Source organism: Parabacteroides acidifaciens (assembly GCF_003363715.1).
GTDB classification, from domain to species: domain Bacteria; phylum Bacteroidota; class Bacteroidia; order Bacteroidales; family Tannerellaceae; genus Parabacteroides; species Parabacteroides acidifaciens.
On record NZ_QREV01000028.1, the window covers coordinates 1 to 57,671 of the forward strand.

Consider the following 57,671-nt stretch of genomic DNA (forward strand, 5'->3'; position numbering starts at 1 on the left):
ATTTCAGACGAAATAGAAAAATGGCAAAAAAGGGGGTTATTGTAATATTCATCAGATTTGCAGGAGGTTCAAAACTTGACAATTTTGAGCCAAACGCCCTTAGTATATGACTTGTTATATTTCTGACAATCAAGCATAGAAAAACAAAGCACAAAGAATCCGAGAAGAAATAAAACAAAATGTTTGCATATTTCAAACAAACCAATTACTTTTGCACCCGTCTTACAGACATGGAGAGATGGCAGAGTGGTCGATTGCGGCGGTCTTGAAAACCGTTGAACTGAGAGGTTCCGGGGGTTCGAATCCCTCTTTCTCCGCTGAACTAATAGGATAAAACAGCTAAATCCCACAAATTCAATAATTTGTGGGATTTTTATTTCCTTATGCCTGCCCTACTGGGTATCATTTGCCCTTAAAAGACCTTTATCCGGAATCGTTTATTTAATCGGGAGGTGATTTATTTTAAAGTTTCCATATTTATCACATATCTGAATTTTACCTTCCCATCTAATACGGATTGATATGCTTGATTTATTGCATCTGCATTTGCTTCAATCATTTCTATTTCAGGGTAAATATTATGTGTAACAGAATAATTCAACATTTCTTGTGTTTCAGGAATACCAGCAATCAAAGTTCCATATATTTTGCGGCGACCTGCGAGTGCCCCGGTATTAACAGATGGAATTTTATTAGCGGCGGGCATTCCAATTAGAACCATTTCTCCATCAACTTTAAGCATCCGCACATATTGTTCTACATTAAAATTAGTTGGAATTGTACTGATGATTACACGAAATGAATTATCCAAGCCTTTAAGTTCGTCCGGATTAGTTACATTCACAAATTTGACTGCCCCCATACGTAAGGCATCATTACGTTTATCTTCTGATACATCAAATACGGTTACTTCTGCACCAAAGGAAACTGCATATTGTACAGCTATATGTCCTAATCCGCCAAATCCGGCAATAGCAATTTTATCACCCTTGCCTACATGTGTGAATTTCAGTGGTGAATAAGTGGTCGCTCCTGCACAAAGCAATGGCGCAATACGTTTCATATCTGCACCTTGCGGTATTTTGAGTGCAAAGTGCTCGCTGACAACAATATTGTTGGAATAACCACCCATTGTGGGGTCTCCATCAAAATCCCTTGAATTATAGGTATAAACGGTTTTGTTATTATCGCAGTACTGTTCTTCGCCTTTTTTGCAATGTTCGCAAATTCCACAGGAGTTTACCATACAACCGACACCAGCGTAATCTCCTACTTTAAATTTAGTTACGTTCTTTCCTACTTGGGTAATCTTCCCTGCTATTTCATGTCCGGGAACCATAGGGAAAATTGAACCGCCCCATTCATCACGTGACTGATGAATATCGCTGTGACAGATACCTGAATACATGATTTCAATCAACACATCATTGTCACCAATAGCTTTTCTTTCAAATTCATACGGTGTAAATACCCCGTTTTTATCCATTGCTACAAAACCTTTTGAATGTACATGACCGTCATGTACTTGATTGCTCTGTGCTTGAACATTGTAACTGATAGTCAGTAAAATTACTGACAAGAGATAAATTAACTTTTTCATTTTTAGTTGTTTCTATGATTTATAAATTGTTTATTTATAAGATTGTAGATAAATTTCCAGCATATCCATATCTGATAATTCAGCAGGGTCTGCGGAAATGTCACCGCCCATAACTTTACGGGTACGTTCAGGACAGCTTTTCAGATATTCTTTTGTAATCCCGAAATCACTCATTTTTAAATCGGACATCCCGATGTCCGCAATCAATTTGTCGAGAGCATTTACAAAATCTTGTCCTGAAATAGCATTGTGAACCCCCATCGCCTTTGCTATTTTTATCATTTGTCCTTCACAAACTTTTAAATCGGCAAACTTCTGATAGTAAGCATGTGCAATCATAATCAAACCTGCTCCATGTGGCAGTTCGGGATAGAACCCGCCAAGTGAATGTTCCATAGAATGTGCAGATGTACAAAGCATATAATATCCGGCAAGTGAATTAGCCACTGCCATATAATAGCGTGCCTCTTTATCAGAACCGTCTTTAACGGCGAGGGGTAGATATTTTGCAACAAGTTCGATTGCTTTTAATGCGAACATTTCACCCATTATATGATTTTTAGTATTGATAACACTTTCTGTTGCGTGAAAGAAAGCATCCATTCCTTGATAAGCCGTAAATTGGGATGGAATAGTCATCATTAAGTCGGGGTCAACGATGGAAAGAATTGGGTACATGCTTTCTCCGCTGAAAAATCCTGATTTTTCTCCTGTTTCTTCTTTTGTGATGACACCCCACGGGTCGACTTCACTGGCTGTACCCGCTGTTGTGGTGATACATACGATAGGAAGCGGTTGGGCTATACGTTCTTTTTTGCCGCCCGTTGTACTGAAACTGTAATCCCATAAATCACCGGGGTTAGTCATTGCAAAAGCAATGGCTTTAGCTGCATCCATCGCACTGCCACCGCCTAAACCGATAACAAAATCGCAACCGCTTTCTTTTCCCAATATGGAAGCATCCATTACGTTAGCAAGGGTAGGATTGGGATGAACTCGGTCGAAAAGCGTGTATTCCACGTTTGCCATCTCCAACTGTTTTTCTACTCGTTCTAATGTTCCATTTCTTTTTACCGATTTACCGGAAGTCGTAACTATCAAAGCTTTTTTTCCGGGTAATTGCTGTTCGTGCAAATGATTTAACTGTCCTGCTCCGAACAATACGCGCGTAGGAATGAAATAAGTAAAATTGGTAATCATTGTAATAATCTCCTATAATTTGAATTGTTAGAAATTTATTTATCATTCATATTTCTTATGCAGAATAAATAATAGTATAGAACCAAGCACAGCAAAAGGAATACCTACTAAAGCCGGATAACGGAAATCAAATCCTGCTTGTAATATCAGACCACCACAATAAGCTGCAACAGCATTTCCTATATTAAAGGCTATTTGAATGCTTGCTGCACCTAACATTTCACCACCTTTGGAGAAACGGATAATCAGGTATTGTAAAGGGCTACCTACACCAAATAATCCTGCTGTGCCTATAACCATTAATACGACAGAAAGCCACGGAACAGGTGAAAAGAAAAATATCAATAACAATGTGAAAACCATACACGATTGTACAATGGCAGCAACAAGTCCGGCTCGAAAACGGTCAGCCAAACGTCCGCCAAGCAGATTGCCTATCACCATACCGAAACCTGCAATAACCATTAACCAAGTAAGGCTATCTGTTGAGAAGCCCGAAATGTTCGTTAAAAGTGGATTTATATAACTATACCAACAATACACGCCGCCGTTTCCTAATAAAGTACCACCGATAATAAGCCACGGTGCAGGTGACTTTAGGAACTTAAACTGTCCTTTGAAGCCACTATCAGGCAAACTATCCATTTGAGGAATCCAACGCCAAATGCTATAGAACGTCAGTAAACTCCAGCAAGCTACCAGCAGGAAAGTTAGCCGCCATGAAATGGTATTGCTTAGTGCTGTTCCAAGAGGTACACCAAATACTGTGGCTATGGTCATGCCTGCAATCATAACCGATACAGCTTGCGAACCTTTTCCTTTGTCTGCCAACCGTTGTGCCACGATAGATGCCACTCCAAAATATGCACCGTGTGGAAAACCCGACAAAAAACGGGCAAGTAAAAGCATCCAATAATCAGATGCTGCCGCAGCACAGAGATTACCAACTACAATGATGGTTACCAACAACAACAAAATCTTTTTTAAAGGATATTTGCGTACCAACAAGAGCACAGGAGCACCCAGACATACCCCCAAAGCATAAGCTGAAATCAGATGTCCGGCGGCAGAGATGCTAATCTGCAAATTTTCGGCAACACTTCCTAATATTCCCATCATTGCAAATTCTGCAATACCTAATCCAAGTGTACCGAATGCAAGTGCAATAAGACTTTTCTTCATAACAATTCGTTTGTTTAAAGACATAAAAAAACATCATCAAAACCGTTTGATTTTGATGATGCAAAAGTAGCTGCCCGAGGCTTTGTACTGTTTTTCTTATTCGTTATTTCTTCTTTGCTGAAAAGTCTTTTTATTTTCTCTATATGGCAGTAGAGTTTATGACGGACGGTGGAAAGCCGAACTCTTTTTTGTAGGCAGTAGAAAAATGTGACAGGTTCTTAAAGCCCACCTTTAAATACACTTCTGCAGGCTTTTCTCCTTTCTCGGTTATCAGACATTTGGCTTCTTCTAAACGCTTTTTTATCAACCATCTACTTGGTGTGTTATTAAAAACGCAGAAGAAATCTTTTTTGAAAGAAGATAAACTTCTTCCTGTATAATGTGCAAATTCTTCTATAGACAAGTCGCATTTATAGTTTTTAGTCATAAAATCAGCCAAGTCAATTTTCCACGGTTCTGCAAAGTCAAAAAGAACCGAACCAAGTTCTGGCTTTAATTGAAGTAAAACGAATACTGCTTCTTTCAGTTTAGCTTCCATTAGCTCCTTTGACGGATATTGCCGGGCATCAAAATATTGTTCAAGTGACATAAATAGTCCTTTCAAAAAAGGGTGCTTTTCCAATAAAACATAAACTGATTTAGCAAGATGAGAGTTATTAACTAAAGGAACAGTTATTTGGTTTTCGCTTAATAAAGTTTTCAGGAAAGGCGTTTTTAATTGTAAGAACAATCCTTTGAAAGGTTCTCCGTTTCTTGATGGCTTCTTAATTTTGCGGAGCATGTGGTTACGTTTCAAAAAAAAGGCATCTCCTTTCTTTAAATGATACCGTTTTTCGGGAGAAATAAGTTCTAATTCTCCTGAACAGATATACACCAACATATGCTCTGTAACCATCTCCTCACACCATTTGTCTTTCTCTACAAGGCAACAATAAAATGTGTCCATGTAATTGTAAACGACTATACCCGATTTTGTATCCATGACTTGAGTCTTATTTGATAAACAAAGATATGCAACTTTGTTTAGATGTGAATTAATCTCTTATAGATTGATATTTATTTTATGCAAAAATATGGCGTTTCGTGTTGAGACAGGTTTTCTTAAAAGTTCTTTTTACTTTTCTTAAAAGCCAATAGTGAATAATAATGCTCTTTTGGGAGTATAAGCTATCGGTAGGGGTAATATCTTTATCATATAGACGAGGAACGTACCTTTGAAAATACAGACTTATTATGACAAATGAGTGGTTTCTACTATCTTCGTATGTGAAGTCGTTTTAGTGATGTTGTTAAATATTTTCTTCTTGGAGAGTATAATGAGGTACAACAGCTATATTTTGGCCCGTTTTAGAATCATATGCAACCAAAGCATGTATAGCTTGATGTATCCTTAATTCTATACCATTTTGTCTAAACCTATTCATTAGTTGAGATGAACAATGCTCAAACAAAGTTTCACTTTCATTTTGAATATCTTGTTCTAATCTTTTAATTCGATGAAATTCATGATTGGAATCCATGACAGCTTGTGCGCTTTGTCCTGTTAATGCGAATCCCATTCCCATCGGAAGGTAGCTTGTCCCATCTCTCATTGTTATTCCAACATTAAGGCCAGCTTTTCGGAGTTCTTTTATATCTTGAGAGTCAAACTTGATAGCGAATTCACCTTCTACTTTAAAATTCGATATTAATTGAGGCCAATTATCATGTATAATTTGTACTAACTCTATATTAGACCAATTGTCATGTCCCATAATACAAAGAAAATAGACATCATTAGGCGTTAAGATTGCAAAAAGTACATCTCCTGTACGTTGAATAAAACCATCTGATGTTACAGCTTCACCTAAATGAAAATGATGAATATTCCAAGAATAAAGTAATTTATCTTCCTTATCTATTCGCTCTATTGTTTTACTCAGGTGAGGACGTACATCTATCCCTCTTTCAAATTTGTCTTTAAGTAAATCTAATCCATTTTGAAGTTGAAAGGGGCATACGAAATTATTAGCATAGTGTACTTGGCGGGAACATTGAGGAATGAGCCGTTTTTTAATAGTATAATATGTTATTAACAATTGATGATCATCTGTTATTATAGAAGTATCATATCCAACCTCCAATAATTCGGCTCGATATATATTAATAAGATCTTCTAATGCTTTTGAATCAATAGTAATCATGAAACATTAACAGTTACACCCCTCGTCTTTTATTGAGCCGCCTTGCAGAAACAGTTTTCCAAATGGTCGTTCACAAAACCGGCCGCCTGTAAAAAAGCATAGCAAATAGTCGGCCCGAAGAACTTGAATCCTCGCTTTTTCATATCTTTGCTCATAGCATCCGATTCGGGAGATGTGGCGGGAATCTGGCTCAAGCTCTTGAAATTATTGACAATAGGTTGCCGGTTGGGAAAGAATGATAAAGTGTACTTGTAGAAACTGCCGAACTCTTCCTGAATAGCCATAAATAGTTTTGCATTATTAATTGTGCTCTTGATTTTCAACCTGTTTTTGACAATCCCATCAAATTGCATCAATTGCTCGATGTCCTCTGATGTCATCTGCGCTACTTTCTTCACATCAAAATGATGAAAGGCTTTCCGGTATCCTTCGCGTTTGCGGAGAATAGTAATCCAAGCTAACCCAGCCTGGGCACTTTCAAGAACCAGAAACTCAAACAAAGCCTTGTCGTCAGTGACGAGTTTGCCCCATTCTTCATCATGATATTTTATGTATAGTTCGTCTGTTCCAGCCCAACCGCAACGGGCATTTATTATATCTTCCATATTTATGACCAATTATTTATTAGTACGTTGTTCCATATACAAAGATACAAAAAGGAACAATCATTCAAAAACATGAAAAAAAATCGCCCAAAGTGTGTCAGTATTTTGTAGTATGACAGACTAACCTAACAAAAGAAGTAAAACAACGAAATTACAAACTAACAAGAAAGAGAACATGAAATCAATTATCAATTACATCGTCACCCCGTTTCCACAACTTGCACGCCTTGGGTATTATATATCGCTTTTTGGTATTGTGTTGATTATGCTGTGGATCGGCTTTTTCAAATTTACACCGACTGAGGCGGCCGGTATCAAGCCTTTGGTTGAAAATCATTTTTTACTGTTTTGGCTATATGACGTATTAAGCGTACAGCAGGTCTCCAATCTTTTCGGTGTGATCGAGATTACAACAGGACTTCTGTTGCTTTTCAGTCTAAAGTATGATGCATTGAGGCCCTTTGCAGCATTCTGCCTTATCGCAACATTCCTGATAACATTCAGTTTCCTGTTTACGACTCCCGGAATGTGGAATACGGTAGATGGCGTTCCGATTACAAATTTTATGATCTTAAAAGACATCCCAATGTTAGGGTTAGGGTTTACTTACTTAAAAACGAAAGACGTATGAAAAATGTTATTCTAATCATCGCTTTGTTCATATCCGGAGGATTGGCAACAGCACAAGAAACAATGAGCGGACAGCTCTCTAAAAATACAAACATGAGTGACGTAAAAGAAATTTATTTTGCAGGCGGATGTTTCTGGGGTACAGAACATTTCATAAAACAGATTAATGGCGTAGTCAATACGCAAGTGGGCTATGCAAATGGAAAAACGGATGTACAGAATCCGACTTACGAGCAGGTTTGCAATGATAATATCGGTTTTGCCGAAACAGTAAAAGTCGGTTACAATCCGCAGCAGGCCGATTTGAACTTTCTGATAGATCTGTTCTTCAAAACGATAGACCCGACAAGCCTTAACCGGCAGGGGAACGACAAAGGAGCACAATACCGGACAGGCATTTATTACACAGATAAAGCTGATTTACCGGTTATCAAACAGGCTGTGGAAGCCCTGGCCAAACAATATACCAAACCGGTTGTCGTAGAAGTCGAACCGCTGAGGAATTTCTTTCCGGCAGAAGATTATCATCAGGATTATCTGGACAAACATCCGAACGGTTATTGCCATATCAGCCCTGAATTGTTCGACATGGCCAAGAAAGCAGCTTTCTCGCCTCAAAAGATATATCAAAAACCGGATGACGAGACATTACGTTCCCGGTTGACAGCCGAACAATACGCCGTAACACAAAAGAATGCAACGGAAAGAGCTTTCCGGAACGAATATTGGAATGAAAAACGCGAAGGTTTATATGTCGATATAACTACAGGTGAACCTTTATTCATCTCGACCGATAAATTCGACTCCGGTTGTGGTTGGCCCAGTTTTTCAAAACCCATAGATAAGAGCCTGGTAATGAAAAAGACAGATAATTCCCATGGTATGCAGCGTATTGAAGTGCGCAGCAAAACCGGAGATGCACATCTGGGACATGTGTTCAATGACGGTCCGACCGATAAAGGCGGATTGCGCTACTGCATCAACAGCGCATCACTCCGGTTTATCCCGAAAGACAGGATGAAAGCCGAAGGATACGCCGATTATATTCCACTTCTGGAAAAGAAATAAAGAATTTTTATTATACAAACAATTTAATAACAGACGAATATGAAAAAGTATTTATTAGCAGCAACAATGTTTGCATTGGTTTCAACAGCATTTGTTTCATGCAGTGATGAGGATGAAAAGGACATGCCGGGACTTGCTTCTTCGGTAATCTCTTTTGAGAATGTATTGGAACCTAAAGATTTTGTAGAGAGCGGAACATTTGTAGGAATGGGAAGTGAAGATATTAACGCGCCTGTGGTATTACCGGGACAGAGTATCCGCTTTACATTCCATGCAGGTAAAGGACAGGCATTGATGTTTGCCACGATGTACGGAGCATCGAAAGACTGGTTTTTCGCACCAGAGAATCCGGGCCTACAACTTTATAATAATGACGGTGTGCCTATGACGGGAGATGTTTCTTCGCAAATCAAACTATGGGATAACGGGACGAAAGCCGGAATGACTGATGAGAAAGAAGATGTCGGCATTATGATGGTTCCTGATATCGACGCTTCGAAGCTGATGAAGCTGGAGCTGAATTATATGGCCAGTTCTTCTGAATTTGAGTTGACTATCACCAACACCTCTGGTGGCAGTGATAACGAGACCCCTTTTTCACCGGGTGTATGGGCAGTTTCGAATGTATTCAACGGGGAACTTCTGAACGGGATGCCTTTTTATGAAGCCGGAGCAAAATCGAATGCAGAAATAACAGCGATTGCACAAATGGGCGACAATTCTCTTTTAGCGGAAAAGATTTCTGCCAACACAGGCATCATCACAGGCATTTCTCCAGCCATAGTTGTAGTCTATACGGGAGACGTCAACCCAATCTATGAAGCAGGAAAGAAAGATGCCGGAATAGGTCTGGCTAACCTTGCGCAGAAGGGTGATGCATCAGCCTTGAAGGCTTCATTGGAAAAGATGCCTGATGTAAGAATGGTCTATGTTGCCGGCGATGCTCCGGTAGCACCGGGTGAAAAAGTGGAAATAGAGTTTGAAGCAACCGAAGGTGACCATATCGCCTATGCGACCATGTTTGGTTATTCCAATGACTGGTTTTATGCAAATGAAGCCATGATTCCTGCTAATTTCAAAGGTGACATTACGGGTAAGACTGCTCTTTTTGATGACGGAACAGCTGTTAGCCAATATCCAGGAGCCGGAAATGCACAGGGACTTTTCATCGGAATGCCGGAAAAAGAGGACGCATCTATTATGAAAGTAGATGATATGTTCCCGGTTCCGACAATAAATAATGTTTTGAAGGTAGTTATCCGATAATAATAGTATCTTTGTAACAGAAGAATCCAGGGCACAGGTGCTTGAGAATCATGCCCTGGATTCACGACTTCTAATCAATAAACAAATGCGACAAAACAGCATTTCCACATCGGCTTTCGAGTTGGAGAAATGGATAGACGACTACTCAAAAACACTCTTGGACAGAGCCTATTATTTGCTGTCCGATAAAGAAGATGCCAAAGATGTAGTTCAAGAAGTTTTTCTTTCGGCTTACAAAAGCAGAGAATCTTTTCAGGGGAAAAGTACGCCATTAACTTGGCTGACAAGCATATTGCAACATAAAATCGCCGATATATACAAAAAGCGGTATAACGGGAACTCCCAATCATTATCTTTCGAGACTTTTTTTGACAAACACGGTGAATGGATCGAGCCAGACGTGGCGGACCCTTGGGAGGAGGACGAGTTTGCAGTAAGTACACTATTAAATAATGACAGTTTCTATGAGGTATTCAATCAATGTCTTGGGAATCTGCCCCGACAATGGCTGATTGTCGTCAACAAGTGTTATCTTCAGGAACAAAAAGCGGTGGAAATATGCCGCGAACTAAACCTGTCGACTGCCAATTACTGGAAGCTATTGCAGCGTAGCCGTCTTCAGTTAAGAAAGTGCCTCGATATTCACTGGTTTAAATTAGGAGGTCAAAATGCTTAAAGAGTTTATACATATATTTACGTTGTCATGCAAACAGGCAACCTACTTAATCGAAAAGCGTATCCATGTTCCCTTGTCGGTTACGGAAAGGATGCGTTTGGCTATCCACCTTTCACTCTGCCGGTTGTGTCGCGCATATAATACAAAAGCTGTCTTTTTAGACCGTTTGATGAAAAGGGGCAGGAAGAAAGAAGTTTGTAACTGCCGATTTGGAAAGGAAGAAGTGGAGCAGTTTAAAATGGACATAAAAGAGAAAATAAATGGGTGACAGCTTGGATTTCTTATAAAGTTGTTTTACTTTTGCGCTCCGAAAACAAGGAGAGATGCTCGAGTGGTTGAAGAGGCACGCCTGGAAAGCGTGTAAACCCCTAAAGGGTTTCGCGGGTTCGAATCCCGCTCTCTCCGCTGAACCGGCTGGACAAAATAAGACAACAAAAAGACTGTAAAAGACATAGTTTCGTTACTATATCTTACCTATTCCCTACCGGACAAAAACGGTAACGATTTGTCCCGAAATGACCGTAGAAAGTCCGAATTCACCTACCGCCTATCTATCTCACATTTAACAAGTTATTAGTATTCACAGCAATTGCTTTGTAAAAAGAAAAATTATATCTTATTTAAGGTGGTTCAATAACCACGCTATATTTTGTCCGAGATTCTTCATGTTGGCAACACCTTCTTCATCTTTCAATGCTTCTCCGGGCAAGCGACCGGTAAGTGTCATCACTGCTCCCGATTATGTATTGGCGAAAGCTACACGTGTACGTGCTTCCAAATCAGAACCGTCCTTAACGGCACGGGGCAGATATTCAGTAATGTTGCGGATAGCTTCACGTGCATTCATATCGCTGGCAAGGTTTGCGCTGGCGGCAATGAAGCCCTCTACGCTATGGAACAATGTATCAAATCCCTGAAAGGCAGTAAACAGTGGAGGCACGGAAAGCATCAGTTCTGCATCGACTACAGCAAGACATGGAAATAATGCCGGGTGCATGATAAATGTGGGTGGGGATGTACTGATTGTAATCCATATTCGTTTCCATTTATAACAAAGCATGGTTTGACTTCCGGCATTCCATAATCACGGGTGAAATCTTCATTAAATGTAGTGTGTAGCACTGTGATTTTCACCTTTTTCATATGCGTTTGTATCAAAAGGTTTAATACCAGTCATGCTTCTCGTTCCGGTCGAGTGCGGCGATTTGCGACATTTCTTCATCCGTCAGTTCAAAATCGAAAATGGATATATTTTCTTTGATATGGTCGGGGTTACTTGAACCGGGAATGACAACCACACCCCTTTGTAAATCCCAACGTAGAATGACCTGTGCCGAAGACTTGCCGTGAGCGTTTGCAATTTTGCTAATGGTTTCATTACCTAACAAAGCTGCCGTATGACCTCTGCCTCCAAGTGGATACCATGCTTCTACTACAATGCCTTGACTGTGCATATATTCGACAATTCCTTTTTCTTGATAATAAGGATGTATTTCATTTTGTACTAATACAGGCTTAATGTTTACTTGTGGCAGAAACTCCGTCATTTCCTTTATGTAATAATTCGATAATCCGATGGAGCGAATCTTGCCCTGCGCCACATATTTTTCCATTGCTTTATATGCTTTTACATCGTCAGTTCCCGGATGGTGTAACAGCATCAAGTCAATATAACCGATGTCGAGCTTACGCAAGCATTCTTCTATTGCTGCTTCGGGATTGCTGAATTGATTAGGATAAAGTTTGGTTGCCACGAAGATTTCTTCACGTGGCACGCCCGATTCACGAACGCCTTGTCCCACTTCTTCTTCATTGTCATACATATGTGCCGTATCAATTTTGCGGAAGCCGGAAGCAAGAGCCGCCTTGACGGAATTTACACAGACATCACCATGCAGACTGTATGTGCCCAGCCCAACGATGGGCATATCATATCCACTGCTAAGTCTTACGGTAGGTGCTTTCCCATTTTCACCTTTCGAGAGGTTGAACACGCCTACATTGCTATTTTGATTCAAATTCAAATTCATACTTTCAATCCAATCTTTAATTGTTCCTGCTGATTCATTTCCATTAAAACGTTTTCCTTTTTTCCATGCGGCTTTCTCTGCCGATTCGTGCAAATCTATATCGCTTGAACCGATGCCACTGGAATGTGAAGTACAGAACGGCACGATGGTTTTGCCCGATAGATTTAGGCTTTCAAGGAATGTATGGATTATTTTAGGAGCTTTTCCCCACCAAATAGGATAACCAAGAAAAACCACGTCATAGTCCGAAAAATTCTCGATTTTACTGCTTATTGCCGGACGTGCAGCCGGGTCGTTCTGCTCACGGTTAGCACGGGACGAGGAATTGTTATAATTCAAGTCCTCACTTGTATAGGGCGTTTCGGGAACGATGCGATGAAGTGCTCCATCGGTAATTTCTGCAATTCTTTCCGCAATACCTTTCGTGGTATTGGTACAAGAGAAATAGACCACTAATGTGTGTCCGTTACCCGGTTGTGGTTCGGGTGTTGGCTCCGGTTCAGGAGCAGGTGTCGGTTCTTCCGTATTGGCTGGTTCTTCTGTAGGGCTGCAAGCAGCCGTAGCAAAAGATAATCCCGACAAAAGAATAAGGGATGATAACAACATATTCATATAATTACTGTTTAATATTTCTTATGATTTTAGCGGGTACACCTGCTACTATAACATTGTCCGGTATATCTTTCGTAACTACTGCTCCGGCGGCGACAATGGCATTTTCTCCTACGGTTACTCCGGGTAGAATAATTGCTCCTGCACCAATCCACGCATTACGCCTTATAACTATCGGTTTTACTAATAACCTATGCCGCAAGGCAGGTTCTTCGGGATGGTTCTCGGTTACAACTTTTGCTTCCGGTCCGATAAATACTCCGTCCTCTAACGTGATACCACCTTGGTCGAGAAAAGTGCAACCGAAGTTGATAAACACTTCTTTGCCTACACGGGTTAGTTTACCGAAAGCTGTATAGAACGGTGGAAACATTCGTACCGAAGCGTCCAATTGTTGTCCCCAAATACGTTCGAGTAACGTCCGAATTTCATCAGGGGAATGGTATTTGTTATTCAGTTCACAAACAAGTTTCTTTGTGTTCTCTATTTCGGAGTAGAGGAGAGGAAAATCAGCATCCGTTTCTGTAATCCGTTCTCCGTTTCGCATCCTTTCAATAACTTTATTCATCCTATTCATTTTTTCAACGTACTCATGTCAATCACATAGCGGAACTTTACTTTTCCGTCCGAAACATTATGCCAAGCCTTATCTGTTCGTCCCAAGCAGCGTGTAGGTCACTGTGACAGATACCTGCATAAAGGATTTCAATTTGAATGTCATTTTCTCCAATGGCATGACGGGTAAATTCGTAAGGTCGGAAAGTGTCTTTGGCTGAAAACATGGCAAATTCTCTTGCTGGAACACGTTCTTCACTCATTTGTGCAAAAGCTGTAGCTATACACGCCAGCCCTACAATCATTGTCATTACTGTACGTTTCATATTCTATCTGTTTTAAATTAATTAATTTGTTCGATGCAAAATTAGAGGGTTTCATTTATAAGGCAGATACCTTTCTTACGGGGTAAAGTACCCCGATTACGGAAGATTATACTTTTGATAACATCTAATAATCAATGAAGTACCTAAGTTACGGATTAATGTATCTGAATTACTGTTTTTACCTGTCTGCCTTTTCCTAATACAAAAAAATATGTTTCCTTTGCATTACAAGATTGATTTATGTACTATAAACATTCAAATAAGATGAAAGACAATGTGGATATTATAAAAGCAGATACCATTGAGCAGTACAATAAGTTCTTTGGCTTTGAAACACGCCACCCATTAGTCGGGATTGTGCATTTCGACCAGTCTGTGCCCCAACCTACACATAAAATGACACTTGGTTTCTATGCGCTTTTTCTGAAAAAGACAACAGGGTGTATTATTAATTATGGTAAGACCGTCTATGACTTCGATGATGAAACAGTGGTAAGTTTTGCTCCGGGACAAACTGTTGGTATTCATCGTTTGGAAGATGGTGTTGTACCCGAAGCCATTGGGTTGTTATTTCATCCCGACTTCCTGCATCGGACGGAATTGGGACAGAAAATCAAACAATACTCTTTCTTTTCTTATGCTTCCAACGAGGCGTTACACCTATCGGTAGAGGAACGCATCATTCTACAAGATTATATGGAAAAAATAGTGCGTGAACTACAGCATCCTATTGACAAATTTTCTAAATCGTTGATTATCTCGAATATCGAAGTGTTGCTCAACTATTGTATGCGATTTTATGAACGCCAATTCATTACCCGTGAAGAAATAAATAATGATGTTCTTGTTCGCTTTGAGCAGTTACTCGATGAATACATGGATTCCGGTAAGGCATCACTGTATGGAATCCCCACAGTGAAATATTTTGCTGACAAGATTTGTCTTTCACCTAATTACTTGGGTGATTTGGTAAAATCGGAAACAGGGAAAACTGCGCAAGAGTTTATACAGTTGAAGATGATAAACGTGGCTAAAAATGCTTTGATTGACCCAAATCTGAATACAAAGCAGATAGCAGAAATGTTAGGTTTCCAACATCCTCAACATTTCATGCGTTTTTTTAAAAAACAAGTAGGGTGTACTCCCAAAGAATATCGTAATCAAAATGTGGCAACAGCATAAATGAAAAAATAAATATGTCATAGACAATCGGCACGACCTGTATGAAGTAAAACCAAAACGGAAGTAACAAAATTGTAATAAATATATCTTAGCATTGTCATTTTGCTGTGTTTTACAAGGTGTTTAAGATGTTTTATAAGTAAAACACTTTCAATAGCGGAGAAAAAATAGTATATTTGTAGCAAATGCATTTAAACTAACATTCTATAACCCTCCAAAAGTATTTGCTTATGATTAAAAGAAGATTACTCGCGTATGACATCCCACAATTGACTAAAGAATTTAAGAAAGATTTTCCCCAGTTGCAGGCAATGGCGGAAGAAAGCGAGAGCGCAGAGCTTTTTAAAGAGGCTCTGCGCTCTTTTGTCTCTTCACGCATTGACAAGACTGTCGGCGGAAGCAATATGGGCAATGCCGTGGCGAGACATATTCTTCTACTAATCGAACATGACGACACCATCGTTTCCGAGCTCTCGACCGGCGAAAATATACCGGTACGGACAATCACCTATCTATGGCAGCTCTTGACCGGAAAGCTGACGGAGCCTGTTTCACCTGATTTATTTATAGACCTGTTCCGGCAGTTTGATTTATTGGAGAATCCGGAAGAGGTTATACCGGACCGTTCGCTTGTCAAACGGCAAATGAACCGTTGGCCTACCGGCTTGGATGAAGACGTGATGGCGATACGCCGTTCCAATAAGGAGCGGATCATTGCCGGACTGATACGCAAGATCGAACGGCGCCATGCACCTACATCCCGCTTTCAGTTTGCCGAAGGAATGAGCTATGCGGAAAAGTACACAATGGTGCAGGATTGGTGGAATACCAGCCGTTTCCACCTTGCAATGGCATTTAAGAGCCCGACGGAACTGAACTATTTTCTCGGTGGCTCCCTATCGGAGGAGACAATGCAATTACTGGCGCGTGCCCGGAAAAAAGGAATGCCGTTCTTCGTAACGCCTTATTACCTTTCTTTGCTGAACACCAACACAAGCGGATATGACGACGCCACGATCCGTTCCTATGTCCTTTATTCCGAAGAGTTGGTTGAAACATACGGACAGATAAAAGCTTGGGAAAAAGAGGACATCGTCGTGGCCGGCCAACCCAATGCTGCCGGATGGCTACTGCCGGAAGGGCATAACATACACCGCCGTTATCCGGACGTGGCGATCCTGATTCCCGATTCGATGGGACGGGCTTGCGGTGGTTTGTGCGCTTCTTGCCAACGTATGTACGATTTCCAGAGCGAACGTCTGAATTTCGATTTCGAATCTTTAAAACCGAAAGAGACCTGGGACAAGAAGCTGCGACGCCTTATGCGTTATTTCGAAGAAGATGCACAGCTCAGGGATATCCTGATTACCGGAGGCGACGCGTTGATGAGCCAGAATGCGACACTGCGTAACATCCTCGATGCCGTCTACAAAATGGCAGCCCGAAAACAAAAAGCGAACGAGAGCCGCCCGGATGGAGAAAAGTATGCCGAACTGCAGCGTGTCCGTCTTGGAACCCGCCTGCTTGCCTACCTGCCACTGCGCATCACGGATGATTTGGTTACTATTTTAAGGGATTTCAAAGAGAAAGCATCGCGCATCGGAGTTTCGCAGTTCATTATCCAGACGCATTTCCAGTCTCCGCTCGAAGTGACGCCGGAAGCGAAAAAGGCTATCGAAGCGATTCTGTCTGCCGGATGGATCATCACCAACCAATTGGTCTATACCGTTGCCGCCTCCCGGCGCGGACATACGGCCAAGCTGCGGCAGACGCTGAACGCGATGGGTGTCGTATGCTATTACACATTTTCGGTCAAGGGCTTTCATGAAAATTATGCAGTCTTTACGCCGAACAGCCGCTCCTTGCAAGAACAGCAAGAGGAAAAGATATTCGGTCTTGTCCCGAAAGAAAAACAGAAAGAGCTTTACCGCCTGATCCGCTACGAACGTCCATTGGGAAAGAAGCTGGTCAATTTCATCCGGGAAAACCATCTCCTGTTTGCAGCAACCGACCGTAATGTATTGAATCTTCCCGCTATCGGTAAAAGCATGACATTCAAAACAGTCGGCATGACTGCCGATGGAAAACGTATCCTGAAATTCGAGCATGACGCCGGACGCCTCCATAGCCCTATCATCAATCGTATGGGAGAGGTGTATATTGTCGAAAACAAGTCCATCGCCGCCTACCTGCGCCAGTTACAGGCAATGGGCGAAGACATCAAAGAGTACCTCAGCATCTGGAATTATTCCGAAGGCGTAACCGAACCGCGCTTCAGTATCTACGAATACCCCGATTATCCTTTTGATATTACAGAAAAGATGACGAATCTTGAGCTATAAAACGAGTAATGTGTTATCTTTGTTCGTGCTAAACCAATATTAAAATGATAGAGAACGAAAGAGAAACACGACACGAGCATGTGTTACAGGCTGTCCGCCAGATGATGACAGCCGCCCGGACGGCCCCGAAAGGGAAAGGCATCGACATCATCGAGGTGGCAATGGTTACGGACGAAGATATCAAACGTCTTTCCGAAGAACTTATTATCATGTCAGGCGAAACCGGTTTGAAGTTTTTCCTGCGCGACGCCGACAATATCCTCCAGGCCGAAGCGATTATGATTGCCGGCACGCGCCAGCAGGTACAGGGTTTGAACTGCGCACACTGCGGATACCCCACTTGTGTGGAGAAGCCCGATGCCGTCCCCTGCGCCATCAATTCGGTGGACCTGGGTATCGCAATCGGTTCGGCCTGCGCCACAGCATCGGATCTCCGCTTGGATACACGCGTCATGTTCAGCGCCGGTTTGGCAGCCCAACGGTTGGGGATGCTGGGCGACTGCAAATGCGTGATGGCAATTCCGGTTAGCGCGTCTTCCAAAAACCCGTTCTTCGACCGGAAACCGAAGACTGAAGGTTAACTAATAAAATTGTGTTTATGATTAAGTTTGATAACAAACTCGAACTTCGATATTACTTCAATGACAAGTCCAACTACATGGATGCCATGATCAAACACCGGGCAGAGAAAGAAGTCCTTTCCCTTCTCCGGTCATTGGCAGACATGCTGGATGTCAAGATGACGGTCTACTGCGAATCGTTCCAGCAACAAGAAGGATTCCGCGAGATATGGTCGGCGGCAGGCGAAAACAGCCGCCTGATCTCGATCGTCCTGAATCTGTTTATGCAGGTATGGACACGTCCTTCCCTACTGGTTGGCGGACAGCCGGCGGCAGACCGTACGACGGCAGACGAGGAGAAGATGCAACGTGAAGTGTCGCTCCTTCGTAACAATTTGAAAAAGAGACTGCCCGGCGTCACGATTTCGCACGAATTAGTGGAACTACTGAGTGCATCGCCCCGTTTCTGTAAATGTAAATCCAATTTCTATGAGACTGTGCGCGGTTATCCGAAAGTAACCCGGTTTACTTTACGTGAACTGAACGAAAACAACCGGAGCCGTTCCGGTTCACTGGAAGTCAAGCGCGAACAGTTCGACTATTATATCCTCCGTTCCGACGAACTGCCCCCTGTCAAGGACAACAAAGCGACGATCGAGATTATCTCGCCTGTGTTGAAAGACGCCCGCTACCGCTGGAAAGGGATCTATAACAAAGGAGGAGAAACGATCGACTTCTATATGTGCGACGAAGATTTCAAAAAAGATATGTTCGACGAAAAGATCACCTTCAAGAGCGGCATGTGCATCGACTGCGTGTTGGAAATACAGCGGAAGATGAGCGAGTTAGGCGAAGTGGTCAACGTCAGCTACACTGTCGAGACAGTCATCCGGACCCGCTTCGACAAAATGGAAATCATCACGCCGCAAGGCAAACGGCACCTGCGGAAGTTAGAAGCCGAAAAGAAGCAGTTGACACTTGACCTTTTCGGATAAAACAAAATAACAATGGCGAAAGCAAAAACTGTCTATGTCTGCTCCAATTGCGGGGCTGACTCCCCGAAATGGATTGGGAAATGTCCTTCTTGCGGCGAGTGGAATACGTATGTCGAAGAGATCGTGGCAAAAGAGCCTGCCGGAAAGCGGGCGCTCTACGGCTTGCCGGACGGCGGCAAGGTACGGCCTGTATTGCTTTGCGACATCACTTCCGAAGAGGAATCGCGCATCGACCTGAGGGACCAGGAGCTGAACCGCATCCTCGGAGGCGGCCTGGTGAAAGGCTCGCTTGTCCTGATCGGAGGCGAACCGGGTATCGGGAAATCGACCCTCGTTCTGCAAACTGTTTTAGGATTGAACGGACTGAAAACGCTCTACGTCTCCGGCGAAGAGAGCAGTCGCCAGCTGAAACTCCGTGCCGACCGCATCGCCCACGAAAACCCGGACTGTTTTATCCTTTGCGAAACCAATCTTGAACAGATCTTCGTACAAGCCCAAAATGTACAGCCCGACCTGTTGATTATCGACTCGATACAAACCATTTATACGGAAGTCGTGGAGTCCTCTCCCGGCAGTATCACCCAAGTACGCGAATGCAGCGCGGCTATCCTGAAATATGCCAAGGAAAGCGGGACGCCCGTTCTTCTGATCGGCCATATCAACAAGGAAGGGAGCATTGCCGGCCCGAAGGTATTGGAACATATTGTCGACACGGTCCTGCAGTTCGAGGGAGACCAACACTATATGTACCGCATCCTCCGCAGCATCAAGAACCGTTTCGGGAGTACGGCCGAGTTGGGGATATACGAGATGCGGCAGGACGGGCTTCGCGAAGTCAGCAATCCTTCCGAACTGCTGCTGACGCAAAATCACGAAGGGCTGAGCGGCGTCGCCATCGCGGCGGCTATCGAAGGCGTCCGCCCTTTCCTGATCGAGACGCAGGCATTGGTGAGTTCCGCTGTCTACGGGACGCCCCAGCGCAGCGCGACGGGCTTCGACCTCAGACGTATGAATATGTTGCTGGCCGTGCTGGAAAAGCGCGCTGGCTTCAAGTTGGTCCAGAAAGATGTTTTCCTGAATATCGCCGGTGGCCTGAAGGTGAACGATCCGGCGATCGACCTGGCTGTGATCAGCGCCGTACTTTCTTCCAGTCTCGACATTACGATCGAGTCGGGTATCTGCATGTGTGGCGAAGTGGGGTTGTCGGGCGAGATACGTCCGGTGAACCGCATCGAGCAGCGTATCCTGGAAGCGGAGAAGTTGGGCTTCTCACGCATTATCATCCCGCACAATAACCTGAAAGGCTTCGACTCATCCAAGTGCAAGATTCAAATCATCCAGGTGCGCAAGGTGGAAGAGGCTTTCCGGCAATTGTTCGGATAAGTTATATTTATATGAGAAAAAGTGTTGTTTATCTATTTGTGAGTGTTTTCTTCCTGTTTACGAGCTGTGAGTATCAGTTAGGGGAGAATTTTGTGGAGATGGAAAATCACCAGGTTGACTCGGTCACGACGAGTGTGGATTTTTATGGTTTTATCCATGATTTGGAAAACGAGATCTATGTGGTGAAACATAGCGGGAATGTTGTATGCGAAATTTATCCGTTGCCCGGATTTGAAGTTGAGAAGCAAATCATCCGCTTAGGTGAATTGGAATGGGAAAGCGATGGAATCCGATGCGATTTTGTGCTGGACGTAGACCGGATTCCAAATGGTTCTTATGAGTTGTCGTGCGAAATCTTTGCACGGACAAATAGTGGGACGGTTGCCGGACAGGTCGGGACCGAACATTATGTAGAAAAGCGCAGTTGGCCTCTAAAGGTTGATGCGCGTAACGGGAGCGACAAACTCCTGCCGTATGAAATCAATGAAGAAGGGCATCCAGTCATATTCTGGGAAGTAGACGAATCGGAGCGTAACGGTTTCGATTACTACACAATCGAATATAGCATCGAGAATTATACATATATCCGGCGAAGTTACGATTTTGACCAGCGTTCTTTCGTAGACGAGAAATACACCGGTGGTGGCGGCACGTACGAGGTCTATATTTATTTCAAAGACGAGACCCATCGTCCTTATTCCCTTGGCAAGGCAGTTCTGGTAGCAAATATGTCTAACCTTGAAAACACCCCGGAGAAATGAAACGGATACTGCTTTTTATATGCCTCGTCTTATCTGCCGTCCGCTTCGGACAGGCACAATCGCTGACTGTCGAGTATAACATCGGACATGGTTCTTACCAGATGTCCGAAATGAAAGACCGGTTAAAAGATCTTGCACTCCCTGTTGTAAATGCCCAGACAACCGACAAGTTCCCCGGTTATGTCACCCAGGATACCCGCATCGGGATTGAATGGAAACGTAATCATGCAGGGGTGCTTTTCAACTATATGAATACGGCGGGGAAGAAAGGCGTAGCCGATTATTCGGGGCACTGCAACTATGAGTTACATAACAAAGGGTACAAATTAGGGGCTTTCTACCGCTTCCGCCTGACGAAGGAAGAACTGGGTATTTTCACCTTTGAGCCTTATGTACAGCTCTCGTCCGGTGTCGTGCTGACCAGAGGAAAAGAGCTCTACAGCTTGTTTATAGAGTCTGCTCCGGAAAGTAGCAACCAAAGTAAAAATAAATATTCCGGTACAAACATCTTTCTGGAACCAACTTTTGGTATTAAATTTGGCCTCTGCCGCAACATCGCGCTGAATCTGAGTGTCGGATACGAATGGGATGCGGTAAAAGAAGACTGCCAACTCGGAAATCCGAAATCCCCATTACCCGTAGAGGTCGACTGGAGTGGCTACCGGGCACAGGCTGGTTTGGTTTTTTATTTGAATCTGAAGAAGTAACAATGATACAAGAATTACAACTCCGTATATTGCCCGAAGAGGCTGCAAACGAACAGTCGTTGAAACAGGTTGTTGCCCGTGAGACGGGGACATCCGTTCCGCATATCCTGGCTGTCCGGGTACTGAAACGTTCGATCGATGCGCGCCAGCGGACAATCTATGTGAATGTAAAACTGCGTGTTTTCATCGACGAACAGCCGGACGAACCGGAATACCAATCGGTGGAATATAAAGATGTTTCAGCTGGCAAAACAGTTATCGTGGTAGGCGCTGGCCCGGGAGGTCTGTTTGCAGCTCTCCGCCTGATCGAACTTGGTTTGCGTCCTGTCGTGATCGAACGTGGAAAGAATGTTCGTGAACGAAAGAAAGATATCGCCCTGATCAGCCGCGAGCATAAAGTGAACAGCGAATCGAATTATAGTTTTGGTGAAGGAGGTGCCGGAGCATATTCGGATGGCAAGCTCTACACCCGTAGCAAGAAGCGCGGTTCGGTCGACAAGATCCTGAATATCTTTTGCCAATTTGGTGCCAGCACATCGATCCTGGCAGACGCCCATCCGCATATCGGAACAGATAAACTGCCGCGCGTGATCGAAAATATTCGGGAGCAAATTATCCGCTGCGGTGGCGAAGTTCATTTTGAAACACGCATGGATGCCCTGATCATCCATGGCGAAGAGGTTGCCGGCGTGGAAACCAATACAGGCAAAAGCTTCTACGGTCCGGTCATCCTGGCAACAGGTCATTCCGCACGTGATGTCTACCGCTACTTACACGACCGGCAGATCCCAATCGAAGCAAAAGGCATTGCTGTCGGGGTCCGCCTGGAACATCCTCAGATGCTGATCGATCAGATCCAATATCATCGCAAGGAAGGAAGAGGGGAATATCTGCCGGCTGCCGAATATAGCTTCGTTACGCAGGTCAACGGACGGGGAGTTTACTCTTTCTGCATGTGCCCCGGCGGCTTTGTCGTTCCAGCAGCCAGTGGCCCAAAACAGGTGGTGGTCAATGGGATGTCGCCATCCAACCGGGGGTCTCGTTGGGCTAATTCCGGAATGGTTGTGGAGATTCGTCCGGAAGATTTTCCTTCGGACTCCCCCTTGGGATTAATGGAATTTCAGGAACATCTGGAAGAACTCAGCTGGCTGAATGGCGGGATGAAGCAGACTGCTCCCGCACAGCGAATGGCAGATTTTATCAATAAGAAAAATTCTTTTGATCTTCCGGAATCTTCTTATACACCGGGATTATTGGCTTCTCCGCTACATTTTTGGATGCCGGAATTTGTAACAGGCCGGCTACGTGAAGGCTTCCGTTATTTCGGAAAAGTATCTAAGGGATTCCTGACCAACGAAGCATTGATGATCGGGGTGGAAACACGCACCTCATCGCCTGTCCGCATACTGCGCGACAAAGAGAGCTTCCAACATGTAACGTTAAAAGGCCTTTTTCCATGTGGTGAAGGTGCCGGATATGCGGGTGGAATTGTTTCTGCTGCGATCGACGGTGAACGCTGTGCGGAAGGTGCTGGCCATTATTTGGACAACCAATAGGGGAAGTCTATAATATCTTCTTTTTCAGTTTACAATACCAGGCATTACTGATACCCATATACCGGGCAATGTATTTATCGGGCACACGGTTGATCATCCAAGCATAATTTGCATAGAGAAACTGGATGAACTCTTCAGCGGTAGAGGACAGACGGACAGCCAGCAAAACATCCAGCTTATAGATGATCGTCAGCATGACATTCTGGTAATAGGAAGCGAACAACGGATAACGAAAAGAAAGATCTTCAATATGGCTACGGGAAAAGCAAAGCAATTCTCCTGCTTCAAGTGCCTTAATTTCGAACTCGGAAGGCTGTTTCGTAAAATAACCAATGGCAGACAGGAACGGAAACATATTATCGGCCGCAAAACCGGTGACACATTCGTTACCGTTCTCGTTTACATATAAATTAATGAATAGTCCTTTGTTGATGAAATAGGCATCCTGACACAACTCACCCGTACGCAACAGGTAATCTCCTTTTTTCACTGAAATCACTTTGGCATGGTCTTCCAGTTCGTCCAGGAAAGCTTCATCGCGAGCGAGAGCTTCCGGCAGATCGGCAAGGAGTCGCGCGAAATGAGCATCTGTTTCCATCGTTATTTCTCAAGTGTGAAACTTTTACGTCCGATCAGGTTGCCGTCTGCAAATACGTCTACCCGGTAGGTTCCAGGGGAAAGGAATTCTTCGATATTCCAATACATGGTTACCGGCAGTTCTTCACCGTCATATTCAACCAGCTTCTTCATGGAGTAATTGATTTCTTTTCCTTCAAAGGTAAAGACATCGGCACGGCTCTTTAACAGGATGTCATCGTCAGGCTTCATGATACGCACATAGATCGTTTTTTCACCAACCGGAGCCGTAATATTTTTAGCAATACGGAAATCAACGACAAACTGCTCCATCTTTTTGATCACCTTCGCCTTCTTCCCACGACTGGTTACAGGGGTTACAGTGATTCCTGTCGCGTCCAACCGGCTTGCCAGCGTAACACGTTCTGTCAACTTTTCCTTTTCCTTCTTTAGCGTAGTGGCTGTAGAAGAAGCCTGCTGATATTTCTTTACGGCTTCATTCTTTTCAACCTTCAATTGTTCATTCGCACGATTCAAAGAGTCGATCTGAACGACATAGTTACGCATGATCTTACGTAACGTCTGCAATTCCTTTTTCAAACGGGCAATCTCTTTTGTATTGGTAGCTTTGACAGTCCGGAGCTCTTCTTGCAGACGTTGAACTTTAGCCTGTTCGGTCGACAGCAAGTTCAACAGCGAATCATTGCCTATATTAAATTTATATCCTTCGTACTGGAGAGATAATTCATTAAATTCATCTTCCAGCGATTCCTTATCCAACACATAAGCTTGTTCCAACTCTTGCATCTGCTGCTTCTGATGGAAAATATAATAGCAGGCTCCGGCAATAATTAGCAGTAGCACAACCACTGCCATGATCAATAATGAAAGCTTATTTATTTCTTTTGTTTCTTTCTTTTCTGTATCCATACTGTCACTGTTAAAAATGAACACGCAAAGGTAGTAAAAATGATTTAAGTTCCGAATATTATTCCTACCTTTGTGCCACTCAATTAAATAATAATTTGCATGCACGAGAAACTTATTATTCTTGATTTCGGCTCGCAAACAACTCAATTAATAGGACGTAGAGTCCGTGAGTTGAATATGTATTGCGAGATTGTCCCCTACAACAAATTCCCACATGATGCTACAGATGTGAAAGGTGTAATCCTTTCCGGAAGTCCTTATTCAGTATATGATGCCAATGCATTTAAAGCTGATTTAAGTGAAATACGAGGTAAATATCCCGTATTGGGAATCTGTTATGGAGCCCAATTCCTGGCTTATACATCCGGCGGGAATGTCGAACCGGCAAACTCCCGTGAATACGGACGTGCCAACCTGTCTCACATCGCGGGCACAGACGAGCTGTTGAAAGGTATCAATGTCGGCTCACAAATCTGGATGTCTCACGGAGACACAATCACCGTCCTTCCTGAAAACTTCAAGGTTATCGCCAGTACAGACGATGTGAAAGCTGCCGCTTATCATGTAGAAGGTGAAAAGACTTGGGGCGTACAGTTCCACCCGGAAGTATTCCATACGACCGACGGGACTAAACTGTTAGACAATTTCCTGAATATCTGCGGATGTGCCAAAGACTGGACACCGGCTTCTTTCATCGAATCGACAGTTGCAGAACTGAAGGAACAACTGGGTGACGATAAAGTGATCCTGGCTCTTTCCGGCGGTGTGGATTCTTCCGTTACAGCCGTTCTGTTGAACAAGGCGATCGGAAAAAACCTGACATGTATCTTTGTAGACCATGGCTTACTGCGCAAGAATGAGTTTGAGAATGTATTGAAAGATTACGAACATCTGGGATTGAACGTAATTGGAGTAAATGCAAAAGAAAAATTCTATAAGGAACTGGCCGGAGTCTCCGACCCGGAAAAGAAACGTAAAATCATCGGCAAAGGTTTCATCGACGTATTCGACGAAGAGGCCCACAAGCTGAAAGATATCAAATGGCTGGGTCAAGGTACGATCTATCCGGATGTAATCGAATCGCTCTCCATCACCGGAACGGTTATCAAGAGCCATCACAACGTAGGCGGTCTGCCTGCCAAAATGAACCTGAAGCTGATCGAACCATTGCGTCTGCTGTTCAAAGACGAGGTGCGCCGCGTGGGTATGGAATTAGGAATGCAACCGCACCTGATCAAACGCCATCCCTTCCCCGGTCCCGGTCTGGGCATCCGTATTTTAGGTGACATCACGCCTGAAAAGGTACGGATCCTGCAAGATGCTGACGATATCTATATGTCGCTGATGCGTGAATGGGGATTATACGACAAGATCTGGCAGGCCGGAGTAATCCTCCTCCCGATTCAATCTGTCGGTGTTATGGGTGACGAACGCACATACGAAAACACGGTTGCTTTACGTGCTGTTACTTCTACAGATGCCATGACCGCTGATTGGGCACAACTCCCCTATGAATTCCTCGCAAAGGTTTCCAACGAAATCATTAACAAGGTCAAAGGTGTAAACCGCGTAGTGTACGACATCAGCTCGAAGCCACCAGCTACGATCGAATGGGAATAAGCCTCTTAAAAACATTTATAAAGCCTGGTATTCATGTTATACCGGGCTTTTATTTTGCCTTGAAATGAAAAAATCATATATTTGCCTCAAGTATAACATAATGTAAAATCAATAAAATCAAGAATCACATGAAACAAGATATGATTGTTATCCTGGACCTGGGCAGTCATGAAAACACAGTGTTGGCACGTGCAATCCGTGCATTGGGCGTTTATAGCGAAATCTATCCGCATGACATAACAGCAGAAGAGTTGAAGGCACTGCCGAATGTAAAAGGTGTTATCATCAACGGCGGTCCTAACCATATTATCGACGGTGTTGCAATCGACGTTAATCCGGATATTTATACGATTGGCATTCCTGTAATGGCAGCAGGCCACGAGAAAGCATTATGCGAAGTCAAATTAGAAGAATTCAAGGATGACGTAGAAGCAATCAAGGATGCTGTAAAGTCTTTCGTATTCGACACTTGTAAGGCGGAAGCAAACTGGAATATGACTAATTTCGTCAATGACCAGATCGAACTGGTCAGACGCCAGGTTGGAGACAAGAAAGTCTTGTTGGCGTTATCCGGCGGTGTTGACAGTTCAGTCGTTGCCGCCCTGTTATTGAAAGCGATCGGCGACAAACTGGTTTGCGTACACGTAAATCATGGTCTGATGCGTAAAGGTGAGTCGGAAGCTGTGGTCGAAATATTCAAAAACCAATTGAAGGCAAACCTGATCTATGTAGATGTAACGGACCGTTTCCTTGATAAATTAGTAGATGTCGCCGATCCCGAACAGAAACGTAAAATTATCGGTGGCGAATTTATCCGCGTCTTTGAAGAAGAAGCCCGTAAGTTGGATGGTATCGACTTCCTGGGACAGGGAACTATTTATCCGGATATCGTGGAAAGCGGAACCAAGACTGCCAAAATGGTCAAATCCCACCATAATGTAGGCGGCCTGCCCGACGACTTGAAATTCGAACTGGTAGAACCGCTGCGCCAATTGTTTAAGGACGAAGTTCGTGCTTGCGGTTTGGAATTAGGCTTGCCATACGAGATGGTTTATCGCCAGCCGTTCCCCGGACCAGGCTTAGGCGTACGTTGCTTAGGAGCGATCACCCGTGACAGACTGGAAGCCGTACGTGAAGCAGATGCCATCCTGCGTGAAGAGTTCCAGAATGCCGGCTTGGATAAGAAAGTATGGCAGTATTTTACAGTCGTACCCGATTTCAAGTCTGTAGGCGTACGGGATAATGCCCGGTCTTTTGAATGGCCTGTTATCATCCGTGCCGTCAATACGGTAGATGCCATGACGGCGACCATCGAACCGGTAGATTGGCCTATTTTGATGAAAATAACAGACCGTATCCTGAAAGAAGTTAAAAACGTAAACCGCGTCTGCTACGATATGTCCCCAAAACCCAATGCAACGATCGAGTGGGAATAAATACAAATCCATAAAATAAAGAAAACTCCCCTACCGCTCTTTCTATTAAAGAGAATGACAAGGGAGTTTTCTTTAAACTTTTCCGATCTTCCGTACCACCCGACAAGGGTTACCAACGGCAAGTGAATTATCAGGTATATCTTTCGTCACTACACTGCCGGCACCGATTACAACATTATCGCCAACAGTGACACCGGGAAGAATAATCACACCCGCACCTATCCAAACATTATGACCGATTGTGACCGGATAAGCATATTCCAATCCCTGATTGCGTTGTGAGACATTCAACGGATGCCCTGCTGTATAGATTCCGACATTAGGAGCAATAAAAGCATTATCACCAATCTTCACTTTTGCTCCATCCAATATAACCAAATTGACATTGGCATAGAAATTTTCTCCTATCTCTATATTATATCCGTAGTCACAAGCAAAAGGAGGTTCTATAATGAGGCTCTCTCCTGTCCTCCCCAAAAGTTTCTTCAGGAGTTCCGTCCGCTCTGTCTGTTGTGAAGGGCGCAAACGGTTATAATCGTAAAGCTGTTCTTTAGCTGTTTCACGATCTGACAACAATTCGGGATCATAGTTTGCATCATATAGCAGGCCCAGGTTGCATTTCTCTTTTTCGGTCATTATCTGTTTCTTTATTACTTTGGCAAAAATAAGAATTATTTTAATTCACGTGGACTTTTTCTCATTCGCCAGAAGCTTTCAATTCGCTCAAGGGTAACACCTTTTGTCTCCGGTATATAAAAATATCCCCAGATTAATGCCAAAAAAGCAATCCCTCCATATAGCCAAAAAGCACCAGCAGGATTACCCAGATATTCACCATCCAACAGAATCTCTTTGCCTGGTATAGTCAATACATTGACAATTTTAAAGAAAGTGAATGAAACAATACTATTAAACAACCAAACAGATAACGATCCTAATGACACTCCTAATCCACGTAATTTCTGAGGGAATATTTCCGAAATAATCAACCATCCCAAAGGCCCTATGCTTATTGCGAAGAATGCTACATAACAGAGTATAAGTAGAATTGTTAGCCACTTGACAAATTCTCCTAACAGATTGCCTCCCAGAAAACATAACCCTAACAGTAATAAAGAAACAGTTATTCCGGACAATCCTATAAAATAAAGCTTTCTTCTCCCCAAGCGATCCACAAAATAAACAGACACAATCGTAAATATAACATTCACTAATCCAACCACTACAGAAGCCCAAATAGCAGCAACTGTTCCATCAAAGCCAGCCATTAGAAAAATCTTGGGACTATAATAGATTACAGTATTAATTCCGACAAATTGTTGGAAGAACATAATCCCTATGCAAATGAAAAGTGGTGTCCTCAACCAAGGTTGTAAGAGCTCTTTCCAACCAGATTTTTCCATCTCGTTCCTTTTTATTTCTTCTTGCATCTGTAACAGGGAAATCCTCGCTTGCTCTTTCCCTTCTATTTTATTCAAAATATCTACACATTCATTATGCCTTCCCCTACTCATCAGCCAACGAGGAGTTTCTGGCATAAAAGCCATGCCCACTAATAAAACACAAGCAGGTATGACACCGACATAAAACATGGGGCGCCAACAAGATATATCATTTTCATCCGCAAAAAACAAATCAGATAAATAAGAGACCAATACACCAATGGTAACCATCAACTGAAACATAGAAACAAGCATACCCCTCACTTTTGCCGGAGAAATTTCAGCAATGTACAAAGGTACCGCAAATGAAGATACTCCTATTGCTATTCCAAGAAAAAGACGAGCCAAAATTAAATTCCAAGCATCTACTGCAATTCCTGACCAAATCGCGCCTACTGCAAAAATAATGGCAGAAGCCAATATCACTTTCTTACGTCCTAATCGATCTGTTATTTTACCACAAAACAAGGCACCCAGAATTGCCCCCAACAAACCGGCAGATGTAACTAACTCAATCGTACTATCATCTATTCCAAAATCTTTTTGAAAAAATGGAATCGCTCCTGAAATCACCCCTGTATCAAAGCCAAAAAGCAGACCTCCGGTAGCAGCTATAACAGCTATAATATAAACCAACATACTATTGTGCCCTGTTTCCATGATATCTAAAATTACAAACTAAATTATTTTTATGGAATAAAATTTATCCAGTATTCCTTTCTTAGTTGAGGAGACGGAACAAACAAGAAAGTATCAGGATTTTCTTCAAAAGTATCATATATGGACTTGTTTTTCTTTATACCTAAATCCGTATAATCCGATGGTAATTTACATATCAATTTGGAAGACTGATAACAAGGATTTGCGACCCATTGAATCTCATCAAATTCGTTAAAAACCGGATACCAAGCAATACCTTTATGTTTCCTCACTCCATCATACACAAATCCATATTCGCGATCACACCAAGCACCAAATGTCAAAGGTTTATTAGGATTGGCACTAATAGTCGCATGCGTCCAATAAGGGGGAACCACCACTACATCTCCAGGTTTGGCATAAACAGCAAAGCAGCGTCCCGGATTATCTTCTGCATATTCCTGTATATAAATAATCGCCTCTCCGGACCATATTTCATATACTTCAGGAGTCGACCAATTACTGAAAGGAGAAACCTTATGAATATGCCCCTGGCTTCGAATAGGCTCAGTTCCTAATTTCCCAGCAGCATAAGTCACGACTCCATACAACAAATGCATCGAATTGAGTAGTTCCCTATGATTTTTTTTACCGACATCCATAGCAATGGAATAAACAATCTCCGGTCCCTCACAATTCGGATCCAACAAACTCTTCGAGATGTCGTTCAATTTACGATTCTCTACCTGAGGACCAAAAATATCAGGGCCATAAATAAATCCCATAGGACTTTCAGTTGCCTTGATATCAAGCCCTGGATCAAAAAAAAGTTCACACATGATGTTTTACAAAAGCTTTAATTGTGGCACATTCTGTTCCTTCCGATTCTCCAAACGGACGAATTGTATATTCTCTGACCGCTTCCGGTATGATAAATGTTTCTGCATAATGAACAACAAACGGTTCAAAAGATCCGGAAGGGCTTTCAACAACAACTTCTCTCCCTTCAACCAAGTTTAATACATTGACACTGCCGCTCGTATGATGCAAAACTGGTTTTGTAAACCAATGTCTTCGTGTCTCAATAAATTCACATTCATGCAAACCAGTATGTTCCTCCCTCCATCCATCTCCTTCTGCAACAAAAGCAACTTGATTAAGAACTTCTTTTCTCACCCATGATTCCGTACGATTCCATTGAATTACATTCTTTCCATGCTCTATATTTATAGGTCTGGGACGTCCGTCCAACCCTAAACGTCCCCAATCCCATAATTTAAATGTAAAGATATAAGGAGTCGCACTGATCTCAAGTACCATGCCGTTTGCTCCGGAACAATGGACTGTTCCCCCCGGTATCAAGACGTGGTCATGTTTTTTCACAGGATAGCGTCCTACAAACTTTTCGGCATCGAATTTCCCGGAAATTTGGGCATCTTCCAATGCTTTAATCATACCCTTCGAATCAACATTCTCCTTTAGCCCCAAATAGACCACAGCATCTTCTCCCGCATCTAACAAATAATAACTTTCATCCTGTGTATAATGCATGCCGAACTTTTCTTGGATATATTCAGTCAGCGGATGTACCTGCAAGCTTAAATTACCTCCTTGCATCGTATCCAAGAAATCAAATCGAATCGGAAACTCATCACCAAAACGAGCATGTACCGGATCTCCCAATAATTCACGGGGATGAGCAAACACCAAATTAATAGAAGGTATTTCAAACTTGATATTGCCAAAAGATAAAAATAAACTATTCTCTTCCGGAACACAATCAAAACACCAGGCATAATTAGCAATACTTCTATCCAAATCACACACTTCTTTCATCCATTGTCCACCCCATGGTCCCGGATCAAAAAAAGGGACCACACGAAATGGCTGTTTTATAGCTTGCTCCAATCCCGCACGAACAGCATCCCCTGTTGCCATTTTGGGTTCCCCGGCTTTATTGGTATCAAGAACATAGTCCCAATGGGGCATTAATCTCTTTTTGAAACGATCACAAATACGCCAATCTACAAAGAAACCTCTTTTATACTGCAATGCAGATCGCTCAGTCCGATTTTCCACCCCTACATTACTAATTTCATTCCTTCGAAAGCGCATCTGGATTTCCCAACGAGCCATATCTGCATACACTAATAAATCGGTTTCTGGCTGAATATAAGCAGCTCCTGTACCATAAACAATAACAAGTCCTTGTTTCCGGTCTATTTTATTCCGTAAATCACAAACTTTCTGTTCATCAAAATAGCAGTCTATGCTAAAACGTGTCATATAACCAAATAGCTCATCATCCGTTATATCCGCTTGCAACTTAACATTTAGCTCTTGCTCCGACAGCATGCCTTCGGAGGAATCAATAAAAAAAGCATCAGGAAATGCCAAACAGAATTGCTTTTTCACCTCATCATGAAGTATTCCCTGATAGCATTCCACAACCAATATCTTACGGGGTTTATCTATTGCATTCAACCGTTGATTCAAGACGTTTACAATATTCGCCCACCCTAAATAGCAAGAAGATATATATATATCCGGCACATTAACCGATGGATATTTATTATAATTAGATTTTTTATGCAGATAAGATTTCATTCCTTCTTTTTTTATTTTTAAAACAATATTCTGATGCCAATATCGCTGCATTATCACCAAGTTCAGATGCCAATATTTTAACAACTGAACTTGGACACCAAGCTAACTTTCCTACACGTTCACGGATATAGGGAAGTATTACATCTTTACTTTTCATCACTCCACCCCCTAAAACAATAACCTGAGGATCATAAGCATGTATATAAGTAATTATGGCTGCACTCCACACATCCATACATTCATTACGTACGATTAAAGCATCTACATCTCCATGAGAGGCCCAATTAAAGATTTTCTCAAAATCGTAATTGTCAGCGTTTTCCCTAAACGAAGCAGATAACTTCGGATTTTCCTTTATTATGTAAGGAAGGAAAAAAGAGGAGGAAAGAGCCTCTACACATCCTACATTACCACAACTACATTTACGCCCCTTATAATCGATTACGAAATGCCCACCCAATGAACCGGCCTGATAATGCTCCCCATACAGAACACGCCCATCCAAAACAACACCAGTACCAATTCCAGTACCAATTGTCATCATTACAACATTATTCAAACCTTGTGCAGCTCCGCATTCCCATTCCCCAATAGTAGCCAGTCGCGTATCATTATCCATATAAAAAGGGACGCCCCAATTCAATTCGCACCATAATCTCAAATTTAAATCACAAGCATCATCATATTTGTCATTTGTTGCCAAAACCTGATAATGCTTCACATCCACAATCCCCGGAAAAGCCAAACTTATACCTGCCAGATCTGTAATTTGAACTCCGCTATTATACAATAAATTATTTATCGTATCTTTTATTTCTGGTAAATTATTTCTAAGTCCTTTCTCTGAATGAGCCGGCAAAACTTTAAAGTTTAACACCTTACCAGATTCAACCAAACCTATTTTAACAAAAGTTCCTCCCAAATCAATTCCTATAGTATACATATCCAGACCTTTCATAATAAAGTGGGAACCCCATTTACATCCATCAAACTACGCGCAAACCCTTCTGCTGCAATTGTCGCATAATCATGTCCGGCATCAGAAGGCCAACAAGCAGAAAAAACTAATTTTTGATAACCTATATTGGCTACACGATGTGCGACTTTCCCGGGAATATAATGCAAACTACCCGGAAACATTCGTTCGGCCCATACATTTCTTTGCTCATCCATTAGGATTAGCATGCCTTCTCCCTCAACTCCCCAATAAAATTCAGCACGATTGCTATTGGTATGAAAATGCCCTTTAGTCATAAAAAATTCTTGCCCTACTTTACCCGGATAAAGTAATGTGATCCCCATAAACAGTCCCCCTGGTGTATTTTCCACAACAGGAAGAAAACTACTGACCTGATAAATAATCCGGTCTCTATCCATTTGCTCAAAAGCATCCTTATCTTGGAATACACCATCCAAATCCCCCAATAAACGAGTTGATTTTACAACATTTTCTCCTGTAAGACAATTATTGGTAAAAAAAACTTCAGGTACATAAATATTATCTACTTTCATAATCCTTTTTTTACATTGATTCCACCTTCTATCTAATCCATTCATCAAATGACAAATAAAACTCTTTATTGCCTTGCTTTTCAGGCATTTCTATATCTATTCGTTTGCACTCACCTGGCAATAGATTAAAATAACCTTCTGACACATACACTGGAAGTAAAGCTTGTCCGGACTCTTTGTCACGCACGTTGACCTTGATTCCTGTTGCTACCAGATCTGAATTATTCTTTATTTCAGCCTGGATCAATATTCGCTCCTCTGTTTTCTTTACCTTCTTTGATTTTAGCTGCAGTTTAGCTTTCCCTCCTTTTTGCAAAACAGAGAAATTTGAAGGAGCAGCAGGATTAACCCAATAATCATTGTAGGAAATGGTATGCCCCTTTTGATCTAACAACTGGGTTCTGACCAATGATAATTCATTGATTTCTGATGGAACAAAAACTTCCATACAATCAGTTAATCCATTAGCATCTAAGTTTACCGATATTTTTTTCTCATACAACTTTTGGCCTTTTAAATTATATATTTTAAATGATGCTTTTGCGTTCGGAATTTTTCCAAGGGTTGTATTTATGACTTGTAGTTTCCCGTTAACTGAATTCCATTGTACATGTATCGGCTCACAAGCTTTCTTTGCTCCATAGAATGCCCCGTGAGTTTCATAATCATACGAATATACCTGCCAAATAACACTCGGCCATGCCGGGTGACTCATCCATAACAATAATCCACTGGCATAATTCCACATCTTCTGGTTCCAAGTTTCAAACATATTACGATACAGATTATAATTAATAAACTGAGCTCGCGAGCAAAACTCATCCGCACTACGAGATGGAGCCATTCCTAATTTTTCCACATCGCGGATATAATTTTTCCAATCAAAACTTTCATAATGTAAATCATGATAATACCAAACATCTCCAATCGGCCAAAGATCTTCTTCCGGTATAAATTTACGAAGAGTTTCCACTGTTGGAACAGAAGGTGCTCCCAATTCCGTACTGAAACCATTCGCTCTTTCAGTCAAATATTCCAATTGATTGTCAATATAATGCCAAGGACCACTTGGACAAAGATTTAAACATCTTGAATTCCCGTGAAAATGTCGGGTCCCATCCACCGTATTAACTATTTCTTGAAAACCATCTTCCAATATATCTGGTGCATACCCTTCATTACGTGGACACCATATGGCGATAGAAGGATGATTACGAAAACGCAAAACAATATCCCGAGCATTCGAAAGAAATAGTTCATCGTCCAATGGTTCCAAATTATACCCTTGAGTTGAAAGGGAAAAATCATTCCATACAAGCAAGCCGTATTCATCACAGAGAGTATAAAATAGTTCCTCCGTCGACTCTCCGGTCCAATTTCGAATCATTGTAAAATTAGCATCCTTATGCAAACGGAAATAAGGCTCAAGCCTCTCACGGGTCACACGTTTCATCCCATCATCCATACCCCAATTTCCACCACGACAAAAGATCGGTTTTCCATTTACACAAATAGTCAAGAATGGATTTTCCGACTGATTCACTTCTTCCTGCAAATACCGTATAGTTCCATCTGCTAATGTTGGAATAACTACTTGTGGAAAAGCAGGATTTTCTATTGCAATTCGTTTTTTATAATTAAACAAAGTTTTTCCCTTCTCTTCTACATCCGTAGGACTATATTGGAAGCGCACATTTCTCTTGTCTGGAGTTTGCGCCATAAGTTTATAAGAAAGTTCACGAATCCCAAAACGAATATTTTTTGTTTGTAAAGCCTGATTGTCCCGTATTACAGTCAAATTCAACTTATACAAAGCTTGTGCTCCATAACCATTCGGCCACCATAAAGCAGGGTTTTGAAAACGTAGTTGTTCAAACTTTTCCGATGTAAAACATACTTCTTTCCGCTCTAACGGGTTCAACGCTACTTTCTGTGAAAATGAAACATTTCCGATCTTCCCATTTACGAAGAAAATTTGTTCTTCTGTAGTATTATTCACCAAGGGTATCTTTATCGTGATATCCGCATAAGTAGTATCAGGTAAAGGTAAGTCCGTTATAACCTGAGGATCTTCCATAATAACATCACCTACTCGCATCAATCTAACATCTTGCCAAATACCAATATTTCGATCTCGGATACCTGGTATCCAATCCCATCCTTCCGAAGATATAAAAGTTGGTCCATCCAAGCAAAGAGCCCCCCCGTTTCCGCCAAACCATTCCTTCGTTTCCTCAAAAGGAATACCTGGATTATTAGGCGGAAAAACATGAATAGCCAATGTATTTAAGCCTTGTTTATCCAATAAATCAGTAACAGGAAATATTCCTCTTTTAAAAGCACCATTTATAGTTCCTAAACGGCTACCATTTAACCAAACATCTGCTTTATAATTAATACCATTCAATAATATCCGATAGTCTGAATCATTATTATCTTGAGGAACAGCAAAAGAAATCCGATACCACCAGTCCATACGGCAAAGCGTATCCGGTATAAGCAAATTATTCAATCCATAATAAGGATCCGGATATACGGATTGCTCCACTAAAGTTGTCAAGACCGTACCCGGTACAACTGCATTATACCATTCAGATGCATTGGTTTGAATATCCCATAAAGACATTCCCCTTCCAGCCAACTTATACCCTTCGATCATTTCCCAGCCACCGGACAACAAAAAGTTTCCGTCATCATCCAAACTCAGTTTTCCGGAAACGGATTGATAAGCCTTCCGTTTCAAAATATCCTGAGTTGATTTTGAACGTGGGAGTTCATTTACCGGCTGTCTGACAGTCCGCCCAAAATTCAATTTATTTTGTCCTATAGCTTGTCCCCCTATTAATAAAAAGGTAAACAAACTAAACCAATATACCTTTGTCATATTATTAATTTATTTTTTTCAATAGCTTATCTTCCATCACCTCTTTAAAAAGAAGATAAGCATCAGGAGTTATATGAATCTGATCATCCATAAAATATTTCATAATAGGACGATCATTTTTATCTACAAACTTATCCCATACACTTACGAAGTCTATATAATCATATAATGCAGCATACTCTCTCATAAGATTATTAGCTTCCTTATATTTATCAAAAGATTTCACCCGTGCCGGACAAGGCTTAATAGAGACAAGTAATATCTGACATTTAGGATAATGATAATGGATAAGGCGACTCATACAAATTACATCTTCCATAAACTGCACTGGGGTTGTCGACGTTTCATTCAAGTCATTATCGCCCTCGTAAATAACAATCTGTCTGGGACTAAATGGTTTGACAATTTCATCAAAAAAATATATTTGATCACACATCATAGAGCCTCCAAAGGCTCTGTTCACAACAACAGAATTTGGAAAGTATTTCTGCGTATCTCCCCATCTTGTAAAAGTGGAACTTCCTATAAATAAAACACAACCTTGTTTAATCCCCTCTTTACTATTTTTATCTCTTAACTCCTGAATCTTTTCTTCCCATTGTGCCGCTCTTTCATATTGAGCAGAAAGATAAAAACAATGACAAAGTAAAATACAAAACAGAACTATCCTTTTCATGCTACAAAACAGTTTACCGATTCCACACCAGATTTCAAATATAAGCCGGGAACCAAAATTAATCCTCTTATTCCCGGCTTACTCCTCCTCCTTACTTTTTCACTTTAAAACACCAAAACCAAGCCTCCCATCCATTATTTAAAACATGAGCCAATACCATTTTATCTTCTGTCAGTTTCAATATATCAAATTCATGGACAGTTTTTCCTCCTTCATTAGGAGAAACTCCTTTCAGCACAGTACCGTCAATAATTGTTAATGTACCAATAGACCAAGGTGTTCCATCCGCCATTAGTTTCTGTTTGGTCATATCAAATTGAAAACTACCTCTCTCTACCACCTGTCCAGTTTGACTTATTTTAGTAAAATTAGCCGCCCCATTCAAGTCAAAAAGCATAACTCCATCCTTTCCGACTTCTGGATCCTGCTCGTCCATATCACCAGCTTTGATCGTAGCCCAAGCGGGAGCTGTATTTCCCGGGTATCCGCCATTTCCCCAAACAACATCATCCGGACTGGTATAATCCCACATCCAGGTTTTACCGTTCCTATCAGTACCAGCAAAAAGAGCCCATTCATCTTCTATCGGATACAAAATTTTATCAATTATCACCTTTCGACTAGTAGAAACAGTTCCTCCAGAACAAATTCCAGTAAAGACGATTTCCTTTTCCCCTAAAAACGGGACTAATACGGTGTCTTGCTGACGAACGGAAATTCCCGAACCATAATTCCAATGAGATCCAATCATTGGAGTTCTATTTATCATTACGATTTTATTTCCACCTTCTGTAAGTGGGTAAACATCCAAATTCAATTCACTTTCAGCAATAGTACTTCCTTGTTTATGCTCTTCTTCTATCGGATTACAGGACAATTGAAATATTGCCAATAACGAAAAAAGAGCTATTATTATCCTTTTCATATAAATTCATTTAACTAATTAATTAATACAAAGCTTCATTTCCCCAGCCCGGAGTTTGCTCAAGTACCCCTGCAGATAAATCAATCTGAGTTTTAGGAATCGGCATAAATCCACCTGTTTCCTGAAGACGCTGTACCAGATTCCCCATATTCATGACATCATCCACACCATTATTTTTCACTTTCACTCCATTTTGCTTTCCAAGAGCTTCTGCCGCAATCCCCCAGCGGAGTAAATCATAATAACGGACACCTTCAAAAGCAAGTTCCCAGCGACGTTCATCCTGCAAAGCCTTATCCGTATAAACTGCCAAAGGGGCTAAACCTGCACGCTCACGCACCCGATTCAGGTAACTTACATCTTTTTTTAATTCCGCCATCATCAATAAGACATCTGCGTAACGAATAATCACTTGATCCTGTGTATTATCAATTTGAAAATCTGGGGTACGTCCATATAATACACAACTATAATTTACGCAAGCTGTTGTGCCATCCGATTTTGCCTGATGGGCATTGATCGCTATATATTTTTTCTGCCAATAACCTGTTTCCTGAATTTGCATACTGGCTCCCCAAGTATAACTTTTGATATTTTCATCCGGATTATTTACATCCAGAATAGATGCTGTACGTCTAAAATCATTCGGTTCACTCGCTTCCCAATCTTCGATCAAACTCGTACTTACAGTACCGGCCCCCCAACCTTGTCCAAATGGAAAAATATTTTCATAATCAGGCTGTTCACGAATAGAAAAATAAAGCACTGGCTGATTACTATAATAGATACTAGTCGAATGGTTACCCATTGCAGAATATTTAATCGCAAAAATTGTTTCATTATTCTGATCATCACCGACCCAGTTCAAATTATTATCTACAGCAAACTTATAATCAGGAGCCGTAGCCGAATTCGCATAAGGCCATAAATTACCGAAATTAGATACCAGCCCATGACCACTATTATTAATACAATCATCCAGCCAATTAATTACCTCTTGCTTTGTAACAGAACCTCCGTCAGGTAAAGGCAATACATCCTGCTTATAATACCCTGTGTAGAATAAATAAACACGTGCCAACAATGATTCGGCAGCCCATTTGGTTGCATGCCCCAACTGACCGTCTTTTGCTTCATACCTTCTATTCGGTAAAGTTTGAATCGCATATATTAAATCATCTGCTATCTGGGCATACAAGTCTTTTACTTCAGCTCTTGGATTATTAACCGCCTCTGTTGTTAGTACTAATGGAACCGTTCCAAACATTCGACACAGGTCAAAATAAAAGTAAGCACGTAAAAATCGAGCTTCTGCAGCAATCTGATCTTTCAATTCTGGCTTTTCCCATGTTTTTACAACATCAAGAGTTTCCAACAACATATTAGCTCGAAAAATACCTTGATACATTTTTTTCCAAAAATCAGGAAACATATCATCATTTATCTTCTTCAATTGATCAATGGCCCCCCAACTTCGGTCCACTAATGTTCCACCTCCCAAACGATCATCAGACAATAATTCAGATACCAGAAAAGTACACTGATTAACATTCACAGACGGTAATACTGTATACACCCCGGTCAGCGCATCTAATGCATCCTGTGAAGTCTCCGGAAAATTAGAAGTGTCTTTCTTTACTAAATTGTCTGAATCTAGAAAAGAGTCACAACCTGTAATAAAAGAAACGAGTAATATAAGAAATGCTATTTTTTTCATATTTCAAATCTATTAGAATTTTAAATTAACACCTACCATATATGTTCTTGGACTCGGATAAAAACCGACATCTATGCCGGAAACCCAGCTCTTGTCGGCCCCATATCCAATCTCAGGATCCATACCCGAATATTTAGTAAAAGTTACCAGATTCTGGGCTGTAACATATAGTCTGGCCTGCCCCAATGGAATACGTGGAAATAATTTTTTAAAATCATATCCTAATGTGACATTCTGAATACGGAAATAGTCACCGTCTTCTATAAATATGTCAGAAATATATAACCAATTTGTATTTGTTCCAGACGCTACTCGAGGTAAGCGGTTAGAGGTCCCCTCACCATGCCAACGTCCCAAAATATCAGTGGTATAATTTTCCTTCGGTTGATCGGCAAATGACCGGTACGACTTGGCAATCTGATTGCCTAATACAGCATTAGTTGTTATTCCCAGATCAAATCCTTTATAACCTAAATTAAAAGTAAGCCCCATTATTACATCAGGATGAGGATTACCAATCATACATTTATCATTATCATCAATTACACCGTCTTTATTAGTATCCGCAAAGATCAAATCGCCAGGAGCTGTCCCGGAAAGCTTGGCACCGGAATACTCCGCTATTTGCTTTTCACTCTGAAAAACACCTAAAGTTTTGTATCCATAAAAATAACCGATAGGATATCCCTCTTGTGCGCGATACATTTCAGTAGTGCCTTCACTCAAAATATTAGGGCTACCATGAATAATACCTTCTGAATTAGCAATACGGGTTACCTCGTTTTTATTATGAGATAAATTCAAATTTACTCCATAAGTAAAATCACCTACATGATCATTCCAATTCAAAGCCATTTCAATCCCCTGGTTCCGAACATCCCCACCATTTATATATGGAGCACTTGTTCCATAGGAATCCAGAATTGGAGCCTGTACAAGCCAATCCTTAGTTGTCTTCAAATAATAATCGAAAGAGAGCCCCAAACGGCCACCAAAGAAACGAGCATCCAAACCTAAGTCCAATTGTTCGGAAGTTTCCCAAGTAACATCTTTATTAGGTAGAATATCAGGATATGCACCAGAAGAAATCGTTTGCTTATCCGGGCCGAAGAAATAATTAGATTTCAAAAATGAGATCGTCGCCAGATACTGGAACGGATCAATATCTTGATTACCATTTTGTCCCCAACTGGCACGAATTTTAAGAAGATCAAGATAATTCTTTGTCGACTCCATAAAAGCTTCATTACTCATAATCCAACCTGCAGAAATTGAAGGAAAATATCCCCAGCGATTTCCTTTTGCAAAATTAGAAGAACCGTCAGCCCGCATTACCAAAGTCAACAAATAAGTTTCTTTATAATCATAATTTACACGTCCAAAGAAAGATGCAATACTCCTTTTCTGTAAAATCTTATTTTTCATATAGGGAGATCCACCTACGGTTGTTTTATCGGCATAGATAACAGTTGTATTATTCAGATATGCATGTTCAAAATCATTAAAAATTGAATTCACATTACTGGCGGACAAATTATCCCCTAAACCGCTTCTTTCCATTGACTGACCGATTATTGCACTAAAATTATGATCGTTATTTATTTTAAAATCATAACTAATCGTATTTTCCCAAAGCCATCCGGAACTGATATACATCTGTTGAGTCACTTCATTCTCCTTATTATATACGTTAGAAGCCAATTCATAAACCGGCTCAAAACTACGATAAGCATTCGCTTCCATCGTCAAGCCAAAGCTACTTTTAATTTTCAAGTTTTTAACTGGTTGCAAGGTTACATATGCATTAGCCTTGATATTATGCTTTTTTGTCAAATTTTGACCGTGTGCATACTCCATCAGTGCTATAGGATTTTCACCTGTCGGATCCCAAGCCAATGCATAATGATAATCACCGTTTTCGTCATACATCGGAAGGAATGGATTTGCTTTCAACGCACCATTAATATCATTCTGGTACTGGTTACCGATTGATATGCCTGATTTTTCACTATATGAATAAGTTAAATTTTCACCAAACTTAATCACATCAAAATCATTATTTTTTAACAATGTATGTTCCGTATTCAGACGAAATGTATAACGGTCATATTTAGGCTGCACAGGTTTGCCCAAAATACCTTCTTGTGAAGTATACGAAATACCCATAGAATAAACAGACTGTTCGCTACCTCCAGTGATATTCAATGCATGATTTTGAATCGGTGCATTTTCATTTCTCATGGCATCCAACCAGTTTGTTCCTTTATTCGTCCCATTCGAATAACTTTCCCAATTAGGAACCAAAGAACTAAAATCATAAGCAGGCAGACCATCCATCAGCCGACCTTCATTCTGTATCATGGCGTATTCCTGGGCATTTAGCGTCGGAGCCATTTTATACACGTTTTGAACGCCAAAATATCCATCATAAGAAATAGAAGCCTTTCCCGCTTTCCCCTGTTTTGTGGTAACCAACACGACACCATTTGCGGCACGTGAACCATAAATAGCAGCCGAAGCAGCATCTTTCAGCACATCAACAGACTCAATATCAGCTGGATTCAAATTATTAATATCTGCACCCGTCACGCCATCTATAATATACAATGGGCCCGAAGAGCCAGTAGTACCCAACCCTCGTATCGTCACACTATAGCCTTCTCCCGGCATACCGGATGATTGAGTAATATTCACACCCGGAGTTTGACTTTGTAAAGCACCTAAAGCACTTACTGTATTCAATTTTTGGATATCATCGCCTTTCACCTGTACGGTAGCACCAGTCACCAGCTTTTTTTTCTGAATGCCATACCCTATTACCACCACTTCTTCCAAAGCCTGCGAATCTTCTTTCAACGCTACTTGATAAACGGCTATATTAGGTTTAACAGTCAGAAGTTGTTCCTGATATCCAATATACGAAATTTGTAAAACACTCCCATCCGGAACAGTTAAAGTAAATTTCCCGTCCAGATCTGTAACTACACCATTTGTAGTTCCTTTCTGAACTACATTTACACCAATCAAAGGCTCATTATCAACCTCTGAAACAACAATTCCGGAAATAGTTCTTCCCGTTTGAGCTTCTGCGATCAAGTTTCCTAAAAGCAGAAAAACGGAAATGAAAACCAGATAAAAAGTTCTATTCTTCTTCTCCATAAAAGAATCGATTTAATTGATTAATCATTATTAAAAAAATGCAACATCCCCAGCAAAGACAAAAACGTCCTTGCCTATATATTTTTATTTGAGACTTTTGAAGATTGAAATTTAGAGCCGTCTCAATAATTTAGCAGCTACTTCATTATTCATGATAATAGATTCATCTAACTTAGCAGACCTGATTATTGCTGTCATCTCCTGATGCCATTTTATATCACGCCACATTCCTACAAACTGAGGCCCACAAAAATTACTGGTAGCTATCCCGGCCCACATACCGGTTTGAGCAGCGGTGACAGTGCCTAAAGCACAAAGTTCCTTCACCCAATCCCAATTTAACATAGGCCAATCTTTATAATCTACAATACCCCAGCATTCCGTCGTAACAAGAGGGCGGCCTACTCTTTTTGCTACTTTTCCCATCAGTTTAATTTTATCAGTCAAAAGCTTCTGCCAGTACAATGGTTTATCCTGATAAAGATTTTCTGCAACTTTCACCACTTTTTTATATGCCTCTGGAGAAAATTGTCCGTCTTTATAATCTACAATCTTATAAAACTCACTATTATTCTGGTGAACCATCCAAATGTGGTGTTCATACAAATCCAAAAAAGAAGTATCTATTTCTTCATATTTATAAACATCACCACAATCAAACGAGAAAAGGAAAGGTATATCCGGATATTTTTCCTTCATTCGACTCAAAGCCTGCTTCATCCATCGAAGAGATTCTTCCTTATACCACTGCCCCCATACAACATGAGGATATTGTGAAGAAAAGAAAGGTGCCCATAAATTCCCCGGCCATTCATTACATAAATCTACAAACAATATGCTATCCAGTAATCCATCCTGTTCTATAGATTGAAGAGCCGAAATCCAACAATCAGCCATTTTATCAGAGGTCGTTATCTTCATTCGAACATCATCTATATCCTGGCGGTACCAAGAAGAAAGTCCAACTTTTATATCACGTTCTTTGCACTTCAATAGAAACCTATTCAAATTCGGTTGAACCTGTACTTCATTCAAATCCGGACTACCCCAGACCTGCTGATTCCAAACTTCTTTCAATAACCACTTCTTAGTCGGGTTTTCTGCAATCAAATGTGGATAAGCATCAATACGTATTGCATTATAACCACGTTCCTGCAATTCATCCAATGCTATATCCCAGTCTTCATAACCAGCACCCGGCCAACGGCGCTCCAACCAAGAAAAATCCCACATAGTAATTGCACGAGGTGAAACATTTCTCCTCCCAGTCTCAAAAGCCATCGTATCCTTATTAGAAGAACCAAGAGTATCTAAGGCAGTAAGACTCCCTAAAGCGGCTATTGTAGTTTGTTTTATAAAATTTCTTCTATTCATATTAGTACTCAAACAGGATAATTTACAATCGTGTGACAAAACTATTCATTCAAATATTTCTATATTCATAGGCTTTCTATTATTAGAATTACAACTGTTAACTATATCTCAAATATCATATTGCAAATATATAGTAATCCGATATTATCTTATTTCTTAATTCTCACACACATTTCTGGTATTTTACCATAATTCCAAATTCATATAACTTTTTGGTTTTTTACCCCAAATTTCTTCTGGTATTCCGAAGGGGACATTTGCGTAGAGCGTTTAAACTGCTCAATAAAATTTGATAAGTTATTAAAACCGGACTCCATACTCAATGTCGAAATCTTCATACGTCCTTCAATCAATAACTTTTTGGCATGACCAATTCTTATATCATTCAGATATTGAATAAATGTTTTTTTCGTTCGTCCTCTAAAATAGCGACAAAAAGCATTAGGAGTAAGCCCAACCAGTGATGCCACTTCCTCTAATTTAATCGGTTTCATAAAATTCTTCATCATATATTGATATACCTTATCAAATCTTTCAAAATCAGAAGAATTAACAGATTCCGTAAAGCCGATACTCGCTAACAATTCGTATTCATCAGTGGTAGCCATCATTTCTAACAAAGAAATAAAGTTAATAATACGGGACGCTCCGGTATCATTTACCGACCGCTGAATAAAAGAGCCAATGGCATCCCGGGATTTCCCTACAAACTTAATTCCTCTTCTAGAACGTTCTATAAGCTGACGTATATTAGACATCTCCGGCAGACGAATCAAATTTGCTTCAAAAATATCTTTCAGAAAAAACAAACATAAACAAGAAGCCTTCAGTCCTGCTCCTTGTGTAAAAAACTCATCGTCATTTCTCCATTCATGAGGTAGTTTCGGCCCTACCATGCAAACATCTCCTTCTTGGTATCTACCTATATGATCACCAACAAAACGCGTGCCTATGCCCTCTAATATATACATGATTTCAATTTCCGGATGATAATGCCACGGAACAATAAAATGAGGCAAATCTTCTTTATAGAAGTTTATATAACTATTGCTCGTAAATGGTAGTTCTTGATAAAGTGGTATCATAATATTTTATTTGTTAAAAGAATGGACAATCAGACGACAGACGTAAGTCTGCCGTACAAATATACAGCCAAGCACATTTAAAGGCTTATATGATATTCGCAAAGAATTATGGTATTTTACTCTTAACGTTAGGACCTACGTTAATATACCAGAATTCTTCATTAATCTTCTCCTTTTCCGTTGATGCTCTAAATAACGATTCAAAGAAAAATAAAAAAAGGATATGAACCAAAATATTTTTTTGGGTTAACATATCCCTTTTCTTACAAAAATTTATTCTTACTGATTCAACACATGTATCGTATGACATGCCACCAATGCCGCCGTCTCCGTGCGCAACCGGCTTTCGCCCAATGAGATGGGTTCAAATCCTTGTTGCAGGGCAAAGGCTATTTCTTCCGGGCTGAAATCTCCTTCCGGACCGATCAGTATCAAGGCATTCTCGCCAGGATGGTACACTTTCTTCAATAAAGGTTTTTCGCCTTCTTCACAATGAGCGATAAACTTACGGCCTTCAAAAGGCTGGCTGACAAAAGAACGGAAATCCGTCATTCCATTCAATTCCGGCAATGTTGCTTTCTGAGACTGCTTCATCGCACTAACCAAAATCTTTTCCAGGCGGGCCGGCTTAACCTCTTTCCGTTCGGAAAAACGGCAGTTTAAACAAGTGATCGCATTAATACCGATCTCCGTTGCTTTCTCCGCAAACCATTCCATCCGGTCCATATTTTTAGTCGGAGCTACCGCTATATGCAAATTGAAGTTCCACAAAGCCGGTTGTTCCCAGCTTTCCAATATACTGACTTCACAATGTTTAGGATGTGCCCTACTGATGGCTGCCTTATAAAAAAAACCTTTACCGTCCGTCAGTAAAATCTCATCGCCCTCTGTCAATCGAAGGACACGAACACAATGGCCACCTTCTTCTTCCGGCAACTCTGGATTAACAGCAATATCCGGCGTATAAAATATCTGCATCTCTCAAACTTTCAATTTTCAACTCTAATCTTCAATTACCCCAGTATCATGCCCACTATGGTAGCTGAAAGCACCGAAACCAAGGCACCACCGACCATGGCAGGAAAACCGAAGCGGGTAATGAGTTCCCGTTTTTCCGGCGCCAGCACCCCCATGCCTCCCAACAAAATACCGATGGATGAAATATTAGCAAAACCACATAGAATATAAGTAGACATCAAAACTGATTTCTGATATACAAACATACCGGCATCTTTCCATTCCTGCATCTGGAAATAGGCGACAAACTCATTCAGGATTGTTTTCTGCCCCAACAAAGAGCCGACCAGCATGATATCCTGATAAGGAACCCCGATCAACCACATGAAAGGAGAAAGAATTACCCCTAAAATAAACTGGAATGTCAGCCCTTGCGCCTTACCGTCCGTGACCGACACGATCCAATCATTCAGTCCGGTATACCGTCCGACCAACCCTTCCAATATATAGTTGGCAAGCGCCACCATCGCAATAAAGACCAATAACATAGCAGCAATATTGACCATCAGGCGGACACCTGTCGATGTCCCGGCAGCCAAAGCATCCAATGCCGTAGAATGCTCTCCTATTTTTTCCATCTTAACCAGTCTGTCATCGGCTTTTTCCGTCTGCGGACAAAGAATCTTTGCCAGAACAATCGAACCCGGGGCTGCCATCAACGATGCGGAAAGCAAATGCTTCGCAAACAAGACTCTGGCAACCGGGTCACCACCTGCCAACATACCGATATAAGTACCCATCACTGTTCCGGCAATCGTACCCATACCGGAAACCATGACCAAAAATATTTCAGACCGGTTCATGGCCGGCAAATAGTTCTTTATCAAAACAGGCGATTCCGTCATTCCCATAAATACATTTCCGGAAGTTACCAATCCTTCCGCACCGGATATATTCATAAAACGACGCAAAACCCAGGAAAAAGCACCCACTATACGCTGGATAATCCCCCAATAATAGAATAAGGAAACCAATGCGGAAAAGAAAATCACGACAGGGAGTGAATTCAGAAGAAAAATAAACCCTTCACTTTTGGTCACCAACGGTCCTAACAGAAAAGCGACACCCGACTGTGTAAAGTCCATCAACTTGATAAAAGCCTTTCCCAACCATTCCAGCACGATCCCGACTGCCGGAACATGCAGAACCGCAAGTGCAAAAATGACCTGCATCAGCAATCCGCCTCCGACCAGTTTCCAATCGATCCGTTTCCGGTCATAACTCAGGAGATAAGCCACTCCTAAAACCGTTGCTATACCCAGAATACCACGCAAAAAAGACTCCAGGCTAAAACCAAGTTGTTGTTCTATCATTTGGGTCCTCCCTCCTCTTCGCGACGCCGTATTTCATCCTTATACATTTTTGCATACTCATAGTTCTCATCTGCAATCGCCTCATCCAGACGATCCGACAGCTCTTCGGCATCCAAAAGAGAAAGCCACTTTTTTAGCCGGACTTCATCTTTTATATCTTCCGGCTCCAAATCCAGGATAAAATCATCATCATCCTTATCCTTTTCATCCATGGCGGCATCTTCCAGAACAACACCACATTCTTTCACGATCTCAGGAGTTGTATAAATATCGCATTTTACCCGCAATGCAATAGCAATAGCGTCGGAAGTACGCGAATCCAGACGAACCTCGTTGGCTCCATCTTCAAAAAGCAATTCGGAATAAAACACACCGTCTTCAAACTTATAGATAAAAACCTCACGTAAACGGATACCGAAAGCCTGGGCAAACGTTGCAAACAGATCATGCGTCAAAGGACGAGGGGGTGTTATGCGCTCCAATGCAATCGCAATTGACTGCGCTTCCGATGTTCCGACAATGATAGGTATGCGGCGAACCCCTTCTTCTTCCGCCAGGATCAGGGCATATGCCCCCGACTGTATCTGGCTATTCGTCAAACCCTGTACCCGTAGTTTTATTCTTGTATCCACACTATTTAGTTTTTTAGTCAATACACAAAAGTAATATTATTTCGGAATCTTAAAAAGCATTCGATAGGAAAGAAGAGAACATACGGCCTAAAAAAAGAAAAGGTTGTCATCACGACAACCAATCTTCATTGCTAACCTTAAATCTAATACCATGAAAAACACAGTGCAAATATACCTGTTTTATGTTATGCAGCATAGTTTTTCAGCAGAAAAGATCAAAAATTTAGCATTATTTTAATCAAAAAAACCATCTATTTAAGCGTCATTAACGGTTTATTTCTGATTCTTCACGTATTCATCCGCTTTTGCCCTCATTCGTTCCACCCGCTTTTGCGTTTCCGGATGACTGGAGAATAACTGGCGGAATTTGGACGATTTAGGGGCTTCTTCACTCAACTCCAACAGTTTGTTCAATGAATTACACATACTGTAAGGATCAAGGCCGTTGGCTATGCTAAATTCAAAGCCGTAATCGTCCGCCTCGTTTTCCTGTGTCTGTGAATATTGCGCACCAGCAAGCGATTCAGCCAGATCTCCCAACTGCGAATCAGTCAGCTTTGCCGCCGTATTACTCGCAGCACCGGCAGCGTTCTTGGCCGCTGAAGTCAGATAGGCTTGCTTCATGGCATCTTTCGAATCCGTATGTACCACGTGGCCGATTTCATGACCGATAACTGCCATCACTTCATTATCATCCATGATCTTCATCAGACCTCCACAAACACGAACACTTCCGTCTCCGCAAGCGAACGCGTTTACGTCAATCACATTATAGACTTTAAAATTCAGGTCAAGACCATCCACTTTTACATTCTTTGTCAGATTAGCTAAACGCTGTCCCATTTCCGTATCAGGACCAGCTACTTCATTGTGCGTATCCATCCACTGGATATATTCGCGCGCCATCTTTGCCACATCCTCGTCCGACAGAGTTATAGCTTTTGCAGCATCCGCTGCCGCATTTACTAATTTCTTTGTATTGATGGATTTACCGCCAATCTTAAATTGAGCCGATGCACTCATACTGACACCGGCCACCAAAGCCATTGATAATAAAAATGTTCTTCCTTTCATTTCGTTTGTTATTGTTGTAAATAATTCTCTATCTGGTTAAATGTAACATCTTTCAAAATAACTTTCTTATCCTTATCCAACAGATAAAGTGTCGGGATAGCTTTCAAATCATAAATTTCATCATTCTTCAGGCTGACCGTGCTGTCATAAGAATTAATCCAGCTTGCCGGCATATAAGAAATATGGTTCCTCCACGCATCCAGATCTTCATCCGGATAGACGGCAAGGATTTTGAGTTTATTATTCTTGATCCATCCATTCACAATCGGGGAAGCAGTAAGCTGATCGGTTATTTCTTTGCAGGCATGGCAATCCGGATTATAGAAGAATAAAAGCAAATAATCAGCTTTCACATGATACAAAGTGCCTTTCTTTCCGTCTGCCAGCGTATAAGTAAAATCAGTAGCAGGCTCCCCTATCCTGTTTTTAAGAGCCACTTCAAGAAGATGCGCCGGACGTACTTTATGGACTTCATCGAAAACCGGAGCCTCTAAAACAGCTTCCAACACAGGTATATAGAGGGATTCATCCCGCATGGGTGAATTCGGATCATACAAATATTTTTCATATAACCCGGCAAAATAAGCAAACATCGTACTGTCGACAGCCGCCTTATTCATCATGTCTTTAATAGAAGAAGCAGCCGTTGCTGGTGAAACATATTTCATCATGTCAATATAATTGGATGCTGCCTGTTCCGTAATTTCGGGAAGGTGGATCAAGGTCGTATCGGTAAAATCAAATTTATCCCAATAGTGCGTGACCAGATAGGCTGCACGTTTTTCCGGCTCGGTTATGACACTTGGAACAGAAACCATTTCAAAAGTACGTTCTTTTGTGTTCTCTGTTTCCACCTTTTTGGGCTGTTGACCGTTACAAGCACTAAAAATCAACATAAAAGATAATAAGTGAAGTACTTTAATCCGCATAGTATCTTGTTTTTATTTGCCACAAAGATAAGCTTTATCAGCAATTAAATAATCAGAGGCGCAATAATTAATCGACCGGTTAACTAAAGTAAGAGGTTATCCGAAAACCGGCGGGCTCATTCAGAAAAAAATGCCGATATTCAAAGACAACCTCTTACGCGCTACAAGATAAAAATTCGAGGTACCTTATATCTTTGTCTGCTCTACTGATAAATCAGAACAGATTATAGTTTGTCCGTAATACTTTAAATTCTGTCCGACGGTTTATCTGGTCTGCAGTCTCCTGCTGTTCGGGAGTCAGCTTCTCTATAAATTCCTCCGTCAGGACATCCCCTTCATTCAGGAAATCGTAATTCTTAGCCATCTTTTTGTTGATCACCTTAGGAACACTTTCACCATATCCTTTGGCTTCCAAGCGGTCTTTGGCTATACCTCCCGCGATCAGATAATCGACTACCGATTGGGCGCGCCGTTGGGCCAGGCGTTCATTATACTGGTCCGAACCTTTCCGGTCGGTATGCGCTCCTAATTCGATTGTCACATTCGGATTGTCATTCAACATCTTAATCAGTTCATCCAATGCTTTTTTCGATTCCGGACGCAGTGTCGCCTTATCGAAATCATAGAATATATTTTCGATCACAACCGGTTTGCTGATCGGGGAAAGGAAAAAGTCCACGATATATGTCTCATTCTTTTCTTCCGGCCCGGTCTTCAACTCAAAATTCTGGTTCAGATAACCGCGTGCACTGGCCATCATCACATACCTGATGTCACGTTCCAGTTCCACTTTGTACTTACCATCTTTCTTTGCCAGCACTTTTTCGTTCAAACCGTCCCGGCCGACAATACGGACTGTCGCATCTTCGATCGGATTCTCATCCACATCCGATACGATACCTTCAATAAAGATCGTGATAACCGGCATTTCAAAAGAATACAGATGATCGTATCCGCGTGCATCATTTCGATTGGAACTAAAAAAGCCTTTTTCCTGCTTCCCGGCGAAAGTGATACCGAAGTCATCTCCGGAAGAATTGATCGGAGCTTTCATGTTTTCGACATTCCATTTACCGGTACTGTCTAAAGTAGCCTTAAACAGATCGAGTCCTCCCATACCCGGATGGCCATCCGATGCAAAATAAAGTGTAACGGAATCGCGTACATATGGAAACATTTCGTCACCCGGCGTATTGATATCCGGTCCCAAGTTTTCCATCGGTCCGAAATCATTCCCGACAACACGCGCCCGAAACAAGTCTTTACCACCGTAACCGCCCACTGCATCGGATACAAAATACAAATATTTACCGTCAGGCGAAATCGCCGGATGACCAAGAGCTGTCACCGAATCTTTTACGATACTGGCACGCGTACCCTTCCCCCATTTGGCACTGCTACGGGTAGAGATATAAATTTCAGAAGTACGCGGTCCCTCCGGATCCTGCGCACAATAAGTATAATACATCGTATTCCCGTCCTTGGAAAAAGAGGGCGTCCCTTCATCAAATTCCGTGTTTACTTCATCCTCCAACTCTATCGGGGCTTGCCAGGCTCCGTTCTCATCCTGCTTCACCAGGAAGAGATCGTTATTCCGCTGTCCGGTAATCGCATTGGTAGTCTCATCCTTATCTTTTCCGGCACCTTTGGGCGTACGAGTCGATGCAAAATAAAGCTGGTCATATTTTTCTCCGTACAGCATCGGGCCAAACTCGGAGCGGCGGGAGTTAAACTTCTCCATTCGTTTGACCACATAACGAGTCGGATTCTGTTTCCATTTCGTAGCCTCCTCACACCCCGTAATACCGTTAAATGCCAATATGCTGCCCGGTTCCGCTAACAGATAATCATTGTAATATTTGATCGCTTCACCATAACGTCCGCTCTTATGGTACATCTGTCCCAGCCTGAGGTTCACAATACTGTCGGGATAGTTATAGCGCAAGGCATTCATATACGCACTGGTTGCACGCGGCGTATTATTAATCAAACGATTGCAATCAGCCATCCTGTAAGCGATATAACCACGCAAGTCCCGCTTGACAGGAGGTGTTTTTGTATATACTTTCCGGTATATGGCCGCAGCTTCAAAGTATTCGCCAATGCGTTGCTTTTCTTCCGCATCGCTCAACTTCGCCGATTTACAGGAATATAAAGAAACTATTGCAAAAAACAGAAACAAATATGAGATTATATTCAATTTCATCTTATACCAATATGGGAACAAATATACTATTATCTGATAAATACAACGAATACATAATAATCTTATTGCATTAGAAACCTGAATTGAAGAAAATAACTATCTTTGTCAAATAAACATATATAAAACCAACGAGCTATGCTAAATGAATTAAATATCTCTAATAAACCAGCCAATGTTTCTTCGTTGAAAGAGACAAAAGACAGATTGCTTTTTCTTGAAAAAATAGAACGAGGACGTTTAGAGTCTGCATTAATGTTAACCAATACTAAAGAAGAAGCAAGAAACAAACTGTCAAAATGGTTGAAATAAAATGGACTAACTTTGCTATTCAAAACCTTAATGATATTGGAAACTACATTGAACAGAATAGCTATCGACAAGCCTCAAGAGTTGTAAATTACCTTTTTGACTCTGTAAGTATCTTAGAGAACTTTCCTCTATCAGGAAGAGTTGTGCCTGAATATAATGTCCATTATATACGAGAACTAATACGCTCTAACTACAGGATAGTCTACTTAGTGCTAAATGATAGCCGGATCGATATTCTTACCGTTCATCATTCAGCACAATTATTGCCTGATCTACCAGTACTTTACAGCAACAGCGAACTATCCCCGTAACTCAAAAAACGGAAATCATGCGCCAGGGCATAATCGTAAATATTCCTCCAATCTCCTTTTACAAAGGCTGAGATCAGCAGCAGCAAAGTACTTTTCGGCTGGTGGAAATTCGTCACGATACCCCGTACGATTTTGAATTCATAACCCGGAGCGATAATGATCCGGGTAGCCGTCACCAGCTTATCCGCCTGATGCCTGTCCAGATAATCCAGGATATTTTGCAACGCTTCATCAGCAGTCAGACGGTTATTCGTCTCTTCATAAGGCATCCACTGTTTGACAATCAATTCATCGGCTGTCGCCTCCGGATTCGAAGCCAACGTAACCCCCATATAATAGAGGCTTTCAAGCGTACGGACTGAAGTCGTACCGACCGCAATAATCTTACCGAGGTTCTGTTTGATCCGCTCGATCGAACTACGGCGTACGGATATAAATTCCGTATGCATCTCGTGGCCTTCGATTGTTTCACTTTTCACCGGCTTGAAAGTCCCGGCTCCGACATGAAGCGTCAACTCCTCACGTCCGATGCCGTGCGCATCGATATCGACCAGGACTTCCGGCGTAAAATGCAAACCGGCAGTCGGAGCGGCCACCGAACCTTTTATCTTCGAATAGACAGTCTGATAAGTCTGCAAATCGCTTTTTTCAGTTTCCCGGTTCAAGTATGGAGGAATAGGCAATACGCCTGCCGCATCCAGGAGATCGGCAAACGTACAAGTCGGATGATCCCAGGAGAATTCAATCAGATGACTATCTCCGCAAGTCTGTAGCTTCTCCGCTTTTAGCGTGACAGTTTCGCCATCGAGCTGCACCATCTTAGTCAAAAGCCCTTCTTTCCATTTTTTCAGGTTACCGACCAGACACGTCCAGCGGCAACGTTCGGTCTGCTGGAATACCAATGCATAATCATGCGGTTCGACCGGTTCCAGGCAGAAAATCTCGATCTTGGCCCCTGTCTCTTTCTGAAACAAAAGGCGGGCCTGGATCACCCGCGTATTATTAAAGACCATCAACGAGCCTTCCGGCAGATAGTCCGTAATGTGTTTGAATATACTTTCTCCGACCTTTCCTTCCTTATATAATAAAAGTTTCGATTCATCCCGCTTAGGCAACGGGAATTTAGCGATCCGCTCGTCAGGCAGCGGATAATCGAAATCTTCAATACGTATCTGTTGCGTCTTTGTTGTCATGATAATTCTTCCAATTCTATTGTTTGTTCAGTCCAAAGATCCATCGTATCCGACAAATCTTTCTTCAAGGCCGAATATTCGCTATATAAAGAGACATCCGCCGCTCCCTCAGGCGTTGCCAGTTTAGCTTCGATTGCTGCTATGGATTTTTCCAAATCCGCAATTTTCTTTTCGGATTCTGCAATCGCTTTTTCCACTTTCTTGATCGCTTTACTCTGCTCCTTGCGGGCTTCATACGAGAGCTTATTTTGAGTGGGTTGTACATCTGCCGCAGCAACATCAGATGCCACCTGGGCGGAACGTTCCAGTTCTTGCAGACTATCCAGCTTCTTGCGTTCGAGGAAATCATAAATTCCTCCCAGATGTTCGACCACCCGTTTATTGCCAAACTCATATACTTTGTCCACCAGGCCATCCAAGAACTCACGGTCGTGTGAAACGACAATTACCGTTCCGTCAAACTCCTTCAATGCATCTTTCAACACATCTTTAGAACGCATATCCAAATGGTTCGTCGGCTCATCGAGAATCAAGAGGTTCACCGGTTCCAGCAGCAAACGGATCATTGCCAGACGCGTTTTCTCTCCTCCCGACAAGACCTTGACCTTTTTATCCGAAGCTTCTCCCCCGAACATGAAAGCACCCAAAATATCGCGTATCTTCGTGCGGATATCCCCTTGCGCCACATAATCGATCGTATCGAAGACCGTCAGATTTTCATCTAAAAGCTGGGCCTGGTTCTGGGCAAAATAACCGATCTTGACATTATGACCCAGTTGCAACTTGCCGGTGAAGTCGGTAATCTCACCCATTATACATTTTACTAATGTCGATTTACCTTCTCCGTTCTTACCGACAAAAGCGATCTTATCCCCCCGGTTGATCGTAAACGTCGCATGCTCGAAGATCAAGTGTTCGCCATACCGTTTGGCAAGGTCTTCCACTATCACCGGATACGAACCGGAACGGGGAGCCGGCGGAAACTTCAGGTTCAGCATAGCCGTATCCACTTCATCCACTTCGATGCGTTCCACTTTCTCCAATTGCTTGATACGGGATTGTACCTGAACGGATTTGGTCGCCTTATAGCGGAAGCGTTCGATAAAAGCCTCCGTATCGGCCAATTTCTTCTGCTGGTTCTCAAAAGCACGGAGCTGTTGTTCACGCCGCTCCTGGCGCAACACGACATATTCAGAATATTTTACTTTATAGTCATAGATTTTTCCAAGCTCGATCTCGACCGTACGGAAAGTCGTATTGTCGATAAACGCCCGGTCGTGGGAAACGAGAATAACTGCATTGGCACGTGTCGCGATAAAGTTTTCGAGCCATTGGATAGACTCGATATCCAAATGGTTTGTCGGCTCGTCCAGCAACAGAACATCCGGCTTACGCAACAAGAGTTTTGCAAGCTCGATACGCATACGCCATCCCCCGCTGAACTCGGAAGTCGGCCGGTCGAAATCATTCCGGGTGAACCCCAGACCGATAAGCGTACGTTCCAGTTCCGCATGATAGTTATTTCCTCCCATCATCTGGAAGTGTTCTGTCAGATGGGTGACACGATCGATAAGTTTCTGGTAGGATTCCGTCTCATAATCGGTACGTTCGGCCAATTGCAGGTTCAGCCGCTCCATTTCCTTTTCCATTTCATGGATATGCTCGAAAGCCTGCTCGGCTTCTTCACGAACCGTCTGCGTATCCGCCAATTTCATCTGCTGGGGAAGGTAACCGATTGTCGTTTCTTTCGGCACGCTGATTGTCCCCGCGGTCGGTGACTGCAAACCCGCGAATATCTTAAGCATCGTAGACTTTCCCGCCCCGTTCTTTCCGACCAGTGCGATACGATCCTTCTTATTCACCACAAACGAAACATCATCAAAAAGCGTAAACCCGCCAAACTCAACTGTAAGTCCTTCAACCGAAATCATATATTTTCTCTATTATGGCTGCAAAGATACAATTTATCCATAAAAAAAGCCGCAACATAAAGTCGCGGCTTTCTATTTTAATAAAAAGACTTCTCGCCAAATGGCGTACCTATTAATAACCTGTATTCTGTTTCAGGTTCGGGTTCTTATCGATACTACCTTGCGGAATCGGCAAATAACGATTCTTCTCTACAAATTGACGATTTTCGATAAACGCTCTTTTATCAGAAATAACTGCACGTTTATAAGGATCGGTTTCACTGTAGTTGATAGTTCCTGTGATACGATTCAATTCCCCGTTCAACAATGTTTCAGCCAATCTCTTACCACTGGCATCTTTCCAGCGCAAGATATCTGCACGACGCAATCCTTCACCAGCCAGTTCGACACAACGTTCACGACGGATCAACTCACGCAATGATTCTTTTGTACCATATTTGGTTCTATCGACCGGCTTCATGCCTGCACGTGTACGGATTTGATCCAAATATTCATAAACCTGAGCCGAAGGACCATCCAATTCATTCGATGCTTCAGCATAAGTAAGCAACACTTCTGCATAGCGGAAAACGATCACACAAGTAGCCGTATTCCATATGTTCGAATACTGATCGATCGGATCCAAATATTTAGCCCATGTCAAAGCCGTTTTAGAAGCATTATCGGTATAAGTCGGATAATTGATATTTTTCGATTTACCATCAGCTTCAAATTCATCCAAAGTATTCAGGACTTCACCTCTCCATTCCTGTCCG

50 protein-coding genes and 2 tRNA genes (1 of these 52 running past the window's edge) are annotated in these 57,671 nt (G+C 41.8%); 18 read left to right on the forward strand and 34 right to left on the reverse strand.

Annotation, left to right across the window (positions count from 1 at the left end; all coding sequences use genetic code 11):
- Positions 1-232 precede the first annotated feature (232 nt).
- A tRNA-Ser gene (locus tag DWU89_RS12165) sits at positions 233-317 on the forward strand.
- 140 nt (positions 318-457) lie between these two features.
- On the opposite strand, the gene DWU89_RS12170 is transcribed toward DWU89_RS12165, so the two are convergent.
- From DWU89_RS12170 to DWU89_RS12195, 6 genes are all read right to left on the reverse strand, one after another.
- Entirely contained in the window at positions 458-1,600 is a 1,143-nt protein-coding gene (locus tag DWU89_RS12170; protein WP_115499918.1) for an NAD(P)-dependent alcohol dehydrogenase, read from the reverse strand.
- A gap of 30 nt (positions 1,601-1,630) precedes the next feature.
- Positions 1,631-2,800, reverse strand: coding sequence for an iron-containing alcohol dehydrogenase (locus tag DWU89_RS12175; RefSeq protein ID WP_115499919.1), 1,170 nt, complete (start codon positions 2,798-2,800; stop codon positions 1,631-1,633).
- Between the two features lie 42 nt (positions 2,801-2,842).
- Positions 2,843-3,982, reverse strand: a complete 1,140-nt coding sequence (gene araJ / locus DWU89_RS12180) for an MFS transporter AraJ (RefSeq protein ID WP_115499920.1) — start codon at positions 3,980-3,982, stop codon at positions 2,843-2,845.
- Between the two features lie 139 nt (positions 3,983-4,121).
- The gene (locus tag DWU89_RS12185) at positions 4,122-4,964 is read right to left on the reverse strand and encodes an AraC family transcriptional regulator (RefSeq protein WP_115499921.1); all 843 of its coding nucleotides are present in this window, start codon (positions 4,962-4,964) and stop codon (positions 4,122-4,124) included.
- 307 nt (positions 4,965-5,271) lie between these two features.
- Positions 5,272-6,165, reverse strand: a complete 894-nt coding sequence (locus DWU89_RS12190) for a hypothetical protein (protein WP_115499922.1) — start codon at positions 6,163-6,165, stop codon at positions 5,272-5,274.
- Positions 6,166-6,194: 29 nt separating this feature from the next.
- Complete coding sequence (locus DWU89_RS12195; RefSeq protein WP_115499923.1) at positions 6,195-6,770, reverse strand: DNA-3-methyladenine glycosylase I; 576 nt, start codon at positions 6,768-6,770, stop codon at positions 6,195-6,197.
- 175 nt (positions 6,771-6,945) lie between these two features.
- Here DWU89_RS12195 and DWU89_RS12200 point away from each other — a divergent pair, with 175 nt between their 5' ends.
- From DWU89_RS12200 to DWU89_RS12225, 5 genes are all read left to right on the forward strand, one after another.
- Positions 6,946-7,401, forward strand: a complete 456-nt coding sequence (locus DWU89_RS12200) for a DUF417 family protein (protein WP_115499924.1) — start codon at positions 6,946-6,948, stop codon at positions 7,399-7,401.
- Entirely contained in the window at positions 7,398-8,468 is a 1,071-nt protein-coding gene (gene msrB, locus DWU89_RS12205; RefSeq protein ID WP_115499925.1) for a peptide-methionine (R)-S-oxide reductase MsrB, read from the forward strand. Before DWU89_RS12200 ends, msrB begins: the two co-directional genes overlap by 4 nt.
- 39 nt (positions 8,469-8,507) lie before the next feature.
- Positions 8,508-9,734 (forward strand): spondin domain-containing protein, encoded by a 1,227-nt coding sequence (locus DWU89_RS12210; RefSeq protein WP_115499926.1) that lies wholly within the window; start codon positions 8,508-8,510, stop codon positions 9,732-9,734.
- 85 nt (positions 9,735-9,819) lie between these two features.
- Positions 9,820-10,410: a sigma-70 family RNA polymerase sigma factor gene (locus DWU89_RS12215; RefSeq protein WP_115499960.1), complete on the forward strand. Its 591-nt coding sequence runs from the start codon at positions 9,820-9,822 to the stop codon at positions 10,408-10,410.
- 317 nt (positions 10,411-10,727) lie between these two features.
- Positions 10,728-10,815, forward strand: a tRNA-Ser gene (locus DWU89_RS12225).
- 334 nt (positions 10,816-11,149) lie between these two features.
- Here the strand turns inward: DWU89_RS12225 and DWU89_RS12235 are convergent.
- The 4 genes from DWU89_RS12235 to DWU89_RS12255 form a co-directional block, all read right to left on the reverse strand.
- Complete coding sequence (locus DWU89_RS12235; RefSeq protein WP_392391930.1) at positions 11,150-11,470, reverse strand: dehydroquinate synthase/iron-containing alcohol dehydrogenase family protein; 321 nt, start codon at positions 11,468-11,470, stop codon at positions 11,150-11,152.
- Positions 11,471-11,573: 103 nt separating this feature from the next.
- Positions 11,574-13,052, reverse strand: coding sequence for a flavodoxin (locus DWU89_RS12245; protein ID WP_244205903.1), 1,479 nt, complete (start codon positions 13,050-13,052; stop codon positions 11,574-11,576).
- Between the two features lie 4 nt (positions 13,053-13,056).
- Complete coding sequence (locus tag DWU89_RS12250; protein ID WP_115499928.1) at positions 13,057-13,620, reverse strand: sugar O-acetyltransferase; 564 nt, start codon at positions 13,618-13,620, stop codon at positions 13,057-13,059.
- 46 nt (positions 13,621-13,666) lie between these two features.
- Entirely contained in the window at positions 13,667-13,933 is a 267-nt protein-coding gene (locus DWU89_RS12255; RefSeq protein WP_187574936.1) for a hypothetical protein, read from the reverse strand.
- Positions 13,934-14,197: 264 nt separating this feature from the next.
- Here DWU89_RS12255 and DWU89_RS12260 point away from each other — a divergent pair, with 264 nt between their 5' ends.
- The 8 genes from DWU89_RS12260 (at position 14,198) to DWU89_RS12295 (ending at position 23,419) form a co-directional block, all read left to right on the forward strand.
- Positions 14,198-15,115, forward strand: a complete 918-nt coding sequence (locus DWU89_RS12260; protein ID WP_115499962.1) for a helix-turn-helix domain-containing protein — start codon at positions 14,198-14,200, stop codon at positions 15,113-15,115.
- A 230-nt stretch (positions 15,116-15,345) separates the two neighbouring features.
- Complete coding sequence (locus DWU89_RS12265) at positions 15,346-17,457, forward strand: KamA family radical SAM protein (RefSeq protein ID WP_115499929.1); 2,112 nt, start codon at positions 15,346-15,348, stop codon at positions 17,455-17,457.
- 44 nt (positions 17,458-17,501) lie between these two features.
- Positions 17,502-18,038 (forward strand): ferredoxin domain-containing protein, encoded by a 537-nt coding sequence (locus DWU89_RS12270; RefSeq protein WP_115499930.1) that lies wholly within the window; start codon positions 17,502-17,504, stop codon positions 18,036-18,038.
- A gap of 17 nt (positions 18,039-18,055) precedes the next feature.
- Positions 18,056-19,012, forward strand: a complete 957-nt coding sequence (locus DWU89_RS12275; protein WP_115499931.1) for a hypothetical protein — start codon at positions 18,056-18,058, stop codon at positions 19,010-19,012.
- Positions 19,013-19,024: 12 nt separating this feature from the next.
- Positions 19,025-20,395 (forward strand): DNA repair protein RadA, encoded by a 1,371-nt coding sequence (gene radA, locus DWU89_RS12280; RefSeq protein WP_115499932.1) that lies wholly within the window; start codon positions 19,025-19,027, stop codon positions 20,393-20,395.
- A gap of 11 nt (positions 20,396-20,406) precedes the next feature.
- Positions 20,407-21,156, forward strand: a complete 750-nt coding sequence (locus DWU89_RS12285; protein ID WP_147292114.1) for a hypothetical protein — start codon at positions 20,407-20,409, stop codon at positions 21,154-21,156.
- Positions 21,153-21,863 carry a hypothetical protein gene (locus tag DWU89_RS12290; RefSeq protein ID WP_115499934.1) on the forward strand — a complete coding sequence of 237 codons (711 nt, stop codon included), beginning with the start codon at positions 21,153-21,155 and terminating at the stop codon, positions 21,861-21,863. Before DWU89_RS12285 ends, DWU89_RS12290 begins: the two co-directional genes overlap by 4 nt.
- A 2-nt stretch (positions 21,864-21,865) precedes the next feature.
- Positions 21,866-23,419 (forward strand): NAD(P)/FAD-dependent oxidoreductase, encoded by a 1,554-nt coding sequence (locus tag DWU89_RS12295; protein WP_115499935.1) that lies wholly within the window; start codon positions 21,866-21,868, stop codon positions 23,417-23,419.
- A 7-nt stretch (positions 23,420-23,426) separates the two neighbouring features.
- Here the strand turns inward: DWU89_RS12295 and DWU89_RS12300 are convergent, their stop codons facing one another.
- Both DWU89_RS12300 and DWU89_RS12305 read right to left on the reverse strand, forming a co-directional pair.
- Positions 23,427-24,017 carry a Crp/Fnr family transcriptional regulator gene (locus DWU89_RS12300; RefSeq protein WP_115499936.1) on the reverse strand — a complete coding sequence of 197 codons (591 nt, stop codon included), beginning with the start codon at positions 24,015-24,017 and terminating at the stop codon, positions 23,427-23,429.
- A 2-nt stretch (positions 24,018-24,019) separates the two neighbouring features.
- On the reverse strand, positions 24,020-24,925 hold the full coding sequence (locus DWU89_RS12305) for a hypothetical protein (RefSeq protein ID WP_115499963.1): 906 nt from the start codon (positions 24,923-24,925) through the stop codon (positions 24,020-24,022).
- 99 nt (positions 24,926-25,024) lie between these two features.
- Between DWU89_RS12305 and guaA (DWU89_RS12310) the strand changes: the two genes are divergently transcribed.
- Together guaA (DWU89_RS12310) and guaA (DWU89_RS12315) are read left to right on the forward strand one after the other, a co-directional pair.
- Positions 25,025-26,545, forward strand: a complete 1,521-nt coding sequence (gene guaA / locus DWU89_RS12310; protein ID WP_115499937.1) for a glutamine-hydrolyzing GMP synthase — start codon at positions 25,025-25,027, stop codon at positions 26,543-26,545.
- A 128-nt stretch (positions 26,546-26,673) separates the two neighbouring features.
- Positions 26,674-27,981, forward strand: coding sequence for a glutamine-hydrolyzing GMP synthase (gene guaA / locus DWU89_RS12315; protein WP_115499938.1), 1,308 nt, complete (start codon positions 26,674-26,676; stop codon positions 27,979-27,981).
- A 72-nt stretch (positions 27,982-28,053) separates the two neighbouring features.
- Here the strand turns inward: guaA (DWU89_RS12315) and DWU89_RS12320 are convergent, their stop codons facing one another.
- The 19 genes from DWU89_RS12320 to porE form a co-directional block, all read right to left on the reverse strand.
- The gene (locus tag DWU89_RS12320) at positions 28,054-28,617 is read right to left on the reverse strand and encodes a sugar O-acetyltransferase (protein ID WP_115499939.1); all 564 of its coding nucleotides are present in this window, start codon (positions 28,615-28,617) and stop codon (positions 28,054-28,056) included.
- 35 nt (positions 28,618-28,652) lie between these two features.
- Positions 28,653-30,083 (reverse strand): sugar porter family MFS transporter, encoded by a 1,431-nt coding sequence (locus DWU89_RS12325; RefSeq protein ID WP_115499940.1) that lies wholly within the window; start codon positions 30,081-30,083, stop codon positions 28,653-28,655.
- Between the two features lie 29 nt (positions 30,084-30,112).
- Positions 30,113-30,901 carry a glucose-6-phosphate isomerase family protein gene (locus DWU89_RS12330; protein ID WP_115499941.1) on the reverse strand — a complete coding sequence of 263 codons (789 nt, stop codon included), beginning with the start codon at positions 30,899-30,901 and terminating at the stop codon, positions 30,113-30,115.
- Positions 30,894-32,669 carry a class I mannose-6-phosphate isomerase gene (locus tag DWU89_RS12335; protein ID WP_115499942.1) on the reverse strand — a complete coding sequence of 592 codons (1,776 nt, stop codon included), beginning with the start codon at positions 32,667-32,669 and terminating at the stop codon, positions 30,894-30,896. Before DWU89_RS12335 ends, DWU89_RS12330 begins: the two co-directional genes overlap by 8 nt.
- Positions 32,650-33,612, reverse strand: coding sequence for an ROK family protein (locus DWU89_RS12340; RefSeq protein WP_115499964.1), 963 nt, complete (start codon positions 33,610-33,612; stop codon positions 32,650-32,652). The genes DWU89_RS12335 and DWU89_RS12340 overlap by 20 nt, the downstream gene beginning before the upstream one ends.
- Before the next feature lie 11 nt (positions 33,613-33,623).
- Complete coding sequence (locus tag DWU89_RS12345) at positions 33,624-34,181, reverse strand: glucose-6-phosphate isomerase family protein (protein WP_115499965.1); 558 nt, start codon at positions 34,179-34,181, stop codon at positions 33,624-33,626.
- 28 nt (positions 34,182-34,209) lie between these two features.
- Positions 34,210-37,065: a glycoside hydrolase family 2 protein gene (locus DWU89_RS12350; protein WP_115499943.1), complete on the reverse strand. Its 2,856-nt coding sequence runs from the start codon at positions 37,063-37,065 to the stop codon at positions 34,210-34,212.
- A 4-nt stretch (positions 37,066-37,069) separates the two neighbouring features.
- Complete coding sequence (locus tag DWU89_RS12355) at positions 37,070-37,741, reverse strand: GDSL-type esterase/lipase family protein (protein WP_115499944.1); 672 nt, start codon at positions 37,739-37,741, stop codon at positions 37,070-37,072.
- A gap of 91 nt (positions 37,742-37,832) precedes the next feature.
- On the reverse strand, positions 37,833-38,666 hold the full coding sequence (locus tag DWU89_RS12360; protein WP_115499945.1) for a hypothetical protein: 834 nt from the start codon (positions 38,664-38,666) through the stop codon (positions 37,833-37,835).
- 22 nt (positions 38,667-38,688) lie between these two features.
- Positions 38,689-40,383 (reverse strand): RagB/SusD family nutrient uptake outer membrane protein, encoded by a 1,695-nt coding sequence (locus tag DWU89_RS12365; RefSeq protein WP_115499946.1) that lies wholly within the window; start codon positions 40,381-40,383, stop codon positions 38,689-38,691.
- 12 nt (positions 40,384-40,395) lie between these two features.
- Positions 40,396-43,542 (reverse strand): SusC/RagA family TonB-linked outer membrane protein, encoded by a 3,147-nt coding sequence (locus DWU89_RS12370; RefSeq protein WP_115499947.1) that lies wholly within the window; start codon positions 43,540-43,542, stop codon positions 40,396-40,398.
- 111 nt (positions 43,543-43,653) lie between these two features.
- Positions 43,654-44,916 carry a cellulase-like family protein gene (locus DWU89_RS12375; protein WP_115499966.1) on the reverse strand — a complete coding sequence of 421 codons (1,263 nt, stop codon included), beginning with the start codon at positions 44,914-44,916 and terminating at the stop codon, positions 43,654-43,656.
- A 200-nt stretch (positions 44,917-45,116) separates the two neighbouring features.
- The gene (locus DWU89_RS12380) at positions 45,117-46,001 is read right to left on the reverse strand and encodes an AraC family transcriptional regulator (RefSeq protein ID WP_115499948.1); all 885 of its coding nucleotides are present in this window, start codon (positions 45,999-46,001) and stop codon (positions 45,117-45,119) included.
- A gap of 279 nt (positions 46,002-46,280) precedes the next feature.
- Positions 46,281-46,979, reverse strand: coding sequence for a 16S rRNA (uracil(1498)-N(3))-methyltransferase (locus DWU89_RS12385; RefSeq protein WP_115499949.1), 699 nt, complete (start codon positions 46,977-46,979; stop codon positions 46,281-46,283).
- Positions 46,980-47,014: 35 nt separating this feature from the next.
- Positions 47,015-48,331 carry a NupC/NupG family nucleoside CNT transporter gene (locus DWU89_RS12390; protein WP_115499950.1) on the reverse strand — a complete coding sequence of 439 codons (1,317 nt, stop codon included), beginning with the start codon at positions 48,329-48,331 and terminating at the stop codon, positions 47,015-47,017.
- On the reverse strand, positions 48,328-48,963 hold the full coding sequence (locus DWU89_RS12395) for a bifunctional nuclease family protein (RefSeq protein ID WP_115499951.1): 636 nt from the start codon (positions 48,961-48,963) through the stop codon (positions 48,328-48,330). The genes DWU89_RS12390 and DWU89_RS12395 overlap by 4 nt, the downstream gene beginning before the upstream one ends.
- Positions 48,964-49,236: 273 nt before the next feature.
- Complete coding sequence (locus DWU89_RS12400) at positions 49,237-50,037, reverse strand: M48 family metalloprotease (RefSeq protein WP_115499952.1); 801 nt, start codon at positions 50,035-50,037, stop codon at positions 49,237-49,239.
- 8 nt (positions 50,038-50,045) lie between these two features.
- Positions 50,046-50,966: a DUF5106 domain-containing protein gene (locus DWU89_RS12405; RefSeq protein ID WP_115499953.1), complete on the reverse strand. Its 921-nt coding sequence runs from the start codon at positions 50,964-50,966 to the stop codon at positions 50,046-50,048.
- A gap of 214 nt (positions 50,967-51,180) precedes the next feature.
- Positions 51,181-53,172, reverse strand: coding sequence for a PorE family type IX secretion system protein (gene porE / locus DWU89_RS12410; RefSeq protein ID WP_115499954.1), 1,992 nt, complete (start codon positions 53,170-53,172; stop codon positions 51,181-51,183).
- A 135-nt stretch (positions 53,173-53,307) separates the two neighbouring features.
- Here porE and DWU89_RS20795 point away from each other — a divergent pair, with 135 nt between their 5' ends.
- Together DWU89_RS20795 and DWU89_RS12415 are read left to right on the forward strand one after the other, a co-directional pair.
- Positions 53,308-53,481 (forward strand): hypothetical protein, encoded by a 174-nt coding sequence (locus DWU89_RS20795; protein WP_167451676.1) that lies wholly within the window; start codon positions 53,308-53,310, stop codon positions 53,479-53,481.
- Positions 53,469-53,792, forward strand: a complete 324-nt coding sequence (locus DWU89_RS12415; protein ID WP_115499955.1) for a type II toxin-antitoxin system RelE/ParE family toxin — start codon at positions 53,469-53,471, stop codon at positions 53,790-53,792. Before DWU89_RS20795 ends, DWU89_RS12415 begins: the two co-directional genes overlap by 13 nt.
- On the opposite strand, the gene DWU89_RS12420 is transcribed toward DWU89_RS12415, so the two are convergent.
- The 3 genes from DWU89_RS12420 to DWU89_RS12430 all read right to left on the reverse strand — a co-directional run.
- Positions 53,765-54,985: an S-adenosylmethionine:tRNA ribosyltransferase-isomerase gene (locus tag DWU89_RS12420; protein ID WP_115499956.1), complete on the reverse strand. Its 1,221-nt coding sequence runs from the start codon at positions 54,983-54,985 to the stop codon at positions 53,765-53,767. The two genes, DWU89_RS12415 and DWU89_RS12420, sit on opposite strands and share 28 nt — an antisense overlap.
- Positions 54,982-56,916 carry an ABC-F family ATP-binding cassette domain-containing protein gene (locus tag DWU89_RS12425; RefSeq protein ID WP_115499957.1) on the reverse strand — a complete coding sequence of 645 codons (1,935 nt, stop codon included), beginning with the start codon at positions 56,914-56,916 and terminating at the stop codon, positions 54,982-54,984. The genes DWU89_RS12420 and DWU89_RS12425 overlap by 4 nt, the downstream gene beginning before the upstream one ends.
- 112 nt (positions 56,917-57,028) lie before the next feature.
- Positions 57,029-57,671, reverse strand: partial view of a RagB/SusD family nutrient uptake outer membrane protein gene (locus DWU89_RS12430; protein ID WP_115499958.1) — the end only. 974 nt of this gene lie beyond the right edge of the window; 643 of the gene's 1,617 nt are visible here — the last part of the coding sequence; its start codon lies beyond the right edge, outside the window — the gene reads right to left on this strand; the stop codon is at positions 57,029-57,031.

What these genes read in the sequence shown, in the direction of transcription:
- araJ (WP_115499920.1), bottom strand. Translation starts at nt 3,982, where the DNA reads ATGAAGAAAAGTCTTATTGCACTTGCATTCGGTACACTTGGATTAGGT.
- DWU89_RS12275 (WP_115499931.1), top strand. Translation starts at nt 18,056, where the DNA reads ATGATTAAGTTTGATAACAAACTCGAACTTCGATATTACTTCAATGAC.
- DWU89_RS12245 (WP_244205903.1), bottom strand. Translation starts at nt 13,052, where the DNA reads ATGAATATGTTGTTATCATCCCTTATTCTTTTGTCGGGATTATCTTTT.
- DWU89_RS12290 (WP_115499934.1), top strand. Translation starts at nt 21,153, where the DNA reads ATGAAACGGATACTGCTTTTTATATGCCTCGTCTTATCTGCCGTCCGC.
- DWU89_RS12335 (WP_115499942.1), bottom strand. Translation starts at nt 32,669, where the DNA reads ATGAAATCTTATCTGCATAAAAAATCTAATTATAATAAATATCCATCG.
- DWU89_RS12365 (WP_115499946.1), bottom strand. Translation starts at nt 40,383, where the DNA reads ATGAAAAAAATAGCATTTCTTATATTACTCGTTTCTTTTATTACAGGT.
- DWU89_RS12330 (WP_115499941.1), bottom strand. Translation starts at nt 30,901, where the DNA reads ATGTGTGAACTTTTTTTTGATCCAGGGCTTGATATCAAGGCAACTGAA.
- guaA (WP_115499938.1), top strand. Translation starts at nt 26,674, where the DNA reads ATGAAACAAGATATGATTGTTATCCTGGACCTGGGCAGTCATGAAAAC.
- DWU89_RS12265 (WP_115499929.1), top strand. Translation starts at nt 15,346, where the DNA reads ATGATTAAAAGAAGATTACTCGCGTATGACATCCCACAATTGACTAAA.
- DWU89_RS12170 (WP_115499918.1), bottom strand. Translation starts at nt 1,600, where the DNA reads ATGAAAAAGTTAATTTATCTCTTGTCAGTAATTTTACTGACTATCAGT.
- DWU89_RS12235 (WP_392391930.1), bottom strand. Translation starts at nt 11,470, where the DNA reads ATGCTTTGTTATAAATGGAAACGAATATGGATTACAATCAGTACATCC.
- DWU89_RS12185 (WP_115499921.1), bottom strand. Translation starts at nt 4,964, where the DNA reads ATGGATACAAAATCGGGTATAGTCGTTTACAATTACATGGACACATTT.
- DWU89_RS12320 (WP_115499939.1), bottom strand. Translation starts at nt 28,617, where the DNA reads ATGACCGAAAAAGAGAAATGCAACCTGGGCCTGCTATATGATGCAAAC.
- DWU89_RS12285 (WP_147292114.1), top strand. Translation starts at nt 20,407, where the DNA reads ATGAGAAAAAGTGTTGTTTATCTATTTGTGAGTGTTTTCTTCCTGTTT.
- DWU89_RS12255 (WP_187574936.1), bottom strand. Translation starts at nt 13,933, where the DNA reads ATGAAACGTACAGTAATGACAATGATTGTAGGGCTGGCGTGTATAGCT.
- DWU89_RS12355 (WP_115499944.1), bottom strand. Translation starts at nt 37,741, where the DNA reads ATGAAAAGGATAGTTCTGTTTTGTATTTTACTTTGTCATTGTTTTTAT.
- DWU89_RS12200 (WP_115499924.1), top strand. Translation starts at nt 6,946, where the DNA reads ATGAAATCAATTATCAATTACATCGTCACCCCGTTTCCACAACTTGCA.
- DWU89_RS20795 (WP_167451676.1), top strand. Translation starts at nt 53,308, where the DNA reads ATGCTAAATGAATTAAATATCTCTAATAAACCAGCCAATGTTTCTTCG.
- DWU89_RS12385 (WP_115499949.1), bottom strand. Translation starts at nt 46,979, where the DNA reads ATGCAGATATTTTATACGCCGGATATTGCTGTTAATCCAGAGTTGCCG.
- DWU89_RS12295 (WP_115499935.1), top strand. Translation starts at nt 21,866, where the DNA reads ATGATACAAGAATTACAACTCCGTATATTGCCCGAAGAGGCTGCAAAC.
- DWU89_RS12405 (WP_115499953.1), bottom strand. Translation starts at nt 50,966, where the DNA reads ATGCGGATTAAAGTACTTCACTTATTATCTTTTATGTTGATTTTTAGT.
- DWU89_RS12375 (WP_115499966.1), bottom strand. Translation starts at nt 44,916, where the DNA reads ATGAATAGAAGAAATTTTATAAAACAAACTACAATAGCCGCTTTAGGG.
- DWU89_RS12195 (WP_115499923.1), bottom strand. Translation starts at nt 6,770, where the DNA reads ATGGAAGATATAATAAATGCCCGTTGCGGTTGGGCTGGAACAGACGAA.
- DWU89_RS12190 (WP_115499922.1), bottom strand. Translation starts at nt 6,165, where the DNA reads ATGATTACTATTGATTCAAAAGCATTAGAAGATCTTATTAATATATAT.
- DWU89_RS12370 (WP_115499947.1), bottom strand. Translation starts at nt 43,542, where the DNA reads ATGGAGAAGAAGAATAGAACTTTTTATCTGGTTTTCATTTCCGTTTTT.
- DWU89_RS12215 (WP_115499960.1), top strand. Translation starts at nt 9,820, where the DNA reads ATGCGACAAAACAGCATTTCCACATCGGCTTTCGAGTTGGAGAAATGG.
- DWU89_RS12420 (WP_115499956.1), bottom strand. Translation starts at nt 54,985, where the DNA reads ATGACAACAAAGACGCAACAGATACGTATTGAAGATTTCGATTATCCG.
- DWU89_RS12345 (WP_115499965.1), bottom strand. Translation starts at nt 34,181, where the DNA reads ATGAAAGTAGATAATATTTATGTACCTGAAGTTTTTTTTACCAATAAT.
- guaA (WP_115499937.1), top strand. Translation starts at nt 25,025, where the DNA reads ATGCACGAGAAACTTATTATTCTTGATTTCGGCTCGCAAACAACTCAA.
- DWU89_RS12250 (WP_115499928.1), bottom strand. Translation starts at nt 13,620, where the DNA reads ATGAATAAAGTTATTGAAAGGATGCGAAACGGAGAACGGATTACAGAA.
- DWU89_RS12360 (WP_115499945.1), bottom strand. Translation starts at nt 38,666, where the DNA reads ATGAAAAGGATAATAATAGCTCTTTTTTCGTTATTGGCAATATTTCAA.
- DWU89_RS12260 (WP_115499962.1), top strand. Translation starts at nt 14,198, where the DNA reads ATGAAAGACAATGTGGATATTATAAAAGCAGATACCATTGAGCAGTAC.
- DWU89_RS12210 (WP_115499926.1), top strand. Translation starts at nt 8,508, where the DNA reads ATGAAAAAGTATTTATTAGCAGCAACAATGTTTGCATTGGTTTCAACA.
- radA (WP_115499932.1), top strand. Translation starts at nt 19,025, where the DNA reads ATGGCGAAAGCAAAAACTGTCTATGTCTGCTCCAATTGCGGGGCTGAC.
- DWU89_RS12175 (WP_115499919.1), bottom strand. Translation starts at nt 2,800, where the DNA reads ATGATTACCAATTTTACTTATTTCATTCCTACGCGCGTATTGTTCGGA.
- DWU89_RS12400 (WP_115499952.1), bottom strand. Translation starts at nt 50,037, where the DNA reads ATGAAAGGAAGAACATTTTTATTATCAATGGCTTTGGTGGCCGGTGTC.
- DWU89_RS12425 (WP_115499957.1), bottom strand. Translation starts at nt 56,916, where the DNA reads ATGATTTCGGTTGAAGGACTTACAGTTGAGTTTGGCGGGTTTACGCTT.
- DWU89_RS12340 (WP_115499964.1), bottom strand. Translation starts at nt 33,612, where the DNA reads ATGTATACTATAGGAATTGATTTGGGAGGAACTTTTGTTAAAATAGGT.
- DWU89_RS12380 (WP_115499948.1), bottom strand. Translation starts at nt 46,001, where the DNA reads ATGATACCACTTTATCAAGAACTACCATTTACGAGCAATAGTTATATA.
- porE (WP_115499954.1), bottom strand. Translation starts at nt 53,172, where the DNA reads ATGAAATTGAATATAATCTCATATTTGTTTCTGTTTTTTGCAATAGTT.
- DWU89_RS12270 (WP_115499930.1), top strand. Translation starts at nt 17,502, where the DNA reads ATGATAGAGAACGAAAGAGAAACACGACACGAGCATGTGTTACAGGCT.
- DWU89_RS12325 (WP_115499940.1), bottom strand. Translation starts at nt 30,083, where the DNA reads ATGGAAACAGGGCACAATAGTATGTTGGTTTATATTATAGCTGTTATA.
- DWU89_RS12390 (WP_115499950.1), bottom strand. Translation starts at nt 48,331, where the DNA reads ATGATAGAACAACAACTTGGTTTTAGCCTGGAGTCTTTTTTGCGTGGT.
- DWU89_RS12350 (WP_115499943.1), bottom strand. Translation starts at nt 37,065, where the DNA reads ATGACAAAGGTATATTGGTTTAGTTTGTTTACCTTTTTATTAATAGGG.
- DWU89_RS12415 (WP_115499955.1), top strand. Translation starts at nt 53,469, where the DNA reads ATGGTTGAAATAAAATGGACTAACTTTGCTATTCAAAACCTTAATGAT.
- msrB (WP_115499925.1), top strand. Translation starts at nt 7,398, where the DNA reads ATGAAAAATGTTATTCTAATCATCGCTTTGTTCATATCCGGAGGATTG.
- DWU89_RS12305 (WP_115499963.1), bottom strand. Translation starts at nt 24,925, where the DNA reads ATGGATACAGAAAAGAAAGAAACAAAAGAAATAAATAAGCTTTCATTA.
- DWU89_RS12300 (WP_115499936.1), bottom strand. Translation starts at nt 24,017, where the DNA reads ATGGAAACAGATGCTCATTTCGCGCGACTCCTTGCCGATCTGCCGGAA.